The sequence below is a fragment of the Pseudomonas sp. GW821-FHT02B10 genome (assembly GCF_059421865.1).
Window position 1 is genome coordinate 284,214 of sequence record NZ_JBWKVU010000004.1, and the last position, 57,671, is coordinate 341,884.

Sequence of the window (57,671 nt, forward strand, 5' to 3'; positions counted from 1 at the left end):
ACGAGAACCTCTGAAGGCACCAGGCCCTTGAACTTCCGGGCCGCAGCCCTCAGGTTGCGGCCCGGCCCATCCCGGAAAAAGCCTTGTAAAAAATCCCAGGCGTTGCGTCGACCACGTAGCGCGGGCCTATCGACCAAGGTCTATCCCGACAAAAATACTAGGACTTTGTCCGGCACGCCGATTGGCGTAAACTGCGCCCACGCCTGCGAGGAATTTCCATGACCGCTATTACCATTACCGACGCCGCCCACGATTATCTGGCTGATCTGCTCTCCAAGCAGAACACCCCGGGCATTGGCATCCGCATCTTTATCACCCAGCCAGGGACTCAGTACGCCGAGACCTGCATTGCCTATTGCAAGCCGGGTGAAGAAAAACCCGAAGACAAAGCCCTGGGGCTGAAGAGCTTCACCGCCTACATCGACGCCTTCAGCGAAGGTTTCCTCGATGACGCGGTGGTCGACTACGCCACCGACCGCATGGGCGGCCAGCTGACCATCAAGGCACCCAACGCCAAGGTGCCGATGGTCAACGCCGACAGCCCGGTCAACGAGCGCATCAACTACTACCTGCAAACCGAGATCAACCCGGGGCTGGCCAGCCACGGCGGCCAGGTCAGCCTGATCGATGTGGTCGAGGACGGCATCGCCGTGCTGCAGTTCGGTGGTGGTTGCCAAGGCTGCGGCCAGGCCGACGTGACCCTGAAGGAAGGCATCGAGCGCACCCTGCTCGAGCGCATTCCCGAGCTCAAGGGAGTACGTGACGTCACCGACCACACGCAGAAAGAAAACGCCTACTACTAAGTAAGGCGTTCGCTGCGAACATGAAAAACGGCGCCCCGTGAGCGCCGTTTTTTTATGCCTGATGCTTGTGATTTGAGGTGCGCCGTGTCGCCTGGATCGCGATGCCCTCAGGGCCGATACAGATGCGCATGCCCCGCGCGATACAACGACGACTCACTGAAACTGTCCGTGGCCAGCACCCGGCCCACCAGGATCAGCGCCGTGCGCCGAAAACCCTTGGCCTGGACCTTTTCGGCGATGTCCGCCAGGGTGCCGAGCACCCAGTCCTGGTCCGGCCAGGTCGCCCGGTGCACCACGGCAATCGGGCAGTCGGCGCCGTAGTGGGGCAGCAGCTCGGCGACAATCTTTTCCAGATGGTTGACCCCCAGGTGAATCGCCATGGTGGTGCCGTGGGCGGCCAGGCTGGCGAATGCCTCGCCGGCGGGCATCGAGGTCTTGTCGGCATAACGGGTCAGGATCACGCTCTGGGCGACGTCCGGCAGAGTCAGTTCGGCCCCCAGCAAGGCCGCGCAGGCCGCGGTGGCCGTCACGCCGGGGATGATCTCGAAGGGGATGCCCAGCTCGCGCAGGCAGCGAATCTGCTCGCCGATGGCGCCGTACAGGCTGGGGTCGCCGGAATGTACCCGGGCCACGTCCTGGCCTTTGCCATGGGCGTCCTTGATCAGCTCGATGATCTGTTCCAGGTGCAGCTCGGCGCTGTTGACCAGCTGTTCGGCGCTATGCCCCTGGAGCACTGCTTCGGGCACCAGGGAGCCGGCATAGATGATGACCGGGCAGCTGTGGATCAGCCGCTGGCCCTTGACGGTGATCAGTTCCGGGTCGCCGGGACCTGCGCCGATAAAAAAGACGGTCATGGCGTTCTCCTGTGAAAAAAGGGGCGAGGCAACCTCACAGATGAAGATTGCTCATGATCAGCGGCGGGGATTATCGAAGATTTACCCGGAGCAGGCCAAGGCGAGGGTTGCCTGGGCGTATTTCTGCCGTGGGACCAGCAGCTTTGCCGGGCTTCGGGCCAGCTGTTCGGCCAGGGCCAGGGCGGCACTTTCGGCGACGCCGTAACAGCCGGTGCGTTCGTAGGCGATCTGCGAACGATGGCTGAGTTGCAGCACATAAGGCGTCAGCTGGTTACTGCTGAAACAGGTCAGGGGCAAGTCCAGTTGCGCGGCCAGGGCCAGCAGCCCGGGTTCCTCGCGTTTCAGGTCGATGCTGGCCAGGGCCTTGATCTGCCCGGGGTCGATGCGGTGGGTGCTCAGGGTCTGGTCGAGCAGGGTGCGCAAGGTCTCCACCGGGCAGCCCCGCTGGCAGCCCAGGCCGACCACCAGGGTCGGCGCTGTGCTGGCCTGCGTCATGCCGAGTACTGATCGTCGCTCTTGCGGCGGAACAGCCAGGCGCTGATCAGGCCCAGGGCCAGCCAGAACGCGGCGTTGGTCAACTGCGAAGCGATCTTGAACTGCGCCTCCAGCTCCTCCGGGGCGAGCATCGAATGCACTTGCGGCTGCGGCGCGCCGATGAGGTGCGGCACGGCGAGAATGGCCACGCCCAGCACTTTCAGCAGCCAGTTCCGGGCGAAGACGATCAGGGCAATGCCGGCCGCGGTGGAAGCGGCGGTACCGACCCACCAGATCTGCCGTTGCGCCAGGTCCGCGGCGGCGGTGCCCGGCAGTTCGGGCGGCAGGCCGAGGGTCGGCGCCAGGCAGAAAGTCGCATAACCGGCCAGGCCCCAGAGCAGGCCCTGGGAAGTACGGTTCGGCGCGCGCAGGGTGTAGAGGCCGGCAAGCATCAGGGCGAACCCCACGGCGACCACCAGGTTGCCGCCGGTGGTGGACAGCACGCGCTGCCAGCCGTCTTCCGGCTCCCAGGCTTCGGCGTCGTGGCTGTGGGCGGCGGTGCCGGCGGCATGCTCATGCGCTTCTTCATGCTGGGCGGCCGGGGCCTTCTCGTAGGTTTCCGCCTCCAGGATCAGCGGCGCGACCCAGAAGCTTTGCAGCAGGGTCAGCAACAGGGCCGCCAGCAACCCGGTGAACCCCGCGGTTTGCGCGATACGCTTGATCATGTCGGCAGGTCTCAGTGGCAAGGGAAGGCGGCGCTGTGGCGGGTATCGTGGGCGGCGTTGTGCACCGCTTCGATATGGGAGAAGCCGGCGAAATACACAAGGCACGCACCGAGAATCGAGGCGCCGATGGCGGCGACCAGGCGTTGGCTCAGGGTGGCGGTACTGCTGCTGGAGTGGCTGGTGCTGCTGATGATCGACATGGCGCTTCCCTCTGGTGTGTCAGCGGGTGAATCGAGCGCAGCAAAACCCCGCGAGACGGGCTTGCGGGGAATTAACAGCGCCCGCCCACCGCGGGTTTGTTATGACTGTGTAGCGGGCCGGTCTCCGGGCTCGCGAGGGGCGGGGCTTGCGCCACGCCTGCAAGAATCGCCTTCCCATGCCGGACTGCTGGCACAGTGGATCTGATTCTTCGCTCGCTTACCGTTGCGGGGGCAGCACCGGACTGATCAAGGCTTTTGGCCTGTGACGCACCGGTTTCCCGTTTCACCCTGTGAAGGGCACCCGTAACAAGGTGTGTAGGAGAGCATGGGCGAGGGAGGGGCGTCAATTGGCAAGGGTTCTCGTTTTCGATCGCAATTGGCCTGTCCTCGTGCTGCATGGACATTGACCGCCCCCCAAGCTCTGCGTAGCCTTGCGCTCTCGAGGTTCTTCGGCGTCTGTCGAAGCTAAGAAGGGAACGCGGTCCAAGCCGCGGCTGCCCCCGCAACTGTAAACGGTGATGAACGATGCAAGGCCACTGCCAGGCGGCGGGAAGGCGCATCGTTGGCCAGTCGAACGACCGGCACGCCGTCAGCCAGGAGACCTGCCTCGGACCTGATTCTCACTACAACCGGGCGGGGTGATCCGGTGGCGAACCCTTCCGTGCAGTTGCCTGCGCGGTTCTCGTCCCGTATGCCCGCCACCTTGCCAAAGGGCATCCGATGAAAACACTGGCCAAACTTCCCGTCACCATCGTTACCGGCTTCCTCGGCTCGGGCAAAACCACCTTGCTGCGGCACATGCTGGACAACGCCCAGGGCCGACGCATCGCGGTGATCGTCAACGAATTCGGCGAGCTGGGCATCGACGGCGAGATCCTCAAACAGTGTTCCATCGGTTGCACCGAGGAAGAAGCCAGCGGTCGCGTCTACGAGCTGGCCAACGGCTGCCTGTGCTGCACCGTGCAGGAAGAGTTTTTCCCGGTGATGCGCGAACTGGTGGCCCGTCGCGGCGACCTCGACCATATCCTCATTGAAACCTCTGGCCTGGCCCTGCCCAAACCTTTGGTCCAGGCATTCCAGTGGCCGGAAATCCGCAGCGCCTGCACCGTCGACGCGGTGATCACTGTGGTCGACAGCCCGGCCGTGGCCGCCGGCACCTTCGCCGCCTTCCCGGACCAGGTCGACGCCCAGCGCAAGCTTGACCCGAACCTGGACCATGAGTCGCCGCTGCATGAGCTGTTCGCCGACCAGTTGTCCAGCGCCGACCTGGTGATCCTCAACAAGGCCGACCTGATCAACCCGGCAGACCTGGCCAAGGTGCGCCTGGAAGTGGCCGAGGAGCTGCCGCCGGCGGTGAAAGTCATTGAAGCCAGCAGCGGTCGCCTGCCGCTGGACGTGTTGCTGGGCCTGGGCAACGGTTCGGAAGAACACATCGACGGCCGCCACAGCCATCACGATCATCACCACGATGGCGACGATCATGATGATCATGACCACGACGCCTTCGATTCGATCTCCATCGAGCTGCCCCAGGCCGACGAAAGCCTGCTGCTGGACGCCCTGACCCAACTGGTGGTGCAGCACGGCATCCTGCGGGTCAAGGGCTTCGCGGCGATCCCCAACAAGCCGATGCGCCTGTTGATCCAGGGCGTGGGCACCCGCTTCGACAAGCACTTCGACCGCCAGTGGGGCGCCGATGAAGCGCGCACCACGCGCCTGGTGCTGATCGGCCAGGAACTGGACGCGACCCTGCTCGAAGCGCAATTGCGCGCCGCCCTCAGCGTGTAAGCCATGCACCTGCTCAGGACCCAGCCCGGCGGTTTCGTGTCGGATGACAACATTGCCGACCTTGGACAGACCCCCGCCGAGCTGGTGATCCTGTGCAGCGGCGACTCCAGCCTGGCGCTGCTGGCCGAGGCGGCGCAGCAATTGCCGGAGGACTACCCGAGCTTTCGCCTGGCTAACCCGATGCAGGTGCAGAACCATGCCTCGGTCGACCTGTATGTCGACCAGGTGCTGCGCCACGCCAAGGTGATCCTGCTTTCCCTGCACGGCGGCATCGCCTATTGGCGTTATGGCATCGAGCAACTGGTGCAGCTGGCGCAACGCGGCGTGCAGCTGATCCTGGTGCCGGGCGACGACCGTCCGGACCCGGAACTGAGCGACCTGAGCACGGTGCCCGCCGGCGACCGCGAACGCCTCTGGCACTTCCTGCGCCAGGGTGGCATGGGCAATGCGCTGAACCTGTACCGCTGCCTGGCCAGTGGCTGGCTGGGGCGCGATTACCCTTGGTCCGAGCCGCAGACCCTGCCGCGCACGGCGATCTACCACCCGCACAAAAGCAGCGCCGCCCTCAGCGACTGGCACGCCGACTGGCGGGCCGGCCAGCCGGTGGCGGCGCTGCTGTTCTACCGCTCGCATTTGCAGGCGGCCAACACTGCCTTTATCGATGAGTTCTGCCGGCGATTGTTGGCGGCGGGCCTGAACCCGCTGCCGATTGCCCTGGCCAGCCTGAAAGAGCCCGGTTGCCTGGCGGTGGTCGAGGACCTGCTGGATGAAGTCGAGGCCGGGGTGATTCTCAACACCACCGGCTTTGCCCAGTCCAGCCCGGAGGCGCCGCACCTGCGACCGTTCCGCCGCGATATCCCGGTGATCCAGGCCATCTGTGCCCAGGACAACGAACCCGGCTGGCGCGCCAGCGAGCAGGGCCTGGGGCCGCGGGACCTGGCGATGCACATTGCCTTGCCGGAACTGGACGGGCGCATCATCAGCCGGCCCATCAGCTTCAAGGACCTGGCCTGGCGCAGCGAGCGCAGCCAGTCGGACGTGGTCTGCTACCGCTCCGCCCCCGAGCGCATGGACTTTGTCGCCGAACTGGCGCGGCGCTGGGTCGATCTGGCCCGGCTGCCGAATGCTGAAAAACGCATCGCCCTGATCCTCGCCAACTACCCGACCCGCGACGGCCGCATCGGCAATGGCGTGGGCCTGGACACGCCGGCGGCGGCGCTGAATATCCTGCGTGCCCTGCAAGCCGAGGGTTACCCGCTGCCGGCCGAGTTGCCGGACAGCGGGACGGCGCTGATCCAGCAACTGCTCGGCGGCGTCAGCAACGACCTGGACAGCCTCGACCTGCGTCCGTGCCAGCAAAGCCTGGCGCTGGAGGAGTACCAGGCCATGTTCGACGCGCTGCCCGAAGCCAATCGCCTGGCGGTGACGGAACGCTGGGGCGGGCCGGAAAACGACCCGATGTTCCGCGGTGGGCGGCTGATGATCGCCGGCCTGCGTTTTGGCCTGACCTTTGTCGGCATCCAGCCGGCGCGCGGTTATCAGGTCGATCCGAGCGCGGTCTATCACGACCCGGACCTGGTGCCGCCCCACGGGTACCTGGCGTTCTACTTCTGGCTGCGCCAGACCTACGGTGCCCACGGGCTGATCCACGTCGGCAAGCACGGCAACCTGGAGTGGCTGCCGGGCAAGGGCGTCGGCCTGTCCGAAAGCTGCTGGCCGGACGTGCTGCTGGGACCGCTGCCGAATATCTATCCATTCATCGTCAATGACCCGGGCGAGGGCGCCCAGGCCAAGCGCCGGACCCAGGCGGTGATCATCGACCACCTGATGCCGCCGCTGACCCGCGCGGAAACCTACGGCCCGCTGCGCGACCTGGAACTGCTGGCCGACGAGTACTACGAAGCCCAGTTGCTCGATCCGCGCCGCGCCCGCGAGTTGCAGAAGGACATTCTCAAGCTGGTGCGGGTGACCCGGATCGACCGCGAACTGCAACTGGACGGACAGCTCGACGGCGAGGCCGACGCGGCGCTGTGGCTACCGCGCCTGGACACCTACCTGTGCGACCTGAAGGAGTCGCAGATCCGCGACGGCCTGCATGTGTTCGGCGAATCGCCCGTGGGCCGCCTGCGTATCGACACCTTGCTGGCCTTGCTGCGCATTCCCCGTGGCGATGGCCGGGGCGCGCAGTCGAGCCTGTTGCGGGCCCTGGCCAAGGCCTTCGAGCTGGGTTTCGATCCGCTGGATTGCGCCCTGGCCGAGCCCTGGAGCGGGCGCCGGCCACAGGCCTTGCAGGACCTCAGTGAGCAACTGTGGCGCACTGCCGGCGATACCCGCGAGCGCCTGGAGCTGTTTGCCGGGCGCTTGATAGAAGCGGCCTTGGCCGGTGAGGTCGAGCAACTGAACGAGCCCGGCTGGAGCGAGGTCAAGGCGATCATCGACAGCCTGCGCGAGGTAGTGGCGCCGCGCCTGGATGCCTGCGGCCCGGCGGAAATGCGTGGTTTGCTGGATGCCCTGGGCGGGCGTTTCGTGCCGGCCGGGCCCAGCGGCGCACCGAGTCGTGGACGCCTGGACGTGCTGCCCACCGGGCGCAATTTCTACTCGGTGGACGTGCGCAACCTGCCGACCACCACCGCCTGGCGCATCGGTTTCCAGTCGGCCAGCCTGATCCTCGAACGGCACCTGCAGGACCATGGCGACCACCTGCGCCAATTAGGCCTGTCGGTGTGGGGCACGGCGACCATGCGCACCGGCGGCGACGATATCGCCCAGGCCATGGCGCTGATGGGCGTGCGCCCGGTGTGGGCCACCGGCAGCCAGCGGGTCGACGACTTCGAGATCCTGCCGCTGAGCCTGCTGGACCGCCCACGGGTGGACGTGACTTTACGGGTGTCCGGGTTCTTCCGCGATGCCTTCGCCAACCTGATCCGTCTGTTCGACGCCGCGGTGCAGGCGGTGGCCGCGCTGGACGAGCCGGACGACCTCAACCCGCTGGCGGCCAAGGTCCGCGCCGAGCGTGAAGCGCTGCTGCAGTCCGGTCTCGATGCCGAGGCCGCGCAGCGCCAGGCCGGCTGGCGGATCTTCGGCGCCAAGCCCGGGGCCTATGGCGCGGGCGTGCAGGGCGCTATCGACGCTCGCCTGTGGCAGAGCCGCGAGGACCTGGCCGAGGTCTACCTGAACTGGGGCGGCTACGCCTATGGCGGCGCCGACGAAGGCACCGCGGCCCGTGGCCAGTTCGCCCAGCGCCTGAGCCAGGTGCAGGCGGTGCTGCAGAACCAGGACAACCGCGAGCACGACCTGCTGGATTCCAACGACTACTACCAGTTCCAGGGCGGCATGCTCGCGGCGGTGGAAAGCCTCAGCGGCGAAAAGGCCGCCAGCTACCACGGCGACCACAGCCAGCCGGACCTGCCGAAGATCCGCAGCCTCAAGGAAGAGCTGAACCGGGTGATCCGCTCCCGCGCAGCCAACCCGAAGTGGATCGAAGGGGTGAAGCGCCACGGCTACAAGGGCGCCTTTGAAATGGCCGCCACCGTGGATAATCTGTTCGCCTTCGACGCCACCACCGAACTGATCGACGATCACCAGTACGCCCTGCTGGCCGACGCCTATCTGCTGGACCCCGCGACCCGCGAATTCATCCGGCAGCACAATCCCCATGCGTTGCGCGACATGACCGAACGCCTGCTCGAAGCCCAGCAGCGCGGGATGTGGCAGGCGCCCGGCGAGTACCGCGAGGCCCTGGAAAACCTGCTGCTGGATATCGAAGAAGATGGCTGATGTCCCTGTAGCCGCTGCCGCAGGCTGCGATCGGGCCCGCAGGGCCCGCTGGGACAGGCGACGCGGCCTGTCAGATACCAATGCGTCGTCTGTTTTATGCCGACTGCGTCGTCAATCGCAGCCTGCGGCAGCGGCTACATCGATTGATGTTCGTGCACCCCTTTACCGAGAACCGACATGAGCGATACCCCACATTTCCCGCTGTCCGCCGTGGTCGGCGCCGATGACCTGAAACTGGCGCTGTGCCTGACGGCCATCGACCCGAAAATCGGCGGGGTGTTGATCGAAGGCCCGCGGGGCATGGCCAAGTCGACCTTGGCCCGCGGCCTGGCGGACCTGCTGGCTAGCGGGCAGTTCGTCACCTTGCCCCTGGGCGCGACCGAGGAACGCCTGGTCGGTACCCTGGACCTGGACGCGGCGCTGGGCGAAGGCCGGGCGCAGTTTTCCCCGGGGGTGTTGGCCAAGGCCGATGGCGGGGTGCTCTACGTCGACGAGGTGAACCTGCTGCCGGACCATCTGGTGGACCTGCTGCTGGACGTGGCCGCCAGTGGCACCAACCTGATCGAGCGCGACGGTATTTCCCACCGGCACTCGGCCAGGTTCGTGCTGATCGGCACCATGAACCCGGAGGAGGGCGAGCTGCGCCCGCAACTGCTGGACCGCTTTGGCCTCAACGTCTTCCTGAGCGGGCAGACGCCGCCCACTGAGCGGGGGCAGATCATTCGTCGGCGGCTGGATTTCGACAGCGATCCCCAGGGTTTCTGCCAGCAGTGGGCCGCCGAGCAGGCGGCGCTGCGCCAGCGCTGCCAGCAGGCGCGTCTGTTGCTGGCGGAGATCGCCCTGGACGATCGAGCGCTGGAGCGGATCACCGAACGCTGTTTCGCCGCCGGCGTCGATGGCCTGCGCGCGGACCTGGTCTGGCTGCGTGCCGCCCGCGCTCATGCGGCCTGGCGTGGTGCCCGGGCTATCGAGGAGCAGGACATAGACGCCGTGGCCGAATTCGCCCTGCGCCATCGCCGTCGCGACCACCCGCCGAGCGCGGCGCATCAGCCGCAGCCGTCTTCCGCGCCATCCCCGGCCCAATCCAGCCCCGCCGAAGGCCAGGGCCAATGGGGTGAATTGCCGGCCCAGGCGCTGGCCACCGGCGTCCGGCGTGAAGTGCCGAGCTGGCCAAAAAAGCCCTAGGCATTCACCCCCGGTCCGACGCGGGGGCGAATGCCAAGTCCCGCGCCGGGCGGTTGGACAAGGGCAGGCAAGGCCGTGCGCGCGCGGCCGTCCACGGCTCGATCAACTGGCCGGGCACCTTGCTCAACGGCCGGCCCCGCCAGCGTGACGATCTGTTGTGGCACCTGCGCAGCCGTTCGCCCCATGAGCTGTGGCTGGTGATCGTCGATGCGTCGGCCTCGACCCGCCGCCATCAGGCACTGAGCGATGCCAAGGGCCTGCTGGCCCAGCTGTTCGATGATGCCTACCGGCAGCGCGCGCGCCTGGCCTTGCTGACCGCCAGCGGCCGCGCGCCGAACTGGCAGGTGCAGGGCCTGAAGGCCTCGAAGGATCTGCGCGACTGGCTCGACGGGCTGGGCGCGGGCGGCGGCACGCCGTTACTGGCGGCCTTGGCCGAGGCGGGACGGTGGCTGGTCTCGCGGCACAAGCGTTACCCGGCCGAGCAGCAACGGGTACTGCTGCTCACCGATGGCCGGCTCAAGACCTTGCCGCCCTTGGAGCGCCTGGGTTGTCCGACTCTGTTGATCGATATTGAACGCGGGCCGATCCGCCTCGGCCGCGCTCGCGAGCTGGCGCAGCAGCTGGATGCACAGTACCGGCATATCGATGGGGTGTGATGGGGTGAGGGCAGTCCGGCCGTGAGCCGGCTGACGACTGCCCCCGGATCAGCGTTTCAGCCGCCGAAAGGAGCGGAACGGATGGCTTCGCCTTTCCTGGCGCAGGAAGGCGGGTTGGTCATGCCCAGGGTGAGCAGGTTGCCGCCGTTGATGATGCAGTTGAACTCCTTGTTGTCGTTGGTTTTCAAGGCCACGTAGGTGTTGGTGCCTTCGGTGCGACGGCTGACGATGCTGACGTCCGAGGGCGCATAACCCAGGGCGCCGCTGGTCTGGGATTTGATCTGTTCATCGCTCAGGGTATTGGTCTTGCCGGCGATGGAATTGCAACCGGCGAGTCCGAGGGTGAGGGCGCAAGCCAAGGCAAGGGGGACGACTCTCATGTGTTGCTCCTTTATTAGGGTGAGGTCCGCCGGAAATCCTAGCAGCGGCGTATTTTTTTGCTGGGTGCCCTGGATGTTTTTTGCGATCCGCTGCGCGAATCGAGCATTACCAGCCGACGGACGGATGCGTTTGCTCGGGTGCCCCGTCCTTTCCCTTGAGCGCGGGCAAGAGCGTCCCCTTGCTGGCGCTCTTGTATCGGCTATTACCTGGCCATTTCCTGTCGGTACTGGCGCGTGCGCCTGGCGCTGTTCAACTGGTCGAGCAGCAGCGCCAGCCAGGGGCGTACTTGAGGTTTGGGCGTGCGCCCGCGACTCAGGCGATGCATCTGCAGGCGGACGATGGCCATGGTCGCCAGGGAGGCCAGGGGCTTGCGTTTCCAGCGTAGCGGCGGCAGTTGCGGATGGCTGTGCTGGCCGCTGCGCCAGAGCCGGGGCAGGGCTGGCTCGAGGGCCAGGGCGGTGGCGATGCCGGCCATCGCGATACCGCTGTCCAGCACTTGCTGCACCACCGGCAGGCGGCGGATGCCGCCGGTGACCATCACCGGCATCCGCGCCACGGGCGCCAGTTCGCTGGCCATTTCGATGAAGTAGGCTTCGCGCGCCAGGGTCCGGCCGTCGCGCACCTCGCCCTGCATGGCCGGGGACTCGTAGCTGCCGCCGGACAGCTCCAGCAGGTCCACCGGCAGGCCGTTGAGCATCTCGATGACCTGGTGCGCGTCCCCGGCATCGAAGCCGCCGCGCTGGAAGTCGGCGGAGTTGAGCTTGACCGAGACACAGAACGTGGCCGAAACCCTCTCCCGTACCGCCTTGATCACCTCTACCAGCAGACGCGCGCGGTTCTCCAGCGAGCCGCCCCATTGATCGGTGCGGCGATTGGTCAGGGGCGAGAGGAACTGGCTGATCAGGTAGCCGTGGGCGGCATGGATCTGCACCCCGGAAAAACCGGCCTGTTCGGCCAGCCAGGCACTGTTGGCGAAGCGCTGGATGATCTCGGCGATGTCCTCTTCGCTCATGGGCCTGGGTTCGGCGAACATTTTCGAGAACTGCCCCATGTCCAGGGCCACCGCCGATGGCGCCAGGGCCTGCTGGCCGAGGTTGGCCATGGTCTGGCGCCCGGGGTGATTGAGCTGCATCCAGAACTGCGCGCCCTTGGCACGACCGGCACGGGCCCACTGGCGGAACTGCTCCAGGTGCTGCTGGTCTTCCAGGGCCACGCCGCCGGGGCCGGTCATCGCGCGGCGGTCGATCATCACGTTGCCGGTCAGGATCAGCCCGGCCTCACCCTCGGCCCAGGTCTGGTAGAGCCGGATCAAAGCCGCGGAGGGTGCCTGCCGGCGGTCGGCGAGGTTCTCCTCCATCGCCGCCTTGGCGATGCGATTGCCGATCGTCTGGCCGTTGGGCAAATTCAAGGCTTGAAAGGGTGACATGCTTGACTCCTCATCAGTGGAGGCCTGAGGCTAAGCTTAAAGTTAACTTTAATGTCAAGCAGGTTATCGAGGTCGAAATGAACATTGGCCAATTGGCACAACTCAGCGGGCTGGCGGCATCGCGCATCCGTTTTTATGAAGCCCAGGGCCTGCTGCCCCAGGTCCAGCGCCAGGCCAACGGCTATCGCCGTTACCCTCCGCAGATCCTGCAGACCCTGGAGATCATCCAGTGCGCCCAGCAGGCCGGGTTCAGCCTGAACGAACTCAAGCAACTGCTGCCGGGCTGCGAGTCGAGTGACCTTGACCATCAGGCCCTGCTGCAAAGCCTGGAGCGCAAGGTCGGGCAGATCGAGGATATGCAGCGGCACTTGGCCCAGAGCAAGGCGCAACTGCTGGAGATCATCGACAACATCCGCGACCGCCCGGAAGGCATGGATTGTGCCGAGAACGCCGAACGGGTCATGGCGTCGATCAAGGGTGGGAAGTCCTGAGCGCTGATCGGGTCATGTCCGGCAATTGCGTCTGTTTTTACTCCACGCTCAGGGTCAAAGGCCGCGGTTGCGGGATGGGGTTGCGCATCAGTGTACCGACCGTTACCGCCGCCAGCAGCGCCAACAGGCCCGCCACCCAAAGCACCACGCCGAAACCGTCGATAAAGGCCTGGCGGGCCAGCGGTTCGACTAGTTCTTTCGCGGAGTCGGGCAGCAATGCCAGGGCCGTGGGCATGTCGCCGGCCACCACCCGGGAGGCGATGGGCTGGGCCTGGTCGAGCCATTGCGCGGCGCTTGTGCCCAGGCTGGCGTGCAGGCGTTGCTGGGTATGGCTGCCGAGCAGGGCGCCGAATACGCCGATGGCCAGCATGATGGCGCTGAAGCGCATGGTGGTGCTCAGGCCCGAGGCCATGCCGGCGCGGTCGCGGGGCACGCAGGCCATGATGTTTTTCTGCGTGTCGCCGTTGAGCAGGCCGGCGCCAGCACCCGTCACCGCGATGGCCAGGGCAAAGCTCAGGTAGCCGCCAGCCTGCACGGCCCAGGCGGCGAGCAGGTTGCCGCAACCGACCAGGGTCAGGCCGGCGGCCATCAGGGTCGCCGGGGCATAACGCGTCGCCAGGCGCACGCCGATGCGCGGGCAGATCAGCATGGTCAGGGCGAACGGCAGCATGCCCAGCCCCGAGGCGATCGCCGAGAAGCCCAGGCCGTTCTGCAGGTAGAAGGGCAGCAGGGTCATCATCACCTGGGCGCAGCCGGCGTAGGCGAACATCCCCAGCAGGGCACCGATGAAGCGCGGATGGCGGAACAGCTGCAGGTCGACCATGGGCCGGCGCTGCACCCGCTCGATCAGCACGAACAGCCCGAGCAACGCCACGCCGCCCAATAGTCGGGCGTAGGTCAGCGGGTGGCTCCAGCCGATGCGATTGGCTTCGATCAGGCCCCAGATCAGGCACAGCAGGCTGGCGCTGAAGACCAGGCTGCCCCAGGGATCGAGGCGGGCGGCCTGGGTGTCGCGGGACTCGGGTATCGCGCGCAACACCATCAGCACCAGCAGCCCGCCCACCGGCAGGTTGAGGTAGAAGATCCAGCGCCAGCCGATGAACTCGGTGATCAGGCCGCCGACGGTGGGCGCGGCGGTCATCGCCACGCCCATGCAGGCCCCCCAGAACGCCCAGGCCTTGGCCCGTTCGACCTCGTCATGGAAGGTGTGGCCGATGGTGGCCAGGGCCGAGGTCAGCAGCAGCGCCGCGCCGACCCCCTTGATCGCCCGGGCGATGTCGAGCAACAGCACGTTGGGCGCGGCGCCACAGCCGAGGGAGGCGAGGATGAACAGCCCGAGGCCGCAGAGCAGGGTGCGCTTGCGCCCGAAGCGGTCGGCCAGGCTGCCGGCCGGCAGCAGCAGCGTGGCGAAGGCCAGCATGTAGGCGCTGACCACCCATTCGATATCGGCGAAGTTGGCCCCCAGATCGCGAGCGATGCTCGGCAGGGTCACCGCGACTATGTTGGTGTCGAGCACGATCAGCGAGCACACCCCGGAAGCAGTGAGCAGGGTCAGGCGCGGGCTGGCCGGCCTCATGGCTGCACCCGTTGACCCAGCGCGGCGAGGGCGGCCTGGGCGATTTCATCGTCATGGGCCGGGGTGTCGGCGCTGATGCCGATGGCGCCGATCACCTGGCCGTCGACGCGGATCGGCTGCGCGCCTTTCATCATCAGCAGGCCCGAGGTGATGGCCGCCTGGCGCCCGCCGTTGATGGCGTTTTCCAGGTCGCCGGAAGGGCGCTTGAACAATGCCGAGGTCCGCGCCTTGCCCTGGGCCAGTTCGATACCGGCCACCACCGGCGCACCGTCCATGCGCGCGCTGAGGATCGGCCAGCCGCCGTCGTCGACGATCGCCACGGCGCAGGGCCAGCCCTTGGCCGAGGCGGTGTCCTGGGCGGCCTTGAGCAGTTGTTGGGCGGTGGCGAAATTGAGGATTGCCTTCTGGGCAACGTCGGCGTCTTTCTCGGCGGCGAAAGTCGTGGGCACACTGCAGCAAGTGATCATGGCCAGAAACAGTGGTTTGACGTGCATGGCGTGGGCTCTCTACTGTGAAGGTCTGGCCAGCTTATCCCGGGCTTTCGCCCGTTCTGTTAGGCGAGCTGGAGCACTTCATTACCTTTGAGCTAACGCACTTATGGAAATCCGTCATTTCCGCTATTTCCTGGCGGTGGCTCGGCAACGCAATTTCACCCGCGCCGCCGAGCAACTGGGCATCGCGCCGCCGACCCTGAGCCGGCAGATCCAGGACATGGAACAGGCCCTGGGCACCCGCTTGTTTGTGCGCCAGCAGCGCGAGGTCAGCCTGACCGAGGCCGGCGCGGCCCTGGTGCGCGAGGCCGAGGCCACGGTGCGCCAGTTCGAGTTCGCGCAACGTAACGCCCAGCGCGCCGGGCGCGGCGAAATTGGCCATATCGAGCTGGGATACGTGGCCTCGGCGGTGTATTCGGGGCTGCTGCAAAAACAGGTGCAGCGCTTCAGCCAGGACTGCCCAGACGTCAGCCTGAGCGTTCGCGAAAGCCCGATGGCGGCGTTGCCCGGATTGGTGGCCGAGGGGCGGTTCGACATCGGTTACATCCGCTCGCCCATGACCCTGCCCGAAGGGGTGGAGGCGGTCCGCCTGGATGGCGAAGGTTTTGTCCTGGCGCTGCCCGCCGAGTCCTGGCTGGGGCGCTTGCCGGAGATCGCCCCGGCCCATCTGCACAACGAGACCTTCGTGCTTCCGGAACAGATCAGCGGCACCTTGCAGGTCGCCGCCGAGGGCGGTTACGCGCCGAAACTGGGGCCGCAGCCCGGCGGCCTGGTAGCGGTGCTGGCCCTGGTCTCCCTGGGGCAGGGGGTGGCCGTGGTGCCGGAATCGGTGGTCGGGCACGTGGGGCTGCCCAATGTGTTGTACCGGCCGATCCAGGGCAGCACGGCTTCATCCTGGCTGTCGCTGATCCACCGCCGCTTCGAAAAGGCCCCGGCGGTGGCGCGGTATATCGAGCAGGTCAGAAGCCCATTACGGAGGTAGGGGCGATGCGGCCGCTGAGGTAGTTTTGCTCTAAGCCGGCCAGCAGCGCCTGAAATATTTTGTAAAAAATTCTTCGGGGCCTGTAGACACAAGGCTTCGAGCGCAACTGCGCAACTTCTTGCGCAGTTCATGGTTGCTAGAGTGGCGGGCTCAATGGAACGACTGACAAGCGCCTGACAGATCGCGTTGCTCGGAGGGAGTTGGATGGTTCGATTTCAAGGACTGAGATCCTCAATTCGTCTTTATGGCTTGGTCACGGTCACCGGTATTCACGATCAGCCTGCCCTGGATCCGGTGCAGATAAGCTGCGTCGGCGACCTTGATGCACCCACCGTCCGGGTGTTCATTTCCCGGCTGGATGCGGAGATCTACCTGCGCGCTTCCCATCTGCGCAACTATCGTGTGGTGCCACTTCGATCGTTCGATCCTTCCCAGCTTCTCAATCAGGCTAATGGCTGGTTGAAACTCAATATCTGCCTGGGTTTCGCCGCCCAGGACGACTGCCTCCTCAGTATCGATCAACAGGAAGTGATTCCGGTCGGGCTGACGGCCTGGACCCGGCCGGTCCTGGATGATCAGGGTTATTACCTGCAATGGTCGGACACGGAATTACCCGAGTACCTGCTAAGTGCCTATAAAAGTGTTGGCGCACCGGACTACAACCGGCAGCTCAACGAACTGGACGATTGGGCGCCAGCGGCCATGGAGCGGACGGTTGCCGAAGCACTGCAGATGTCACCCCCGTTCAAGGCCCCCGGCTCGACGGCCAGCCAGCTCGCATTATTCGATGTGGAGGATGCCTGTTGGCGCTTTGGTCTCTTCCAGATCGATGGCCTAGGGACAACACGCAATACCTAACGGATAAAGGAGATTGCCATGAGTGGAAAACCTGCGGCACGTGTCACTGATATGACCGCTTGCCCGTTGCCCGGGCACGCCAGTAACCCGATTGTCTCGGGATCGCCCGACGTATTGTTCGATGGGCTCAGCGCGGCGCGGATGACCGACACCACGGCCTGCGGCAGTGCCCTGGTCAGTGGGGTGGTTGCCAATGTGCTGATCAATGGCTTGCCGGTCGCGACCCTGGGCACGACCGGTAATCACGGGAATGTGGTGGTGAGCGGGTCGGGAAGCGTGATCATCGGGCAGCAGGTCAGTGCCGCGGCTGTCGCTCCCGTGATCAAGATTCCCGGGCTTTGCCTGCCGTGCCTGTTGGCGGCGGCGCAGCGCAATGAAGCCTTTGTCCCGCTGCAAAGCCTGGGGAACTGATCATGAGTGTTCCTGGCAATGGACGCCGGACTGATCCGAATGTTCTGCAATTTCGTACCCATATTCGCCACTGTCTGGAGCAGCACCCTGAAACCCGGCTCTATGTGCTGGTGGATGGCGCCCGGTACATGACCCTGGAGAACCGCCTGGACGCGGCCGGGGCGGCGATCCGCGTCGAGTGGTTGCTGGCCGCTACCGAGCTGGACGAAATCAGCCGTGGGGGACCAGCGCTGGTGGAGTTCATGACAAATAGCGACGAGGCCTCGCAACTGCTCGACTGGCTGATCGAGCGCGACCAGAAGTCGCCGCTGGTTTCATGGCTGTGGAGCGAGCGTTCCTTTGAGGCGCTGAGCAACCATCTCAAATCCCATTTGTTCAGCCGTCTGCCGGATGGCCGGATGGCGTTGTTTCGTTATTACAACCCGATCGTCCGCCGCAGCCTGGAGGCTGTCCTGGACAGCGAACAGCGAATGGCCCTGATGTTGCCGCTTGATCGCTGGCAGATCTGGCAGCCATTGGTCCTGGCGTACCAGACGTATTACCGGGTCGGGCAGGAGGCTCGCCATGCTTGAGTTGACGGCAGACCAGCTGAAAGCGCTGGAGCAGGTTCGGCAAAATGAGGTGATCGAGAAGATCATGCTCGAGATACGTCAGCACAATCCTCAATGGCTCGAGCAGAAGGGCCAGTGGCAGACGATCCAGTACCTCAAGGACTACCGGGAAAAAGCCTGGGCGCTGCAAATCGAAGAGCCCGATACGGTTGAAAGCTTCATGCGCTTTGGCCTGCAATTTCCTGGTTTCGAAGAAACACCCGGGTTTATCCGGTGGATGAAAAGGCCGGTAAACGACACCCCGGAACAGCGTTTTCGCGATTACGCAAGCGTCATGGACTTCGTCCAGGGGCAACGGGCCTGGCGGGCCGCACTCAAGACAGGGATGCCTGAATGACCAGTTTTATTTCCGGAGCCGTCGCGCAACTTGCGCCTCCCATGACCGGCGCGTTGCGTATGCCATTACCTCGCGGCGGGCCGAAGCTGCCCTTCGAGGTACCCATGCCCGCGCCGCCTCGATTGCCGATGCCGCCGCCCCGACCATCGCCGATCCCGCCCCCGGAAGTCGTGCCCCGGCCATTGCCGCTACCGAACCCAAGGCCGGTGCCGCAACCTTTGCCGCTGCCCGGGACCAAGCCTGAGGCACTGCCCAAGACGGATGCACCCGCAAGCACCCGGGACCGGACCAAGGAGGCCGAGAAAGACTGCAAGACCCAGAAGAAGGACTGTGTGAAATGCCCTCCCGAAGACGGGCAAATGTATATTCCCGTCAACGGGAAAGGGCACAGCATGAGTGACCTGTCGAGCAGGTACCAACACTGGGTGACCAACTTTCCGTTTCCCTGGGAGTGGCTGTGGAGTGCTACGGATTGGGACGGTTTTGTGAAAAACCGCTGTACCTTGCAAGAGGCCAAGGCCAACTACAAATTCATGCTCATACTCGGTTTCAAGCACCCTAAGTTTGCCAAGAACCTTGAGAAGGACCTGATCGTGAAGGCGTTCAAGCAGGCAGACAAGGCCAAACCCAGCCCGCCGGTGAGGCTCGAGTGGCATTTTCTTCAGCGCGAGGTCTACGAGTATTGTTCCGAGAAGTACGAGGAAGGTGGGCTCACCAACCTGACGGCTTACTGGAACCCGATGCCTGGCACCAAGGATGATGAGGAGTACCAGGAAATGCGTCGCGAGGAGAAAAAGGCGCTGGACGAGTACTACAAGCAGAACCCGGATTTAATTGCCTGAGACCGTATGGAGTACTCATGGACACATTCAAGCGTTTTAATTTCAAGCTGAGCTTTGATAAGCAGAAGATTGCCCAGGTTACCGAGCAGCAACAAATCGACAGGAGCCTGGCCTTTCTCAAGGCGATAGGCGAGATCGACCCCATTCTCAAGAACTGGTTCTTGTGCGCCGAAGGCAAGGATGACGGCCTGACGCACAATGTGCTCCTCGACCCGAACAGCTTGCGGCGTGAAATTGCCTCCTGGAAAGACTCGGACTTCGACGTCAATGACATGAGTTTTGTGTTGTGGAACGGGATACCCGACCCGCTCCAGGGCGGGCTGTCGCTCACCTATCACGCCCGAAGCGGCGGTTCGTTGCCCGCGGGCATCGAGTTTTCCGAAGCCGGGACACTGGTCCGTTGCCTGCCGGATCCTCGACAGGGCATTGTCGAGTTGATGAACGCAGCGGTCGATCTCTGGCCGGAGATCTATTGGGGCGTGGCCGCTCCCAACGAGTACTTTCGCAAGCAGCGGGTGTTCCAGGACCGGCAGACCATCGGCTGGATCGGTTATTGCCCGCACCCTCTGTCGGCGGCCGATTTTCCGGAGGTCGCCGAGCTGCGTCCCACTCAATCGAAGGGCACCATCGTCGTTGCCTGCCCCGGCATCATGGACGAGAAGAACGTCCAGCATGTGCAGGTGGTGGGCGACACCGATATCAAGCTGGTGGAACTCGGGCTGTTGCCCGGACGTTATTGAGTCGCACGGGCAGGCTCGCTTTTGCTGGGGCGAGCTTGCCTGCGATAGCCGCGGCCAAGCACCCCGATAAGATCTTGAAATGATTTCCCCCATGGGAAATTCCCCTTGAGGTTGTAGGATTCAAGTCCGTTTTTCTTCACAGGACTTGCATGAACACCCTCTCGGAGCCTCCCAGTCGTCCTTATTCCTGGACGCCTCAGCCTTTCCCCGCTCGATCCGCCTCACGGTGCCTTCCGTCAGTCATAAGGCGCGGCCGTTACCCCGAACTCGCTGTTTTTCGCTGCTCGCCGCCGGTCGTCGCGACCGTTGGGCGCTGGCCTGCGTTCGCCGCTCAAAGGCCTTGTGGCCTTGCCTTGCCGTGTCCGGCTGTGTGAATTCACTGGAGAGATAGAGTCGTTTTTATGGAATGGATAATGGACCCCACGGCCTGGCTTGGCCTGTTGACCCTGATCGTGCTCGAGCTGGTGCTGGGGATCGACAACCTGGTGTTTATCGCGATCCTCGCGGACAAATTGCCGCCCCACCAGCGTGACCGCGCGCGAATCATCGGCCTGTCCCTGGCGCTGCTCATGCGCCTGGGCCTGCTGGCGAGCATTTCCTGGTTGGTGACCCTGACCGCGCCGCTGTTCGAGGTGTTCGGCAAGAGCTTCTCCGGTCGCGACCTGATCATGCTGTTCGGCGGTGTGTTCCTGCTGTTCAAGGCCACCATGGAGTTGCATGAGCGCCTGGAAGGCCATGTCAGCCAGCGCGCCGGCAATGCCGCTTACGCGCTGTTCTGGCCGATCGTGGCGCAGATCGTGGTGCTCGATGCGGTGTTCTCCCTGGATGCGGTGATCACCGCCGTGGGCATGGTCGACGAACTGGCGGTGATGATGATCGCGGTGATCATTTCCATCGGCCTGATGATTGTCGCCAGCAAGCCGCTGACCCGCTTCGTCAACGCGCACCCGACGGTGATCATGCTGTGCCTGGGCTTCTTGATGATGATCGGTTTTGCCCTGACCGCCGAAGGCCTGGGTTTCCACATCCCGAAAGGCTACCTGTACGCGGCCATCGGTTTCTCGATCCTGATCGAGCTGTTCAACCAGATCGCCCGTGCCCGCCGCAAGAAATCCATGCAGGGCCTGCGGCCGATGCGTGAGCGCACGGCCCACGCGGTGATGCGCCTGCTGGGCGGTCGCCAGTTGGCGGTGGAGGAGGTGGGCGAAGAGATCGCCGACCTGCTGGACAATGGCCAAGCGCCGAGCGCGGAGCTGTTCGACCGCCGCGAGCGGGTGATGATCAGCGGCGTGCTGCAACTGGCCGAGCGACCGATCCGCACCTTGATGACGGTGCGTGCCGACGTCGACTACATCGACCTGGCCGACGATGCCGAAGCCATCCGCAACAGGCTGATGCATTCGTCCTACTCGCGCCTGCCGCTGATTCGCGACGGCGCGGTGGAAGAGCCGCTGGGCTTCGTGCACAAGAAGGAACTGCTCAAGGAATACCTGGCCGGCAACGAGCCGAACCTGGAACACCTGGCGCGCACGGCGATCAACCTGCTGGACAGCTTCTCGATCCTCAACGCCCTGGAGCAGATGCGCAAGGCCTCGACCCACATCGCGTTCGTGATCAACGAATTCGGCGATTTCGTCGGCGTGCTGAGCATGACCGACATCCTTGAATCCATTGCCGGCGAGCTGCCCGACGCCAGCGAAATCGAAGGCCCGGACATTGTCGAGGAGCAGGGCGGTTTCATGGTCAGCGGCGCCTTGAACCTGGCGCAGATCCGCCAGCGCACCGGCTTCAGCGCCGAGCCGACCGAGGACTACCAGACCCTGGCCGGGCTGGTGATGAGCCTGCTGGACCGCTTGCCGGTGATTGGCGACCGACTGCAATGGCAGGACTGGACGCTGCAGGTGGTGACGGTGGAAGAGCGGCGAGTGACCCGGGTGCTGCTGCACCGGCAGGATGCCGCCTGAGCCATGAGCTGACAGAAAGCCGGACGCGAGTCCGGCTTTTTTTTGCCCGGAACATGGCTCGGACCCGGGGCCAGGCTCCGGCTGATTAAGTTTTACTTAAAAGCTTTCAACCCCGTGGCTGATTATCATTGCCGGGTGGCTGCCGCAGACTGGTTTCGTATCTCCATGCACCCTCGTTCTTGCAGCGCGGGTCTTGAAACGAGCGGTCTATGTCAGTCAATCCCGCAATACCCCCGCAGCCAGCCCGGGTCGAATGCCCCGCCATGGCGGAGCTTTCCGCCACGGCGGCCGTCCACTCGGCCCTGGCCTGTTGCCAACTGCTGCTGCAACTGACCCAGGAGCGCGCGCCACAGGCCGCCGACCCGGGAACCGAACGCGACCTGCGCCGGGCGCTCAAGGACTACGCCCGGGGCGCCGGTGTCGACCTGCGCCTGGAGCGTCTGGCGCTGGCCCGGCTGACCCCGAAGATGCTGCCCCTGGTCTGGCGCGACCGCAGCGGCGCGTTCATCCTGCTGGCCCGGCTGTCCGACGCGCAGGCGCTGATCCAGCGACCCTCAGCCCATACCCCGGATGTGATCGATCGCGCGCAACTGGCCGAAGAGTGGAGCGGCGAGGTGATTCGCCTGCGCCAAGGCGGCCTGCGTTTCGATCTGTCCTGGTTCGTTCCGGAGCTGCTGCGCCACCGGCGGATACTAGGCGAAGTGTTGCTGTGCTCGCTGCTGCTGCAAGTGCTGGCCCTGGCGACCCCGTTGTTCTTCCAGGCGGTGATGGACAAGGTCATGGTGCACCGGGCGCTGTCGACCCTCGACGTGCTGGTGATGACCCTGGTGGTGGTCGGCCTGTTCGAGGTGCTGCTCAAGGGCCTGCGCGAATACCTCTCGGCGCACACCGCCAATCGCATCGATATCGGCCTGGGGGTCAAGCTGTTCCGCCACCTGCTCGGCCTGCCGCTGCTGTACTTCAAGCAGCGCCAGGTAGGCGCGATCATCACCCGGGTCCAGGAGCTGGACAGCATCCGCGAGTTCCTCACCGGCTCCTTGCTGACCCTCTGTGTGGATGTGGCCTTCACCCTGGTGTTTTTCGCGGTGATGGCCTGGATCTCCTGGCCGCTGACGCTGCTGGTGCTGCTGATCCTGCCGCTGTATGTGCTGCTGGCCTGGGCCAGCAGCGGCCCGCTGGAGAAGCGCATCGAGCGGCAGTTCTACAGCGCCGCGCGCAACACGGCCTTTCTCAATGAAACCGTGAGCAGCAGCGAAACCATCAAGAGCCTGGCAGTGGAGCCGCGCATGCAGCGGCGCTGGGAGGCGCAGACGGCGGAGATGGTCGAGGCCGGTTTTGCCAGCCAGACCCTGGGCAGTGCGATCAGCCAGATGGTCACGCTGTTGCAGAAAGTCACGGCGGTGGCGGTGATCTGCTGGGGCGCGAGCAAGGTCATCGACCTGCAGATGACCATTGGCCAACTGATTGCCTTCAACATGATGCTGTCCCACGTCAGCCAGCCCCTGGCCAAGCTGATCGAGGTCTGGCAGCAGTTCGTCCGGGTGCGGGTGTCGGTGGACAAGCTGGGCGACATGCTCAACCTGCCGGTGGAGCAGGCCGAGGGCGACCAACGCCCGGCGCAGGCCCTGCGTGGCGAGGTGCGCATCGAGCAAGTGACGTTCCGCTACCGCCCGGAACTGGAGCTGGTGCTGCGCGGCCTGGACCTGCACATTGCCGCCGGCCAGACCCTGGGCATCGTCGGGCCGTCGGGGTCGGGCAAGAGCACGCTGACCCGCCTGCTGCAAAAACTCTATACCCCCGATGCCGGGCGCATCCTCATTGACGGCATGCCGCTGCAGCAGCTGCAACCGGCCTGGTTGCGCAGCCAGATCGGCGTGGTGCTGCAGGAAAACTACCTGTTCAACCGCAGCGTGCGGCACAACATCGCCCTGCGCCATCCCACGGCGTCCCTGGAAAGCGTGATCGCCGCGGCGCGTCTGGCCGGCGCCCACGATTTCATCCTGCGCCTGCCGCTGGGCTACGACACGGTGCTGGCCGAAGCCGGCAGTTCCCTGTCCGGAGGCCAGCGGCAACGCATCGCCATTGCCCGGGCGCTGATGGGCGACCCGCGGATCCTGATTTTCGACGAAGCCACCAGCGCCCTGGACGACGAATCCCAGGCGCTGATCCAGGACAACATGGCGCGCATCGCCGAGGGCCGCACGGTGATCATCATCGCCCACCGGCTGTCCGCGGTCCGCCATTGCCAACGCATCATCGCCCTGGAGCAGGGGCGTATCAGCGAGTCGGGCAGCCATCAGCAACTGCTGGCCAACGGCGGTTGTTATGCGCGCTTGTGGGCGCTGCAACAGGCGCTGCGCAAGGAGGCCCAATGATGCGCGGCTTATTGACCCCCTTGCGGCGCGCCTGGCAGCAGCTGCGCGAGGCGCCGGCGCTGCGGGGGCGCAGCCGCGACGAATACGAGTTCCAGCCCGGTTACCTGGAGATCGTCGAGCGCCCGCCCGCGCCCTGGGCCCGCGGCACGGCACTGCTGTTGATCCTGTCGATCCTGCTGGCCCTGGGCTGGGCGATCCTCGGTTTCCTCGACATCCATGCCAGCGCCGCCGGGCGCCTGATGGTCTCCAGCTACACCAAGGTGATCCAGGCCCATGAGGCCGGCGAAGTGCGGGCCATCCATGTGCGGGACGGGCAGCGGGTCAAGGCCGGCGACGTGCTGGTGGCGCTGAACCCGATCGGCATCGACGCCGAATTGAGCGAGTTGCGCGCGCAACTGGCGTTCAAGCGCCTGGAGCTGGCCCGGGCCCGCGCGTTGCTGACCCCGGACCCGCTGGGCAGCTACCAGGCGCCGGACGGCCTGGACGCGGAGCAGCTCGCGGCGGCGCGGGAACAGTTGGCGAGCACCTGGAAGGAGATCCGCGCCAACCTCGACAGCCTCAATGCCGAGATCGCCATCAACCAGGCCAGCCAGCGAGCCCGCAATGGCGAGATCGCCGCCCTGGGCAAGCTGGCCAGCAACGTCCGCCGGCGCCTCGATGCACGGCGGGCGATGGCGGCCGAACAGCTGATGCCCCGGGTCGAATTGCTCGAACAGGAAAAGGAGCAACTGGAGGTCGAGCGTTCCCTGGCCCAGCAACATGCCGAGTTGCAGGTACTCAAGGCCCAGGCGCAGAACCGCCGGGAGCAGCGCGACAGCTTCCTGGCCAGGACCCAGCGCGAACAGCACGACCTGCTCAACCGCAGCCACCAGGATGTCGCGGTGCTCGAACAGCAACTGATCCGCGGCCGCGACCGGCAGCGCCTGCAAACCCTGCTGGCGCCGGTAGACGGGGTGGTCCAGCAACTGGCGGTGCATACCCTGGGCGGCGCGGTGCAGCCGGCGCAGCAACTGCTGGTGATAGTGCCCGAGGGCGCCGAGCTGGATGCCGAGGTCATGGTGCTGAACAAGGACGTCGGTTTCGTCAGGGCCGGGCAGCCGGTGGAGATCAAGGTCGACGCCTTTCCCTACACCCGCTACGGCACCTTGCGCGGCACGGTCGAGCATGTCTCCGGCGACGCCATCAAGGACGAACAGCTGGGCCTGGTGTTCCCCACCCGGATCCGCCTGGAGCGCGCCGCGATCGCCGCGGGGCAGGAGTGGATGCCCTTGCAGGCCGGGATGAGCGTGACCGGCGAGATCCGCACGGGCGAGCGGCGGGTGATCAATTACCTGCTGAGCCCGATTCGCGAGTATCAGTCCGAAGCGTTGCGGGAGCGTTGAGCATGACCACAGCCTTCAATCCCGCGGCCGAACAGTCGCCGACGATCCTCGATACCGGCCTGCATGCACTGGCCTGGGCCGCCCGACGGTTTGACCTGAGCATCAGCGTGGCACAACTGAACCACCGCCTGGGGCGGGTCGAGGGCCTGGCCGACAGCCTCGACTTGCGCCGCTGCGCCGGCTGGATCGGCCTGCGGGCGCGGGCGCTGCAAAGCCAGGTGCAGCGTTTGCAGCACCTGCCGTTGCCGGCCCTGCTGGAAACCTCCCAGGGCTGGGCGGTGCTGGACGCGGTGGACGGTGACCAGGTGCGGCTGTTCTGGCCGTTGCAGGGGCAGTGCCAGAGCTTGTCTCGCGAGGAGCTGGCAGCGCTCTGGCAGGGCCAGGTGCTGCTGCTGGCCGAGCGGCATGTCGAACCCAGGGTGCGCGGTTTCGGCATCGGCTGGTTCCTGCCGTCGATCCTCAAGCACGCGCGGCAGTTTCGCAGCGTGCTGCTGGTGTCGCTGATGCTGCAACTGGTGGCGCTGGTCACGCCGCTGCTGTTCGAGAACATTATCGATCGGGTCCTGGTCAGTCGCGGCCTGTCCAGCCTGCAGGTGCTGGGCATTGCCATGCTGGCGTTGGCGCTGTTCGAGCCCTTGTTCGGCCTGCTGCGTTCCTGGCTGTTCAGCAACGTGGCGAGCAGGATCAACGCCGAGTTGTCCGCGCGCCTGTACCAGCACCTGATCCAGCTGCCGCTGGGCTATTTCCAGGGGCGGCAGACCGGCGAGATCATCGCCCGGGTCGGCGAGATGCAGCAGATCCGCCAGTTCCTCACCGGCTCGGCCCTGACCCTGGTGCTGGACCTGGCCTTCTGCGGGCTGTTCATCGCCGTGATGTATGCCTACGCGCCGTTGCTGACCTGGGTGGTGGTCGGCTCCCTGGCCTTGTACTTCCTCTTTTGGCTGTGCGTGGGGCCCTTGCTGCGCAGCCGGGCCTTGCGCGAATACGAGTTGAACGCGGCCAACACGGCCTTTCTCACCGAGGCCGTGACCGGCATCGAGACCATCAAGACCGGGGCCATCGAAAGCGGCTTCCAGCAGCAGTGGCAACGCCAGCTGGCGGCCTATGTGCGCGCGGCGTTCCACACCCGCATCGTCGGCATCTGGGCCGGCCAGGGCATCGGCGTGATCCAGAAACTCACCGCGGCGCTGTTGCTGTGGTGGGGGGTGATGCTGGTGCTGGACGGCCAGTTGAGCCCCGGCCAGCTGGTGGCCTTCAACATGCTGGCCGGCCATGTGGTGGAGCCGATCCTGCGCCTGGCCCAGGTCTGGCAGGACTTCCAGCACACCCTGATTTCCCTGCGGCGCCTGGGCGACATTCTCGACACCGAGTGCGAAAGCGGCAGCAGCGGCCTGGCTTCGGTGCCGGCGTTGCAGGGCGGAGTGAGTTTCCAGGGTGTGCGCTTTCGCTATGAGGAGGACGGCCAGGAAGTCCTGCGCAGCCTCGACCTGGAGATCCGGCCGGGGGAATTCGTCGGCATCACCGGGCCTTCCGGCTCCGGCAAATCGACCCTGACCCGCCTGTTGCAGCGCCTCTATGTGCCCCAGCACGGCCGGGTGCTGGTGGACGGCATCGACCTGGCCATCGCCGACCCGGTGGCCCTGCGCCGCAACATGAGCGTGGTGCTGCAGGAAAGCGTGCTGTTCGCCGGCAGCGTGGCCGAGAACATCCGCCTGTGCCGGCCCCAGGCCAGCGATGCCGAGGTGCAGCATGCGGCCAGCCTGGCGGGAGCGGCGGCCTTTATCGAAGCCCTGGCCCAGGGCTACGAGACCCAGGTCGGCGAGCGCGGCGGCCAGCTTTCCGGCGGCCAGCGCCAGCGCATCGCCCTGGCCCGGGCGCTGCTGAGCAACCCCGGAATCCTGCTCCTGGACGAAGCCACCAGTGCCCTGGACTACGAGTCGGAAGCGGCGGTGATGGCCAACCTGCAAGGCATCGCCCAGGGCCGCACGGTGATCAGCGTGGCCCACCGGCTCAATACCCTGCGCCACGCCGACCGGATCCTGGTCATCGATCAGGGCCGGGTGCTCGAACAGGGCACCCACGAACAACTGCTCGCCCTGGACGGGCTGTATGCCCGGCAGTGGGCCTTGCAGATGAAGGATTGAACCCACTGACGGCAGGAGTACGCACGAACCAGGCATGTCTCCCCATCCCGGATATTCATAGCGACAGGCAGCCTTTCGCGACACGAAGGGCTTCGCTCAAAACAGACAAAGGATCACTGCAATGGCTTCCATGTCCAAGGACTTCACGCGCCTGCTCAATACCCTGATCGATCAACAGGTCAAGGCGGCAGGCAGGCAAACCGAATGGTTCAACATGAGCGCCGACGAGCGCGCCGCGTACATCGCCCAGGTCGGCGAGCGCCTGCTGGAAATGCAGCAGAGCACCCTGAGCGTGCTGGCCGCCCAGCACTATCAGATGCAGGACAACCCGGTCTCGGTCGGCGACCAGTTGCAGACCCTGCAACAACGCCGCAAACAGATGAACGCCATTCCCGACACCCCGGCCACCAGCGCCTACAAGCTGCAACTGGATCGCGACATCCAGTTGTACAGCCGCCAGCAGACGGCGATCACCCACTATGACAGCACCTGGAACAAGGCCCTGGGCATGCTCAGCCCCGGTGGCGCCAAGCAGTTGGACATCAAGGGCCTGAAGGCCGATGCGCTGGCCAAGCAGGACAAGCTCGACGGGCGGATCAAGCGCCTGGAGCAGCAGTTGACCATCCAGGTGGCCGACTCCACCTTCAGCCAGGCCTACGTGACGCTGTTCTCCGAGCTGCAGGCCTACAAGGACGTCAGCGCCCGCTACCACACCTTGCTCAAGGCCGCGCCCGAGCAGCAAGCCGCGAGCCTCGGCGCGCTGGCCAAGGCGCCCCGGGCCTCCGACGATCTGCCGGTGAACATTTCCCTGCTGATGATGGAAGAGCGCCCCGGCTATATCCGCATGAACGTGGCGCTGGTCAATGCCAGCACCGATGGGCGTTTCAAGGACTTTTTCCTGGAGAACGGCAGGCTGGTGGTACCCACCGACGGGGTGCTGAACTTCTCCTTCGGCACCGCGGCCCGCTCCCTGGCCTGGCAGCAACAGTACCGGCTGAAGAACGAGCCGCCGTCCTTCCGCTCGCCGACCTACGCGCCGATTCGCTCGGTGCTGGTCAAGACGTCCTTTGTCGAGCAGTACTTCGCCAACCACCTGGTGTCGGAAAGCTCCTTGCGCGAAGGCTTCAAGGCCCAGGTGCTGGGCAACGGCCACAAGCTGCTGTTGACCAGCGTCGATCGCAAGGTGCCGAACCAGGTCGGCATCCAGGTTTCCGGCCAGTCGCCCAGCACCACCGTCACCCGCGAAGTGCCCCTGGCCGGCGCCTTGAGCGAGCTGATCAACCAGAACGCCGACATCGCCAGCTTCCAGACCATTGGCCTGGAAGGTTTTCGCCAGAACAGCTACCACCCCGACCGTGACGGGGTCTTCGTCAATATCCACGAGCTCGAACGCTCGGTGGGCCTTGCCGAGCGCCAGTACCTGCTGGAAATGCCTCAGGGCGGCGAGTACCGCGCTGCGACGCCTTTTGCGCTGATGACCGTCGACGGCGACAAGGTCAGCAGCAGCCACCTGAGCAAGGCGCAGACCGACGCCCTGTATCAATACAACGCGGCGTTTTTCGACAAGCTGGAGCAGCTGCGCGATGGTGGCATCAAGGCCAGCCGCCTGTTCGAAGGCAGCCGCGAACGCGCGGCCTTCACGCAGCAGCTGACCCGCTTGCTCGAACGCAACCACATCACCCCGGCCGGGGTGCTGATGCCGGAACACAGCCGCGCCAGCCTGCGCGATATCAAGGGCAACAACCTGAACAAGGTGCTCTGGGAGCAGGCCTTCGCCGCGTCGGTCTGGCAGAGCCGCGACAACGACGCGCTGCTGTTCGGCCTGGCCGACAAACTGGTGAACAACCAGGCGGTGGCCAAGGTCCTGCAAGGCGGTTATGTGCAGAGCGACATTGCCCAGGCCAAGTTGCTGCTCGCCCCGCTGTACGAGCCATGGCGGGCCCGGGCGATCGACGCGGAAACCCAACGGGTCGCCGCGGCCAACGCGGCGCAGCATCCTGGCAACCCGAAAGTGCATGTCTTCGATCAGGTGGCGGTCGAGCGCTCCCTGGACAGCCAACTGCTGACCCTGTTGTTGCGCGGCCCCGAAGGGCTTGCGCCGGCCGATGGCAAACTGCGCCCGACGGTCGAGGCGCTGCTGTCGAGCGACCAGGGCCGCAGCCTGCGCAAGCAGGCGCTGTTCCATGCCCTGCGCCCGGTGGCCGACAGCTTTTCCAAGGCCGCGGTGCCGGTCAACGCCCATGCCGCGCTGGCGCCGGCAAGTGGCGCCGACAAGGTCATGATCAACAACCGGCTGAATCAGCCTGACCCTTACCTGATCCTCAATACCCACCCGGAGCAGGCGCAGGCCGATACCACCTTCCTGATCGCGGACGACAAGTACCGCAGCTACAGCCAGTTCCGTCCCGACCCGGGCAATGCCGCCACCCGCTACATGAACGACCTGGACACGCCCTTCGTGGGCGGTATTTCCGGGACCACCCAGACCGTCAGCAATGCCTTGCCGGAGTTGTTCGGCGGGGCCCTGAGCGTCAAGCAGTACTGGCAGTTCCAGATGGCCAACGCGGCCTTCATGATCCGCAACGGCTATCACTCGTTTTTCGAGACCCTGTACGTCGCCGCCCGTTATGAACCCCAGGGGCCGGGCAGCATCGGCCAGGACCTGTTGCAGATGTTCGACCGCTACCGCGCCGAAGGCAGCCAGGAGGCGCTGCACGGCGAGCTGTACGACGGGGTGATGGCCCGCGTGCTGCCCATCGTCAACCAAGGCTTGCCGGCGGCCGAGGAGTTCCATCCGCCGCGTTTCACCAGCGTTGGCCCGCTGCCCGCGCTGCTGGGGCAGGCGGCGAAGGACCTGCAGCTCAAGACCGGGCTGGCGTCCCTGGGCGCCGGGTTCGAGCCGCGCCAGGGCAGCGCCGACATCCAGCAGTTCGCCGCCGACCCCGTGCAGTTCGCCAAGACCCATACCCTGAGTGCCGAGGCCCTGGTCAAGTCGGGACGCCTGCCGGCCCAGGGCAACGTGCAGTTGGTCAAGGTCGCGCCGAACCTGTACGAGCTCGAATACACCGAGCACAGCGCCAATGACATTGCCGGCAGCGGCGTCGACAGCGTGCCGGCGTATTTTCTAGGCTACAACGGGCCGAACCAGGCCAATGCCGCGCCGGCCTATGTGGACATTCCCAAGCACGCGGCCGCGGGCAGCTTCCTCTTCACCGGAACCTTGTCGGGCTGCTCGCTGGTGGTGACCAGCCTGGACGCCAATACCTTCCGGGTCTACCACGACGGTCGGGTCAACAGCTCGCTGCTGTACGACAACGTGGTGATGGCGGTCGACTACAAGGACTATCAGGTCGCCGGCACCGCCGAGGGCCTGGCCGCGGCCTACATGCAGTACGTCGACGGCCAGTGGCAGCTGGTGTTCCAGCGCCAGGAGTACCAGCGCGAAGGCCAGATGGTCTGGCCGAAGCTGCGCGACGGCGCGCAACCCCTGCAGATCCAGAACGCCGACCCTCAGGTGGTTGAGCGCAACCGGGCCGAGTTCGCCGCCTACCGCGAGCAGGTGCACCAGAACCTGAAGAAAGTCGCGACTCAGTTCGGGGTATCGGTCGAAGGGGTGGCCGACGGTGTCTACCGCGAGGGCGCCTTTTCTCCCGAGCATCCGGCGATCGCCGCCTGGAACCAGCTGCGCGAAGCGGTCCAGGCCAAGGTCAACGCCGATATCCAACAGCTGGCCGACAAGCGCTACCAACTCCAGCAAGACCGGCGCGGGGCCAGCGACAAGGGCCTGATCGACCAGCAGATCAAGCAGCTCAACCTCACCCAGGACTACTACCGGGCGCAGTACGACCCGGTGTTGCGCGAAGCCGGCTCGGTGGAAAAGACCTGGCTCTGGCAGCAGATCAAGGCCAAGGAGGGTAGCGCCGCGGTGGTGCGCACCGACGATACGGCGATCCAGGGCGCAGGCGAGGAGCGCGCCAGCAGCGTCGGCGAGCGTTATGCGATTGCCGAGGCCTATCAGCGCGGCGCGCGGGGCACGGCATTCAGCGACGGCTTGCGGGATTTCCGCGAGATCAGGATCCCCGGGGTGGACGACCGGATGTCGGCCCTGAAGATGAAGCAGCTGTTTCTCGACGGCACCCTCACGCCCCGCGAGCGTGGCGCCCTGAGCGGGCGCATCACGGAAACCGCCCAGGCCGAGTACATCGACAAGGTGCTGCGCCAGACCGCGGTGTTCAGTGAAGACTTCCACAAGGCCGGCAGTGTCTTCGACCGGCTGGCGCCGCAGGACTTCTACCTGTCGCTGGTGGGCGACCGCTCCGGCGGCCGTTGCTACCCCCTGGTCCGGGCGATGGCCGTGGCCCTGGCCAGCGGTGGCGAGGCGGGCGTCAACAGCCTGGTACAGAAGCTGTTCCTGGCCTCCGCCGACCCTCAGGCGGGCAGCTCGACGCTGCTCAAGAACAGCCTGATCCGCCTGCATTCCAATGTCGAAGCGGTCCAGGCTTCCAGGGAGCTGGGGCAGGTCAAATTGTCCGAGGTGGTGTCGCGGCTGGCCGCCAGCAGCGGCACCTCGATGTTCGCCCTCAATACCCAGAACCACTCGATGATGGTGGGCAGCACGCAGACCGCCGAGGGTCGTCGCTACTACTTCTATGACCCGAACGTGGGGATCTTCGCTTTCGACTCCAGCAAGGGCTTGGCCAAGGCCATGCAACAGCACCTGGTGACGCGCAACCTGGCCGCGCACTATGGCTCGCTCGGCACCAAGTCGCTGCCGGCCTTCAACCTGATCGAGATCGACACCGGCAAGATGGCCGAGGTGCCGGTGGGCAACGCGCTGAATGTCGCCGATCTGTCGCGGCCCGAGGAGCTGGCCGGGGTCATCGGCCAGCGCCGCCAGGTCGAGCAGGCGGTGGGCGCCCAGCAACGCGTCAACGAAGACCTGCGCCTGGGGGCGGCGTTGACCACCTTCGACGCCGAGCAGTGGGGCGCGCGCTTCGAAGTCGCCAGCACCCGGCTGGCCCGGGAACATCAGTTGGGCGGCCAATGGATACCGATCATTGCCAACATCGAGGAGCAGAAGGAGGGCGGCTATCGGGTCCAGTTCATCAACCGTGACCAGCCCGAGCAGACCCGCTGGCTGGCCACCGACGATGGCACCTTTGTCGAGTTCCGGCGTTTCGTCGACGAGCACATGCGGGTGTTCAACCAGCACTTCACCCTGGAGCACGGACAGATACGGCCGCGTGCCGGCGTTAGCGAAGCATCGCCGGTGGATGGCTTGAACGCCGGCTTCGCGGTACAGACGCTGATCCAGTGGTTCGCCGACAAGAACCGCAAGGACACAGCCCAGGGCACGGTTTCGCCGGACCTGGCCACTGCGCTGAAGATCCACAGCTACCTGGGCCTGGTGCAGATCGGCCATGGCACCTTGCAGGACGTGGCCAAGGTCACCGAACTGGTGCAAACCGCGTTGCGCGGCGAAGCCATGGCTGCCGAAACCTCGCTCAAGGACTTTGCCTCGACCCTGGGCCACACCGTCAACGAAGGCGCGGGCGTGCTGTTTGGCGGGGCTATGGTCGGCCTGGATGCCTATGAGCTGGCCCATGCCGAGAACGATGTGCAGAAGGCGGTGTTCGGCACCCAGCTGGCGTTCGACTCGGCCAGTTTCGTCACCGGCGCGGCCGGTGTCGGCGCCGGGCTGCTCGGCGCCTCGACGGCGGCCGCGGTGCTCGGCGGCGCGGGGGTGATCCTCGGTGGCCTGGCGGTGGGCTTCACCGCGCTGGCCCAGGCCTTTGGCGCGGTGGCCGAAGACGCCAAGGCAGTCGGGCGTTACTTCGATACGCTCGACAAGGCCTACAAAGGCAATGGCTACCGTTATGACGCGGACAAGAAGGTGCTGGTGCCGCTGGCCGGCGCGGTGGTCAAGCGCCTGGACCTGCGCAACAACCAGATCGGTTTCGACAGCCAGTACATTTACCGCACCCATCACGGCTCCACCGGTTCCGGGGCGATCAACTACTTCTTCTGGGCCGGGGATTTCCCGCGGATGATCCACGACCGTGGCCAGGCAATCGAGGTGCGCAGCGGTATCGGCTACAAGGACGCCACGCGCACGCTCGAGCATGGCGACAGCACGGCGGTGATCCTGCCGGGCACGCCCAAGTCCTATATCAGCTACGAGTACATGATCCTGCCGGGGTCCACCACCCGGCATGACACCGGTTTCGACGTGATCCGCCGGCTCGAGGAGGACCGGCGCTTCGACTACGACTTCTACATTTTCCCGAGCGAGGAGACGATCCGGCGGATTCGCCAGGAATACGTCGAGACCCCGATCGAGGTGCTGCTCGACTCGCGCGACCGGCAACTGGTGATACCCGAGCTGCCCAAGGAGCTGCACGGCTATCTGAACTACCAGATCAAGGGTGCGGGCGGGCGTTATCTGGTGGGCCTCAATGAAGGTGCCCGGGTGGATCTCGCCAGTGAGTCCGGCACGCCGTCGCGCTGGATCATCGACAGCAGCCAGCTGGCGAGCGAGAGCATCAGCGTGTCCAAGGACCAGCTGGTGGTCGGCGGCGTGGTGGTCAAGCTCGACCCGGCGAGCAATGGCCAGGTGCTGGTGGTCAACGCCAAGGGCGAGGTGCGTGAAGTCGATTTCGCCGGCATGAGCGCCCGGGTGGTGGAGGAAGACGCGAGCAAATGGCAGCTGCCTGGCCAGCGTATCGAACAGCACCTGAGCGAGCTGGCCAAGGCCCATCAGCTGCACGGTCAATACGTGGTCGTCGATAACTACCGCCACGAGGGGCGCAATGTCGGCCGGGCGTTCTACGACGTCGCCAACGACCGCATGCTGTTCACCGACACCCAGGTGGAACAGGCCAGGAATGCCCAGTTGGGAGCGGTCATCGGCGAGCATGCCTACTTCGTCGACGCCGAGAACGCCGCGGCGTGGCGGGTCGAGATCGCCACCGGCAAGGTCGACGCGCAGTTCGCCCCGTCGTTCAACCAGAGCGCGGGCCGGATCAGCCGGTTCTGGCAAGAGGGCGATGCGGTCTACCTGGCCCGTCGTTATCAGCTCAAGGAGCGCGAGGCCGAGCTGAACTTCCGCATCATCGGTGACCGGATGGAGCTGGTCGGGGTGGTCGGCGATGACGCATTGCTGCAACTGTCGGCCCGCACCGACCAGCATGGCGATGCGCTCAAGGCCCTGCTCCAGGGCTACCAGAGCCAGGCCACGCAGCGGGCCACCCCGGTGTACAGCCTGGGCGCGCCGATGATGGAGCCGAGCGCCGCGGCGCTGGTGACGGTGTTTGGCCTGGATAACGCGAAAGTCGCGCACCGCTACTGGGTGCGCACCAGCGACGGCACGGTGATCAAGCCGAACCTGGCGCCCCCGACGGGTCAGCAGCCGCCGCTGGACGCCCAGGGCAAGCCCCAGAGCGCCTGGCCGATTCCGGCGGACCTGGTGTTCGCCGGCAGCATGCCGCAGCCGGCTGGCCAGGAGGCGTTTTTCTTCTACAGCCAGAAGCAGAAGGTGCTGTTCCGCCAGGAAGGGCCGGGGCAGAAGGTGCTCGACGGTAGCCAGCCGAGCGCCTTGCGCCTGGCCACGCCGACCCTGGCCAATGTGCTCGAACTCAACGGCCATCTGCTGGCCGTGACCGAGGACGGGCTGGTCGCGCGGATCGAGGCGACAGGGCGCCTGAGTTATGAAGCGGTCAACGAGCATTGGCTCAAGGGCCGTAGCACCTGGTGGCAGGACCTGGCCAGTGTCAACGGCAGCAACGCCACCCTGGCGGTATTCGGGGCCAAGGCCGCCGACGGCAAGAGTGCGCTGCCGGTGTGGTACCACAACGGCCAGGTGATCGTCGCGGCGTCCTCGCTGCAAGGCAAGCCGCTGCAATTTCTCGGCTTCGACAGCGCCAGCTCCAGCGCGCGGCTGTTCGAGCCCGAGAGCGGCAAGCTCTACCTCCAGGCACCGCTGACGTCCGAGGCGTTGGCCGCTGCGTTTGGCGGCGACGAGGTGCTTGAGGCCTCGGCGCAATTGCCCGCCGCCACGCTGCCGATGCCCGAGGTGCAACTGCGTTCGGCGGTCCAGGTGGATGCCGGGCTGCGGTTGACGACGGTGCAGGGCGAAATCCTGCTGCGCGCCAATAACGGCGATGTGCAGCTGGTGGCGCTCGACAAGGGCTGGCAGCAGCAACACCTGGGCAATCTGCCCCAGGCGCTGGCGCAAGTGGCTGGCCAGTGGCGAGCCAAAGGCGTGCTGACCTTGCAAGGCGCCGAGAGCCAGGGCTGGTTCGATGTCGCCAGCGGGCGGATGTTCGCCAGCACGGGCATTCCCGCCGCAAGCGACCTGCGTTTTGTCGGGGTGGCCGCCGAATTGCAGCGCTCGGCCTACGTTTACAGCCCGACGGAACAGGCGCTGTACAAGGTCAAGGAAGGGGCTGCGCAGAAGCTCGGTCACTACGCCAATGTCGAGCGTATCGGCTCGTCGCTGCTGCTGCAGGGCGGCGGCGGTCGTCAGGACGAGCTGGCGCCGCCGCTGATCGCTGGGGTCGACAGCGTGGTGCTGCATGGCGGCGGTGCCAACGACACCTACCGCTTCAGCCCGGCGATGTGGGCGCATTACCGCACGGTGGTAATCGACAACGATGACCCGGGCCAGGCCCTGGACCGCCTGATCCTGCCGGTGGCCGATGGCAAGAACATCCTCGTCAGCCGTCGGGGCGAGGACGTGCTGCTGACCGACGCCGGTTCTGGCACGGCCTTGGTGCTGCGCCAGGTGTTGGGCAGTGAGGCCGCGGCGCACCGGCATCTGCAGATCGAGCTGCAAGGCGACTCATCGGTGATCAGTGTCGATCATCTGGTGAAGGGCTTTGCCCAGGCGGGATCGGCCAAGGACGGGTTGTTCGAGCTGTCCTCGCGCGAACGCCAGACCGTACCGACGGCGAACGACATCGCCTCGGTGACGGAGGCCGAGGGGCCCAGCCTGGCCAAACTGAGCGGGGCCATGGCGGCCTTCGCCGACACCGGCGGGGCGCGTGAGCACCTGCCGCAAAACCGTCAGGCTGCCCAGGCGGTGCTGGTGCCTTCACTGACCTGACCACGCGGGAGCAACCACAGGAGGGGCGCCAAGCCTCTCCTGTCTCCTGGCCCACCTTGTTTGGAAACAGACCATGACCAACCCCATGATTTCGCGGCAGCGAGCCCTTGCCGGCTGGCTGCCCGTCCTGCTATCGCTGGCCGCGTTGCCGGCGGCCTCCCTGGCGGTGGCCGCCGAACATCCGCGCCAGGCCCTGCCCAGCGACCTGTGGCGGGTGTACCTGGATGCCCAGCACAACAACAGCGAGCTGGCGGCGGCCCGTGCCGACCAGGCCGCCCGCGCCGAGGCGGTGCCCCAGGCCCGGGCCGGGCTGCTGCCCACGCTGTCGGCCAGCGCCGAGCTGAACGGCACCAGCACCTCTCTGCAACAGCCACGGCAGGACACCCGGCGCAGCGGCACCAGCTACCAGGCGGTGCTGAACCAGCCGATCTTCCGTGCCGATCGCTGGTTCAGCCTCAAGGCCGCCGAAGCCGAGGACCAGCAGGCCCGGCTGGAGCTGGCGGCAGCCGAACAGAAACTGATGCTCGACAGCGCCCAGGCCTATTTCGGCCTGCTCAAGGCCCAGGACGCCCTGGCGGCGGCCAAGGCGGAAGAGGCGGCGCTCAAGCGCCAGCTGGAACTGGCCGAGAAGGGTTTGCAGCTGGGCCTGTCGGACCGTACCGATGTACTCCAGGCCGAGGCCGGGCATGACACCGCGCGGGCCAACCGGATCGTCGCGCAGAAGCGCACCGACGATGCCTTCGAAGCCCTGGACACCCTGACGCACCAGCAATACGCGGCGATCCAGGGCGTGCGGCATGACATGCCGATCTTGTTGCCCGAGCCCAACGATGCCCGGCGCTGGGTCGATACCGCGGTGCGCCAGAACCTGACCCTGCTGGCCAGCCAGCAGGCCCTGGACGCGACGCAGCAGACCCTGAGCGCGCGCAAGGCCGGGCACGCGCCGACCCTGGACGCGGTGCTGCGTTACCAGACCGGCGACAACGACAACCTGGGGTATGGCAACAGCGATATCCGTGGCAGCGGCTACGGCGGCAATGTCGAGCAGCGCTCCGTCGGCCTGCAGTTGAACATTCCGCTGTTCAGCGGCGGCCAGACCTCTTCCCAGGTGCGCGAGGCCCACCAGCGGATGAACCAGCGCGAGTACCTCAACGACAACCTGCGGCGCCAGGTGGTGGAGCAGACCCGCAACCTGCATCGCGGCCTCAACAGCGGCGTCGATCAGGTCAAGGCCCGGCGCCAGTCGATCATCTCCAACCAGGGCGCGGTGCTGGCTTCGCAACTGGGCTTCCAGGTCGGCACCCGCAATATCGTCGATGTGCTGGAAGCCCAGCGCCAGTTGTATAACGCCGTGCGCCAGTACAACGACAGCCGTTATGACTACATTCTCGACACCCTGCGGCTCAAGCAGTCGGTGGGAACCTTGTCGCCCCAGGACCTCAAGGCGCTTGGTGATTACCTCAAGGCCGACTACGATCCCGACCGCGATTTCCTGCCGCCGGAGTTTCCACGCCGGCTGGCGGCGCGTTGAGCTGTTTGTCAGGGCACAGGCGTATGCGCACGGGTTTATCAGGTAAAGGGGCGAGGTGTTGCACAGGCTAACCAACTTCTTCGACAGCCACAGACGGTGTTGCTACGCCCTGGGCGTGGTGCTCGCGGTCGGTGCCGCGGTGGCGCTGGGCAACTACTACCGCCTGCAGGTCGAGGACGTCTACCAGGCCAGTATCGAGATGCAGACCCAGGAGTACGCGGCGGATCTGCAGCAATGGAAGTCCGACGGTTTTGCCATTGGCGCGCTGTCGATCCTGGGGCGCCACAACCCCTCGCTGAAACGGGTGATCCTGGAGCGCGAGCCCTCCGCGGAATTGATGGCGCAGGCGGCGATCCCGTTGAAGACGCTGTCGATGGTGGTGGGCGCCAACCACGCCTTTGTCCTCAACCGCGACGGGGTGGTGGTGGCGGCCCACGATCACCAGGGCCAGGCGCCGCTGGGGCTGAATGTGGCCTTCCGGCCCTACTTCAAGGTGGCGTTCAACGGCGGCAGCAGCGTCTATGGCGCGATCAGCGTCACCACCGGCACCCGCATGTTCTACATGGCGGTCCCGGTCTACGAGTCGCGCACGCGCCAGGACCAGGTGATCGGGGTCCTGGTGGCGCGTTTCGACGGCAAGATGCTCGACACCAGCCTGAGCAAGCAGTATGGCGACGACCTGAAAATGATCCTGTCGCCCAGCGGCGTGGTGCTGGCCGCCAGCACTCCGGATTTTCTGCTTAAGGCCGATCGCGCCTGGTCGCTGCGCGAATTCGGTGGCGAGATCCGCCGCCAGTTCGGCGACTACCCGTTCGCCCACGGGGTGCCCGAACGCTTGCCCTTCGATGCCCATCAGCCGCAGGTCAAGCTGGACGGCCGGCGCTACAGCCTGTCCCGGGTCGATTTCGACTGGAACGACCCCAGCGGGCCCTGGACCCTGGTCACCCTGGGTGACCTGGATACGGTGCTGCCGGCCGAGCAGGTGCTGCTGATCAAGGGCTTGAGCGCGGTGGTGTTCCTGCTGTTGCTGTGGGGCGGCCTGCGGCGCCTGGCCGATGCCCGGCGGCACAAGGCCGACGTGGCGCGGATCGAGCAAAGCGAGCGACGCCTGGACATGGCCCTGCAAAGCGGCGCGCTGGGGCTGTGGGACTGGAACGTCAGCCTGGGGATCGTCATCAATAACGATGTCTGGCTGCGGATCCTCGGCTACAGCAAGGAGGAGCTGGACCAGACCTTTGGCAATGGCCTGGATCGCTGGGCCTGCCTGGTCCATCCCCAGGACCATGAGCCGGTCATGGCCAGGCTCAGGGCGCACCTGAACAACGAAGTCGAGGAGTACCGCGCCGAGTACCGCATGCGCAGCAAAAGCGGGCGCTGGTTGTGGGTGCTGGACATCGGCCGGGTCATGCAGCGTGATGCCGATGGCACGCCGACGCGGGTCACCGGGGTGCTGCAGGACATCACCCAGGCGGTCGAGGTGCAGCAGTCGATCGTCGACAGCCAGACCAAGTTGCAATCGATGATCGCCAACATTCCCGGGGTGGTGTTTCGCAGCCTGCCGGACGCCTCGCGGACCATGGTGTTCGTCAGCGAGGCCATCGAGGGTCTGAGCGGTTTTGCGGCGGCGCATTTCCTCGCCGGGCACAGCTATCGCGACCGGGTCCACCCCGACGACCTGGAGATCTTCGCCGGCTGCCTGGGTAGCGCCAGCTACATGCTCGAATACCGGATCATCACCGCCAGCCAGGAGGTGCGCTGGGTCTACGACAAGGGCCAGACCATTGTCGTGGACGGGGTGCCGCAGTACCTGGACGGGGTGATTTTCGACATCAGCGAGCGCAAGGCGGTGGAAGCCCAGGTCCAGCAATCGCGGCGCGACGCCGAGCTGGCGACCCAGGCCAAGTCAGAGTTTCTCGACAGCATGTCCCATGAAATCCGCACGCCGCTGAACGCGATCATCGGCATGGCCCACCTGGTGCAGGACATGCCCCTGGAGCGGGTGCAGCGCGACTACATCGAGAAGATCGACCGCGCGGCGCGCAACCTGGTGGGCACCATCAATGGCGTGCTCGACCTGTCGAAGATCGAAGCCGGCAAGCTGAGCATGGAGCAGGTCTGCTTCGACCTGCGCGAACTGGTGGACGATGTGTTGCTGCTGGTGCGCCAGCGCGCGGAAGAAAAGGCGCTGCAGCTGCGCCTGGACATTCCGGCCCTGCTGCCGCGCAGCTATGTCGGCGATCCGCTGCGCCTGGCCCAGGTGCTGACCAACCTGGTGGACAACTCGATCAAGTTCACCGAGGCCGGCCATGTGTGCATCGGCGTGTGCCTGGTGCGCCAGTGGAACGACAAGGCCCTGCTGTGCTTCAGCGTCACCGACACCGGGGTGGGCATCAGCGACGAGCAGCAGGCGCGGCTGTTCAATGCCTTTGTCCAGGCCGACCTGTCGATCAGCCGGCGTTACGGCGGCAGCGGCCTGGGGCTGACCATCTCGAAAAAAATCGTGCAGATGATGCAGGGCGACATCTGGGTGCACAGCAAGCCGGGGCAGGGCGCGGTGTTCAAGTTCACCGCGCAGTTGAGCCTGCCGCAGCGACGGCCGCAGGAGTTTCCGACGCTGAGTTGCAGCACGCCGGCCACGCCATCGGTAGCGGGCGCGGCGGGGCTGTGCACGGTCAACGACTATGCGCGATTGCTGGCGGGGACGCGGGTGCTGGTGGTCGAGGACAACCGGCTGAACCAGGATGTGTTGCAGGGCCTGCTGCAGCGCGCCGGAGTCCAGGTGGTGCTGGCCGCCAACGGCGCCGAGGCCTTGCAGCGGTTGCTCGAGGACGGGCACTTCGACGGGGTGCTGATGGATTGCCAGATGCCGGTCATGGACGGCTACGGCACCACGCGCAAGATCCGCGGTTACCCGCACCTGCGCTCGCTGCCGATCATCGCGGTGACCGCCAGCAGCCAGGCCGATATCCAGGGCCGGGTGCTGGCCGCCGGCATGAGCGACCTGGTGAGCAAGCCGCTGGAGGTCACGGCCTTCTATCGAACCCTGGTGCGTTGGATCAAGCACCTGGAACTGCCACCGGGGGAGATTGCGACAAGCCTGCCCAGCGCCGTCTCGACCCCGGGCTACGAGGGCATCGACTCGGCGCTGGGGCTGGCGGTGGTGAACCAGGATCTGGCGCTGCACCAGAAGCTGCTGGCGGATTTTCGCGATGACCAGCAGCAGGTCATCGAGCGCCTGTGGCTGGCCCATGCCACCGAGGACTTGCAGGCCATCGGTTTTCTGGCCCACAGCCTGCAAGGGGCGGCCGGCAATGTCGGCGCCACCGCGGTCAGGCAGGCCGCCAGGGAACTGGAGGAACAGTGCGCCGGGCAGGCCGACCTGGCGCCCTTGATCCGCCAGCTGGCGCAGTGCCTGGAACCGCTGCTGGCCAGCCTGGTGGGCTTGCCAACGGCGGGTGCCGAGCCTCTGGTCCGGGAGAACGAGGCACTGGGCAGTGAGCAGCTGTTCAAACTGGAGCGGCTGGCCAAGCTGCTGCACAACCATAATGCGCAGGCCCTGGCGCTGATCGATGAGTTGTGCGAGCAGAGCCGTAGCGGCGCCCTGCGGGCGATTCAGGAGCGGATCTACCGGCTGGAGTTCCAGCAGGCCTATGCGCTGCTGGTCGAGTTGCGCGCGGCCCAGGGCTAGCGCCCGGCGCGGGTCAGTTCGAGGTAGCGGGCCATCCGGTCCGTGCAGTGCTCCACCAGGCACTGGTGCAGGGCTCGCAGCGACTCGGTGATCTGCGAGCGGTGCGAGACCACCAGGCTCAGCGGCGCGGCATCGGCCTGCCAGCCGGGGAGCAGGGGCAGCAGGCGCCCGGCGAGCAGGTCCTCGACCACGTTCAACAACGGCAGGTAGACCACGCCGTGGCCGGCCACCGCCCAGCGCCGCGCAGCATCGCCATCGTCGCAGCAGAAATGCCCCTGTACCCGCACGTCCTCGACCTGGCCCGGCGCATGGAAACGCCAGCGGCTCTCCGGCCGGCCAATGCTGTGGCAGATGATGCACTCGTGCTCGCTCAGCTGTTCCGGCGATTCGGGCGTGCCATGCTCGGCCAGGTAGCCGGGCGCGGCGCAGGCGATGAAGTGGTGCTGCTTGAGCACCGGCAGTTCGACCAGGTCCAGCGCCAGGCTTTTGCCGTAGCGCAGCGCCGCGTCGAAGCGGCCCTTGAGCAGGTCCTCTTCCTTGTCGCTCAGGGCCAGCTTGATATACAGCCGCGGGCGTTCCTGCTTGAGCCGGGCGAGCAGGTCCAGCAGCAGGTTGCGGCCCAGGTCGGAAGACACCGTGAGCTCCAGCATGCCGTCGTCGTGGGTCAACGAGCGCTTGCCGTTGGCCAGGATCTTCAGGGCGTGCTGCGCGCTTTCCAGGTAACGCACGCCTTCGGGGGTGAGTTTCATGGTGCGGGTGGAGCGGGTGAACAGGCGTACGCCGAGACGGTTTTCCAGGCGCTTGAGCGCCAGGCTGGCGGCGGCCGGGGTGATCGACATGATGCGCGCGGCGGGCGACAGGCCCTGCAGCTCGGCAATCAGCACGAACAGTTCCAGGTCGGCGAGGTTAGGCATGGGCGAGGCTCACTGTCCGTTCACCGGCCGAAAAAGCTCTGTGACGAACTCAGCAAGGCCGCCGAGAGCGACGCCGGGCCGCAGGTGATGCATTGCTCGAACCCCGGTTGTTCATACATCCGCGCCATGGCCTGGGCGTGCCGGCCGGGAAGGTCGCCGCCGGGTTGCAGCAGGCTCAGGTGGTAGTCCAGCGCCAGGGCGAACAGGCGGGCCGAGAGTGGGAGATCGAGGCTTGCCGGGCTGCGGTCGCCCTGGAGCAGCGCCTCGGCATGGGTGATTTTCCAGGCGAGGTTGAGGATGCGGTCTTCCGGGTCGGCGTGGGCGAGAATCTCCTCGATCAGCACCCGGCTGTGGGCCAGGGCCTGGCCGATGCTGCCGCCGGGCTGGTTGAGGCCCATCAGGGCCAGGCAGGCGGCGCTGCGAAACGCCGCGGGGTCGCTCTGGGTCACGCCGCTGTCGAGCAGGATCGACAGGGTGTCGAGCAGCGCCTCGAGGCGGATCCGCGGGTTGCCGGCCAGCTGCAAGGCCAGGGCGCCGATGAAGCCGTCGCGCATGTCGCTGCCGGCCGAGGGCTCGGCCGCCGGTTGCGGGCTGTGCAGGGGTTTGTCGCGGTAACCCAGTTGTGTCGCCACCCGGGCCAGCACCACCGGCGGCGAAATCGGCTTGGCGATGTAGTCGGCGGCGCCGAGCAGCAGGCCCAGGCGTTCGTCTTCGACGCTGCTGCGCGAGGTCAGGAAAATCACCGGGATGGCTGCGGTCGCCGGGTGGCTCTTGAGTTCGCTGAGCACCTGGAAACCGTCCATCTCGGGCATCAGGATGTCGAGGATGATCAGGTCGGGGCTGGCGCTGCGGGCCAGGGCCAGGCCACGCTCGCTGTTCTTCGCCAGCAGCACTTCATATTCGCTCGTCAGGGTTTTCGAGAGCACGATCAACGACTGCGGGTCGTCGTCGATTGCCAGGAGGGTATAGGGCTTGGGGGCGTGCTCTGCGGGCATGACGGGGGCGCCTGATCAAGAGAGGGCGGCAGTTTATCTTATTTGATCGGCCGGTCGCGTTGGTGCGTTGCCGCAGGGGTCATGGGTGAAAGGTGTAGCGATCCTTGCCCGTGTGCTTGGACTGGTACAGCGCCTTGTCGGCCTTGAGCAGCGCCTGGTTCAGGCTGTCGTCGTCCTCGACCCGGGCCAGGCCGATGCTGACGGTCACCGGGTACCGGGCCCGGGCTTGGCGCACCACCTGGCACAGGCGTTCGGCCAGTTGCTCGACGTCGTCGCGCCGTACCCCGCCCAGGTAGATGGCGAACTCTTCGCCGCCCAGGCGCGCGTAGTCGAAGCCGGCCATGACCGTGCGGATATCCGTGGCCACCCGCTTGAGCACCTCGTCGCCGATGTCATGGCCGTACAGGTCGTTGATTTTCTTGAAGTTGTCGACGTCGATCATCGCCAGGTAGTGGTCATGCTCCCGGGGCTGCGCCGCCAGTTGCTCGCCGGCGCGGGCCATGAACGAGCGGCGGTTGGGGATGCCGGTCAGGCTGTCGTTGTAGGCCTGTTCCAGCAACAGCTTGGACATGATGTAGGTGTGCAGCTTGGCCTGGCGCAGCTTGATGAAGCTGTAGAGGGTCAGGGCGGTGAGGAACAGGGCGTAGATCAGCAGCATGGCGCCCTTGAGTTCCAGCACCGAGGTCTGGGTCATGATGAACGGGTCGAGCACCACCCAGGTCAGCACGAGGGTGGCGAAGAACGACCAGCGCCGCAGGGGCAGCACCGAGGCGCTGTAGAGAATGCTCGAGGCGCCGAGGATCAGCCAGTCGGGGCGCAGGTCCAGCGGCATGCCTTCGATCACCAGGCGGATACCCGCGCCGATGATCAGCACGAAAAGCAGGTTGAGCCACTGGAAGTACCGGGCGTTCTTGATGAAGGCCAGCATGATCGCGTTGATCGCCAGGGCGACCAGGAACGCCATCGAGTACAGGGTGAAGCCCTGCTTGCCGGGGAAGCTGACGATCAGGTTGAACAGCAGCCAGATGCTGATGCTGGCGACGTAGATCAGCAGGCAGAAACCGTGCAGCCGTTCGAAGTCGTACTGGGCGAACTCGGCCTTGAGGGCCGGCGGCGTGGCCTGTTTCAGCACTTGCGCTTCAATGGTCTTGAGCATTACGGGCCTTGGGCGTGAACGGGTGGACGGGAGCGATAAGCCTCCTGGCGAGCGCGCGGACTGCGCAGGGCCTCGGGGCTGAATGAAAGCAGTGGGCGTGGGACTTGTCCAACCGCGGCGGGCGCCGGTGTGGGCGTCCTTCAACGTCGCGGTGCGGTTTGTTCAAGGCGGGGTAGCTTGGCGCTCAGGTTACGCGCTTGAGGGCGACGCAGATACGTGATGGCCGCTGTCGGAGCGCGCAAGCGCGCGGAGCATGCCGGCCGGCATGCGCAGCAGCAGAGGCCTCGACGAGACCTCTGCGCCTGGGCTTCAGCCTGGTTGACGCTGTTTCAGCGCCGCATCCTGGGCATTGAAGGTACGCGCCGCGGCGGCCACTTCCTTGCGCACAATGGTCTTGCCGATCGGCGCCAGGGCGATGCCCGCCAGCTTCAGGTGCTGGATGCCGAAGGGAATGCCGATGATGGTGATAAAGCACAGCAGCGCCGACATCACATGCCCCAGCGCCAGCCAGATCCCGCCGAACACGAACCACAGCACATTGCCGATCACCCCCAGGCCGCTGGTGCCGATATCGTCCTTGTTGTTCAGCTCGCGCCGGCTGATCGCCTCCTTGCCGAACGGAAAGAACGAGAAGGCGCCAATCACGAAACAGGCCCGACCCCAAGGGATGCCGACGATGCTGATAAAGGCCAGGATGCCCCACAGCCACCAGCACAGGCCCATGAAAATGCCGCCGAGGATAAACCAGAGAAAATTGCCGATGGCGCTCATGTGAAGCTTCCTTGTTTGAACCGTGAAGGGTATCGCACAGGCCCCGTTCGAGGCCCGTGCAGGTATAGACGCTTATTCCTTGCGCCGAGTCAGGCCGGAGACAATCGCCACCAGCAACAGGCTGATGCCCCAGCCGATCAGGGTTTCGAGCCACACCAGAAAGCGGATGCTATGTCCCCAATCCCAGTTCCAGAATTCCACCCAGGCATTGGGGGAGGGCGTCGTGGTGATCGGTCCCCAGTCCTTCTCCTGTTGCAGATCGACCAGTGACAACAGAATGTCCAGCGAGTAGGCGCCAGGGCTGAAGCCAGTGTACTCACCACGCAAGGCATCGCAGGTGTACCAGTTGCCGATCCCTGAAGGGATGGGCGTATCGGGCGAGCGCTTTTGCCAGCCTTCTCCATACTCCTTTCGACAGGTGGTATAGGCGTCGCTCTGGAACACCAGTGGGTTGCTTGGGGCGAATACGTTCTGCTCGACGGCGGCGTACCAGTAGACGGTGGTGAAGGCTAGCCAGATGCCGAGAATCCATGCCAGTAGGCGCATGGGGCGATAGCCGTAGCCGGTGAGGGCGCCATAGAGCACATGCGGGACAATACCAAGCCAGCGAAATCCCCGAGGCCAGTGAGCCGTTCTCTTGCCCACGGAGCCTACCTCGCGCAAACGCCTCTCGAAGGCGATCCCGACTTCCTGGGCTTCATCGGCATGTCCCATTTCTTCGAGCTTGTGTTTCAGGTGTCGCCAGGGCTGTGGGCGAAATCCGCTCTTTTCGCCTTTTGAACCATTGGTTCCCGCAGCAGACGGTATTTGTTTATCTAGCCAGGCAAGTCGGGTTTTGGCTTTTGCTCCATTACTCAGGAAGTCATAGGTAAACCCGTCCAGTTGCAAACCCTCTCCCCAAGACTTCGCATCATCGGTCAGCGTCCTGACTTTTGTATTGTTGAGAAGGGCTTTTTGGAGGGGGATCGCCAGTCCCTTAACAATTAACGAGCCTGCGATAAATGCGGATTGGGCAATCAGGGCGTAACCGCCCCTACCATCGAGTCGCGCGCCGGTGAAATTGAGCTGACCTCCGATGTTAGCTCCTGAAAGTCGAACGGTACCTTCAGATCTGAAGTCGGTTGACAGATTGACGTTGCCTTTAATGACAGAGCCGTCCATTGCCAATGAGACATCTTTAACCGCAATGATGCGGCAGGACGTGCAATTCAACTGGCCATTCAGGGTAATGCCCGCGAGGCTAACGTCACCAATGGAGGAGAACCCTCCTCGCATGTTCAGGTTTCCGCTGATCTGGATGCGGTCGGCGCGTATGGCTGCAAAACCTCGGCCATCGATAGAACTCTCGCTAAGGGTTAATGAACCTTCAATCTTGGCGCCGAGCAGGTTGATTGATCCGAAAGAGAACAGCTGCCGTATGGAAAGAGAGCCTGCTATTGACACGAGTGGGGCCTGGACTCCTGCCCAGGCACTGCCATCCAGGCTCACTCGACCATCGATGGACGCATTGTTCAAAAAGAGCGTATTGAAGCAAAGGCAGTTTTGCAGCAAGAAGGCGGTAGGTATCTTGCTTGAGCGAAGGTCCAGTATTCCCTCGATGTAAGCTCCACGGAGCCTTACACCCTGTTCATGCACGATGTTTACCTTGTCCCCCCCCATAATCAGGAAGCGAAGGAAGTCCGCGCGAATGGTATTTTCCGATGTCGCCTGTTCCGGTCGGTGTGCGCTGAAGCTGGCGACTTTTCCTGAAAGCGTACATCTCAGCAGTTTTTCTTCAGCAGGCTTTAAAGGTCGAAAGTCATTCAGCACATGACTCATTTGGCAGCCTCGTCGACTTGAGGCGTGCCGGTAGGCAGTACCTCAATCTGCAAGCCGTTGGCCTGCATGGCATCGCGATTGGCCTCGGCAAAGCCTGGGTGAACTCCTGCAACCAGGGTTGACTCGACGGGGGTAACCTGTTGTTCGATGCTGCAACCAGCAAGAAGGGACAACGCGCAAAGTGTGAGCAAGGAACGCATAAAAACATCCATGTAGGATTGCCGGTCGGCAAAAAAAGTGGCGCTATGCTATCGGCTTGCCGTCCCGGACAAAAGCACAAATCCCTGCTTCACCCGAGAGTAACCACCTGATGCTTCTACAGATTGACCGCGCCCGGTCGACACAGCGACTTGTGGCGGTTGCCGGGTCGAAGACTAAATAACGCACGCTTCACTCGTTAGTGAAAGGGCGCATTAAATCCTGCGCCCCCGCACGACATTCCCCTTTATCCGAGAGTTTCGAACAAATGGAATTGAGCCCGTTGTCCAGCCCATCCCGTCTTGTCGCACCCCGGCTGAGGCTACCGTTGATCCTGGCCAGCCTGTTGTCCCTGGCCGGTTGCCAGACGCCAAAAAGCACCGCGTCGGCCCTTCAGCCCACGGCAGAAGCATCGCTACAGCAGAACGCCCAGGCCTTCAGCGATCAGTTCAGGGCCTTGATGGTGCGCAATGCCTTTGCCGCCAACAGCCAGGCGTTGGTAGGGACAGTGGATCTGGTGGTGAAGATCGATCGCCAGAACGAGCTGCGCAGTTGCGAGACCCGGCCCAACGCCCATCTGGCGCCGGTCCCGGCCCTGGAAAGCCTGGCCAGGCAAGTGTGCTGGGACAGCCTGTTTCCCAAGGTGCCGGTCGAAATGTACGGAACCGAGGAGGAGATGGTGATTGTCGCGCCGCTGGTATTTCCGGCCCTCGACGAGTCCGAATCTGAGCGACAGTGGCGAGCGCGGACGGTCCAGGCTTATGCGCAAAGCCGCTTCTTCTGGACGCAGACTTTGGGCAAGCAGCCTGTCGACAGCATTGGCAAGGCCCATGTGCGCTTTGTCGCCAATGCCCAGGGGCAGGTGCAGGAGTGCCTGGTCAACCTCGATCCGGTTGCCGAGCGGCGGGACGCTTTCAAGCTGGACAGCGACCTGCAGGCGCGCCTGACCGCGCAGTGCAAGCAGCTGAACCTGCGGCAGATGCCCGGCTTCAAGGTGGGTGACAAGGGGCTAGCGGGGGGCAGTGTGCTGGTGGAATACGCGCCGTGGAAAGGCGGTCCGAAATACAACTGACCGCCGTCACAGGGATCTGCAGGAGGAACCGCTCGACCCTCGATGGCTTGCGATCAGCGAAGCTGAGGCGGTCAGGCGCAGCGCGTTTTCGTTGACGATTTATCGCGAGCAAGCTCGCTCCTACAAAGGCGACATGCAGTTCAGGAGCCGCATTCAGGGATCGACCTGGGCCATCAGCTCCGGGATCGATTCCGGGCGTTTGGCGTAACGCTGGGCCAGCACCGCGCAGACCATCAGCTGGATCTGGTGGAACAGCATCAGCGGCAGGATCAGCACGCCCATGGTGCTGCCGGCGAACAGCACCTGGGCCATGGGCACGCCGGTGGCCAGGCTTTTCTTCGAGCCGCAGAAGAGGATGGTGATGCGGTCTTCCTGGTTGAAGCCCAAGAGCTTGCTCAGCAGGCTGGAAGCCAACAGTGCCAACGCCAGCAGCACGCAGCAGGCCAAGACCAGCCCGCCCAGTTCCCACAACGGGATCTGATGCCAGATGCCTTCGTTCACCGCCTCGCTGAAGGCGCCGTAGACCACCAGCAGGATCGAGCCCTGGTCGACGAATTTCAGCCAGTTCTTGTTGCGGCCGACCCAGGCGCCGATCCAGCGGCGGGCGATCTGCCCGGCGATAAAGGGCAGCAGCAATTGCACGCTGATCTTGACGATGGCATCCACGGTCGAGCCGGCATCGCCGTGCACATTCAGCAGCAGGGTCACCAGCAACGGCGTGAGGAAAATCCCGAACAGGCTGGACGCCGCGGCGCTGCAGATCGCCGCCGGCACGTTGCCCCGCGCCAGGGAGGTGAAGGCAATCGCCGACTGCACGGTGGCGGGCAGGGCGCAGAGGTAGAGCATGCCCAGGTACAGGTCGTTGCCGATCAGCGGTGACAGCAGCGGCTTGAGCGCCAGCCCGAGGATCGGGAACAGCACGAAGGTCAGGCTGAAGATCAGCAGGTGCAGGCGCCAGTGGCCGGCCCCGGCGATGATCGCCTCGCGCGACAGCTTGGCGCCGTGGAGGAAGAACAGCAGGGCGATGGCGGCGTTGGTCAGCCAGCCGAAGCCTAGCGCCACCTGGCCGCTGGCCGGCAGGAAGCTGGCCAGCAGCACCACGCCGATCAGGGTCAGGGTGAAATTGTCGGGCAAAAGACGTGAGCGACTCATAATGGGACCATCCAAGGGTTGCCAGAGCGGTGGGCCGACTCTAACGTGATGATGGACTGCCGACTAACGCCAATGAGCCAGTAAATGCCGCCTAAAGGACATGAAAAGATCGTCCAACGCAGTATTCCCGGTCTGCCGAGCCTGCCTCGACCGGTGTACGGGCGCACCGAATCCCTGCCCAATCGGGCGCTGACCCGGCGCCACAGCCACCCTTGGGTGCAATTGTCCTATGCCATCCAGGGCGTGCTGGAAGTGCAGACCAGCGCCGGGCGTTTCATCGCCCCGCCGCAACGGGCGGTGTGGATTCCCGCTGGCATGCCGCACAAGGTGTTCAGCTCGCCGCGCACTGAAATGCGCAGCCTGTACCTGGATTGCCGTGTCACTGCCTGGGCCGGCGAAACCTGCCAGGTGCTGGCGGTGAGCAGCCTGCTGCGCGAATTGATCCGTGCCTTCAGCGAGCTGCCGGTGGAGTACGCCGAAGATGGCGCCGACGGGCGCCTGGCCCAGGTCCTGCTGGATCAACTGGCCGCCGCGCCGCAACTGGACCTGATGTTGCCGCTGCCCCAGGACCCGCGCCTGCGGCAGATCTACCGCAGCCTGCAAGCGCACCCGGACCAGCCGACCACCCTGGGGCAGTGGAGCGAGAAACTGGGGGTGACGGAGAAAACCCTGAGCCGCCTGTTCCTGCGGGACACCGGCCTGACCTTCCGCGCCTGGCGCCAGCGCCTGCGCCTGCTGGGCGCCCTGACGCCCCTGGAGAACGGCGAGCGGGTGACGGACGTGGCACTGGCCTGCGGCTACGACTCGACCTCGGCCTTTATCGCCGCGTTCCGCCAGCAGTTCGACGCGACGCCCGGGGAGTTTTTCCGCCCGTAACGGTAGGAGCGAGCTTGCTCGCGATGGCGCCGGCGGCTGCAACCTCAATCTAAGCCGGCGTCAGCCGCTCGGCCCTGGCCGGCGCGGCCACGGCCAGTGGCGCGAAGCTGTGGGGCTGGGCCATGTTCCACATGCGCGCGTAGAACTCCGAACTGATAGGGCGTTGCAATAGCTCGCCGGGTTCGAGGAACACGTGGATCTGCGAGAACAGCCGGACCTCGGTGGTGGTCAGGCGCCGCACCAGGTGCTTGGCCTGCAACTGTGCCGGGTGGTCGAGGCCGGCGGCGCTGAGCATTTCGCCGAGGGCGACCAGGGTGTTGCGATGGAAGTTGTGCACCCGCTCGGCCTTGTCCGTGACCTGCAGCGCTTTCTGGCGCAGCGGGTCCTGGGTGGCGACGCCGGTGGGACATTTGTTGGTGTGGCAGCTTTGCGACTGGATGCAGCCGATGGCGAACATGAAACCGCGCGCGGCGTTGACCCAGTCGGCGCCGATGGTCAGCACGCTGGCGATGTCGAAGGCACTGATCACCTTGCCGCTGGCGCCCAGTTTGATCTGCGAACGCAGGCCGGCGCCGACCAGGGTGTTATGCACGAACAGCAGGCCCTCGCGCATGGGCATGCCGATGTTGTCGGTGAACTCGCGAGGCGCGGCGCCGGTGCCGCCTTCCTTGCCGTCGACCACGATAAAGTCCGGCTGGATGCCGGTCTCGAGCATGGCCTTGACGATGGCCATGAACTCCCAGGGATGACCCACGCAGAACTTGAAGCCCACCGGCTTGCCACCGGACAGGTTGCGCAGCTTGACGATGAACTCCAGCAGTTGCAGGGGCGTGCTGAACTCCGAGTGCCGCGCCGGCGATACGCAGTCGTGGCCCATCTGCACGCCTCGGGTCTTGGCGATTTCGGCGGTGACCTTGTGCTTGGGCAGGATGCCGCCATGCCCCGGCTTGGCGCCCTGGCTGAGCTTGATCTCGATCATCTTCACCTGCGGATGGCTGGCCTGCTCGGAGAAGCGCTGGGCATCGAAATGGCCGTCCAGGGTGCGGCAACCGAAGTAGCCGCTGCCGATTTCCCAGATCAGGTCGCCGGCGAATTCCTGGTGATAGGGGCTGATGCTGCCCTCCCCGGTGTCGTGGGCGAAGCCGCCGAGCCGGGCGCCTTTGTTCAGGGCGCGGATGGCGTTGGCGCTCAGCGCGCCGAAGCTCATGGCCGAGATGTTGAACACCGAGGCGCTGTAGGGCTGCTGGCAATCCGGCCCGCCCACCACCACGCGGAACTGGCTGGGGTCGCAGGCATCGCCCGGGACCATGGAGTGGCTGATGAATTCGAAGCCGGGCTGATAGACGTCGGCCAGGGTGCCAAAGGCCTTCTCCGCGGGCTGGTTCTTGGCGCGGGCGTAGACCATCGAACGCTGCGAGCGGGAGAAGGGCAGCTTCTCGTCGTCGCCTTCCAGCAGGTACTGGCGGATCTCCGGGCGAATCGACTCGATCAGGTAACGGATATTGCCGATGATCGGGTAGTTGCGGCGCACCGCATGGTGGCTTTGCAGCAGGTCGTTGAGGCCGACCAGGCTGAGCACCCCGGCCAGCACGATCAGCCCCTGGCCCCAGAGGCTGGCGGGCCAGAACAACAGGCCGAACAAGGTAAGGGCAAGGCAAAGGATCAGGGTCGCGTAGCGACTGAGCAGCGATATCTTCATGGTCGTTCCTTGGGCAAATCGCAAGACATGGGTTCAGGCGGTCAGGGCGGGCTCAATCCGCGTTGCGGATCTGCCGATAGCGCTCCTGCAGCTCCTGGCGCTGCTGTTTGCGCAGCAGACCCTGGGCGTAGCGGCGTTGTTCGGTGGCGGTTTCCGGCACGAAGGCGCGCACCGGGTGCGGGCGCCCGTCGGGGTCGACGGCGACCATGGTGAAGTAACAACTGTTGGTGTGGCGCACCGTGCGTTCGTGGATGTTCTCGGTCATCACCTTGACCCCGACCTCCATCGAGGTGCGCCCGGTGTAATTGACCGAGGCGAGGAAGGTCACCAGTTCGCCGACATGGATCGGCTCCTTGAAGATCACCTGATCCACCGACAGCGTGACCACATAGCGCCCGGCGTAGCGCTTGGCGCAGGCGAAGGCCACCTCGTCGAGCAGCTTCAGCAGGGCGCCGCCGTGCACGTTGCCGGAGAAATTGGCTTTGTCGGGCGTCATGAGCACGCTCATGCTCAATTGATAACTGCCTGGTTCCATGGGTGACCTCATCAGTAATCGATGCTGTCCGGATAGGCAGGCTAGAGCCCCACGGACAGTATTTGGCTGGAGATCGGAGGGTAATAAGAAGTCTTGATAGTTAGCTAGCTATCTTTTGCAATGAGCTGTTGTGGGGATTGCAATAATGAGTGGGGAGAGGGCGATACCTAGCGCTTGTTATTCAACGGTGAGTCGCTTTGGTTGCAGTCAGGGCTAACAACCCTGCCGAGTTCACGCGCATGGGGAGCAGATTCGTTCAAGCCTATCGGTAATACCGCGAACTCTGTAGCCGCTGCCGCAGGCTGCGATCGGGCGCTTGCGCCTGCCAAACCTGATCCACGACTTGAACGACTGTTTCTTTGCATGACACCGACCTGTAGGAGCGAGCTTGCTCGCGATAGCGTCCGTGCTCGCGCTGCCGTTTTTTGGACGGTGTCATAGATAGCCAAAGAATCGAATACAGGGTCAATAATGATAACGACGGATTGCTTGTTCAAGACGGAATTCCGTCTTCGGAGGATTGTCCATGAGCCGCGCAACAATGAAGAGCTTATCGACATCATCGACCATGTGTCGCATGTAACAGTTGACCATTCGATAGCGTTCTATGGCGAAATAGGTGTTCATTATTTTGATTTTTTCGTCCATATCACCGTCATCGCCTACGTTGCCAGCACCTGGCCCGAAAACATTGTGGCTTTCAAACAGTAGGTAGCCACCCGGCTTTAGAAACGACACCAGGCGCTTCATGTAGTTTTCAAACCCCATATTGAGGTTGCCATCAATGGTGTGATGATTGGAAAACGACAGCACCACATCAAATTTTTTATCTGTGGCAAATACCGAAAAATCGCTTTCTATAAACTCTATATTGTCGCGCTTCAAATAACGCGCGGTATCCTTTGCCACTTTATTGAGAAAAGGGTTGAGTTCGACGGCTGTCACGGATTTTGCCAGTCGCGAACAATAAGCTGAGACAAAACCGCAGTTGCTGCCGATGTCCAGTACGTCAGCGCCCTTCAATTCTTCATCGATGGCGTATTGCTTGAACCGAAAACCCGTAGGCTTCAGGCCTGTGATTCCCAGTTCTTCCAAGCCCTGATAGAAATATCCTTGGCTGTATTGTTGCTTCTTTGGCCAGTTCTTCTGCTGCTCCTTCAAGTGCCCTCGCAAACGCTTCTGGATGAAAAGCGTGCCTTTGAAGAGCCCCTTCCAGAAATCAAAAAATGAAAGCCTGACGCTGTATGGAATTTCCATTGATAACCCTGAAATAAGACGTCGATACTGGTGAACCTTCCAGACTATCGGCCGCAGGTGGATTCACATTAGGCGTGCAGCCTTAACAAGATGATCACGGCGTTGCTGGATCGGCTGACACACCACTGCCGCATCGTCGAAACAGGCAGCAACGAGTCCTACCGCCTGCAACACAGCAGGTTGGTCGCCCAGATAAAGATCAAACATGACATATCCATTGCTGCGGTCACGGCGGCTTATGGTCTCGCCCTTACGGCGGGGCACTTTTTACAAGCTTCTGTAGGGGCGAGGCTTGTCCGCGATGGCGGTGGTGGCTTCGCTGGTGATGTTGGACGGGGTACATATCCATTTCTGCGGTCACGGCGGCTTATGGTTCCGCCCTTACGGCGGGTCACTTTTGGCAAACGCCCGGAATGCCGGCCCAGCCAAAAGTAACCAAAAGGTCTTGCCCCTGCGTACGGCCTTCGCTGCGCTCAGGTTCCCTCGCTCCGGTCCTACTCCGTGGGCCGCCGCCACAGGCCATCCATGGCCTGGGGCGGCTAACTCGGCATCCCTGCCGAGTTGCCCACTGCGCAGAACCTCCACTCGGCCTCCCGATGGGGCGGGTGGATCAAGATCAAAAACAAAGCCAAAGCCAAAGCCAAAGCACAGCAAGAGCAAAGGCTAAGGCGGTTCGGTTAAGGCTCTGGCAGGTCCATCGCTCGTTGCTCTGCCAAGTGCAACACATCGCATCCGTCCTGCAACAACAAGGTTGCCACGCTGGAGAAGCGCATCAGGTCGAGGTCGTCGGCGTTGCGGCTGGTCATGCCGGACACGCTGTCCAGCATGTCCCGGGCAGCGCGGATGCGCAGGCCGGCGTAGGTCAGCAGGTCAAGCAAGGGGGCTTGCGGGTTGATAAAGGCGACGGGGTGGTCGGTGGTGTTGGAAGAGGTGAGGGGTTGGAAATCCATGACGGTGACGCTCCATGAAGGAAGTTTAGGGTGTGCTCATGGAGATTCGGACGGCCAAATCCGGTCGCAGCGTTGGGAGCGACGAAACGGAATATAGGAGGCGTATAGCGGAGTAACAAGCCTGGAGGGCATGTTTACACCAGATACAGAAACGCCTTACACGAGCCGTCATTAATGGCTGAATAAATGGGGGTAGCAGCATTTATTTCAGGCTTGTTCTCTATCTCCTTGGTTCCAGATGTGTTGCCTATCCTCTGTTATCCCTCTCTTTCCCATGGCACACTCTTCGTGAATTTTCCGTTGTTGTATATTTTGATCCGCTGTAGCGGAATAAATGTCTCCTGGAATTACGCGAAGCACCTTTTTAGGAACGGCTTATTCTGCTCAACCTTCCCTTTACTTAGGAGAACACCCCATGAGCATCACTCGCTACGGCACCGGCAGCACCGCCGGTGGTGGCCAGCCTCGTCCTTTCGCTCGTGCCGTTGAGGCTGACGGTTGGTTGTATGTATCCGGTCAGGTGCCGGCGTTGGATGGTGAAATTATTCATGGCGGGATCGTTGAGCAGACGCATCAGACGATGCGCAATGTGGTGGCGATTCTGGAGGAGGCTGGGTACGGGCTGGAGGATGTGGTGCGGGTTGGGGTGTGGTTGGAGGATCCGCGGGATTTCTGGAGTTTCAACAAGGTGTTCGGCGAGTACTTCAAGCCGGAACACGCGCCGGCGCGGGCCTGTGTGCAGGCCAGCATGATGGTGGATTGCAAGGTTGAGATCGATTGTGTGGCTTACAAGAAGAAGTAGGGCTGTAGGCCGCTGATCGCGAGCAAGCTGCTCCTACAGGGGCGGGTTCGTTCGTTGTAGCCGCTGCCGAGCTTTGGCGAGGCTGCGATCGACCCCGCAGGGGGCGCGACGATTTCAAGAGCTTGCGCCCGCGTTGCGGTCGATCGCAGCCTCGCGGGCTCGGCAGCGGCTACGGGGATAGGGGCAATGCCGGGGTTTTGGGGCGCCGGAAATTTCGCAGTTTTTTGCAAAAGGCACAGACATGACCGAAGACACCATCAAGCGCCGGGCCAAGGGGCTGGACCGGGCGTTCGATATTCTCGATTTCCTCAAGGAGATCGGCCAGCCGTTGCGGCCCAACGATATCGCCAAGGGGATCGGCAGCCCCAAGTCCACGGTGTACGAGCTGGTGGCGTCCTTGCTGGAGCGGCGGGTTCTGGAGCCGGTGGGCCAGGACGGGCATGTGTACCTGGGGCGTCAGCTGTACTTTCTTGGGCAGGCCCATCTGCGCCATTTCGACCTGACCCGCGAGGCCGACTCGGCCTTGCAGGAGATCGTCAGCCAGACCCGCGAGACCGCGCAGATGTGCCTGCTCAACGGGCGCAAATACACGGTGGCGCTGATGAAGGAGGGCGAGCGGCATTTCCGCATCTCCTCGAATATCGGCGAGAACGCGCCGATTCCCTGGACCGCTTCCGGGCGGCTGCTGCTGGGGCATTTGAGCGATGAGCAGATCGTCGAGTTGATCGACGAGCGCGACTTCATGCTCCCTGACGGGGAGCGTCTGCCTGTGGCGACCTTCTTGAAGGAAATCCGCCAGGCCACGCAGGACGGTTTCTTCTCCTTCGACAGCGTGGCCGACACCTTTACCCATTGCTTCGCCGCCCCGGTGCGGGACGAGCGCGGGGTGTGCATCTGCACCCTGTGCATCGTCGCGCCACGGGCCGATGCCCAGAACAATTACGCCGACTACCGCCGGGTGCTGATCGACAGCGCGAATCGCCTGGCCCGTCGCATCAACGACTAATGCCAGCCTCTGTGGCTGCGCCGTAAGGAGTTCGAATATGTCTTCTGCCTTGATCAATGCCGCGGTGGAAAAGGGCGCCGCCCAACCGGGTGTCAGCCTGGTGCGCGATGTCAGCCTGCCGGCCCTGGTGCTGCACCGCGCGGCGCTGGAACACAACATCCGCTGGATGCAGAAGTTCGTCAGCGACAGCGGCGCCGAGCTGGCGCCCCACGGCAAGACCAGCATGACCCCGGCGCTGTTCCGTCGGCAGCTGGAGGCGGGCGCCTGGGGCATCACCCTGGCCACCGCGGTGCAGACCCGCGCGGCCTACGCCCACGGTGTGCGCCGGGTGCTGATGGCCAACCAGCTGGTGGGCACGCCGAACATGGGGCTGATCGCCGAGCTGCTGGCCGATCCGACGTTCGACTTCTATTGCATGGTCGATCACCCGGACAACGTCGCCGACCTCGGGCAGTTCTTCGCCGCGCGCGGGGTGCGTCTGAACGTGATGATCGAGTACGGCGTGGTCGGCGGCCGTTGTGGCTGCCGCAGCGAGCAGGAAGTGCTGGACCTGGCGCAGGCGATCAAGGCGCAACCGGCCTTGGCCTTGTGCGGTATCGAGGGCTACGAAGGGGTGATCCATGGCGATCACGCGGTCAGTGGCATTCGGGAGTTTGCCGCGTCCCTGGTGCGCCT

At 64.7% G+C, this 57,671-nt stretch carries 45 protein-coding genes, 1 pseudogene and 2 riboswitches (2 of these 48 cut by a window edge); of the genes and pseudogenes, 27 read left to right on the forward strand and 19 right to left on the reverse strand.

Annotated elements, in window-relative coordinates:
• Together AC07VU_RS11775 and nfuA are read left to right on the forward strand one after the other, a co-directional pair.
• A protein-coding gene (locus tag AC07VU_RS11775) for a fatty acid cis/trans isomerase (protein WP_457276697.1) crosses the window boundary here: on the forward strand, positions 1-14 show its end. Its footprint begins 2,278 nt before the window's first position; only the last 14 of its 2,292 coding nucleotides appear in the window; its start codon lies beyond the left edge, outside the window; its stop codon occupies positions 12-14.
• Positions 15-218: 204 nt separating this feature from the next.
• Positions 219-803, forward strand: coding sequence for a Fe-S biogenesis protein NfuA (gene nfuA / locus AC07VU_RS11780; RefSeq protein WP_007921862.1), 585 nt, complete (start codon positions 219-221; stop codon positions 801-803).
• A 107-nt stretch (positions 804-910) separates the two neighbouring features.
• On the opposite strand, the gene cobM is transcribed toward nfuA, so the two are convergent.
• The 4 genes from cobM to AC07VU_RS11800 form a co-directional block, all read right to left on the reverse strand.
• Positions 911-1,657 (reverse strand): precorrin-4 C(11)-methyltransferase, encoded by a 747-nt coding sequence (cobM, locus tag AC07VU_RS11785; protein WP_457276696.1) that lies wholly within the window; start codon positions 1,655-1,657, stop codon positions 911-913.
• Positions 1,658-1,738: 81 nt separating this feature from the next.
• On the reverse strand, positions 1,739-2,152 hold the full coding sequence (locus AC07VU_RS11790) for a cobalamin biosynthesis protein (protein WP_277589149.1): 414 nt from the start codon (positions 2,150-2,152) through the stop codon (positions 1,739-1,741).
• A complete protein-coding gene (locus tag AC07VU_RS11795; protein ID WP_495029887.1) occupies positions 2,149-2,856 on the reverse strand; it encodes a CbtA family protein in 708 nt (235 codons plus the stop codon). Before AC07VU_RS11795 ends, AC07VU_RS11790 begins: the two co-directional genes overlap by 4 nt.
• A gap of 11 nt (positions 2,857-2,867) precedes the next feature.
• Entirely contained in the window at positions 2,868-3,056 is a 189-nt protein-coding gene (locus AC07VU_RS11800; protein WP_007921866.1) for a CbtB domain-containing protein, read from the reverse strand.
• 98 nt (positions 3,057-3,154) lie between these two features.
• A riboswitch (cobalamin riboswitch) is annotated at positions 3,155-3,376 on the reverse strand.
• A 105-nt stretch (positions 3,377-3,481) separates the two neighbouring features.
• A riboswitch (cobalamin riboswitch) is annotated at positions 3,482-3,680 on the forward strand.
• A 96-nt stretch (positions 3,681-3,776) separates the two neighbouring features.
• On the opposite strand from AC07VU_RS11800, the gene cobW reads away from it, so the two are divergent.
• The 4 genes from cobW (at position 3,777) to AC07VU_RS11820 (ending at position 10,462) form a co-directional block, all read left to right on the forward strand.
• Positions 3,777-4,844, forward strand: coding sequence for a cobalamin biosynthesis protein CobW (cobW, locus tag AC07VU_RS11805; protein ID WP_495029888.1), 1,068 nt, complete (start codon positions 3,777-3,779; stop codon positions 4,842-4,844).
• A 3-nt stretch (positions 4,845-4,847) separates the two neighbouring features.
• Positions 4,848-8,621, forward strand: a complete 3,774-nt coding sequence (cobN, locus tag AC07VU_RS11810) for a cobaltochelatase subunit CobN (RefSeq protein WP_495029889.1) — start codon at positions 4,848-4,850, stop codon at positions 8,619-8,621.
• 177 nt (positions 8,622-8,798) lie between these two features.
• Positions 8,799-9,806, forward strand: a complete 1,008-nt coding sequence (locus AC07VU_RS11815) for a magnesium chelatase ATPase subunit I (protein WP_495029890.1) — start codon at positions 8,799-8,801, stop codon at positions 9,804-9,806.
• 53 nt (positions 9,807-9,859) lie between these two features.
• Positions 9,860-10,462, forward strand: coding sequence for a vWA domain-containing protein (locus AC07VU_RS11820; protein ID WP_205350720.1), 603 nt, complete (start codon positions 9,860-9,862; stop codon positions 10,460-10,462).
• 56 nt (positions 10,463-10,518) lie between these two features.
• On the opposite strand, the gene AC07VU_RS11825 is transcribed toward AC07VU_RS11820, so the two are convergent.
• Both AC07VU_RS11825 and AC07VU_RS11830 read right to left on the reverse strand, forming a co-directional pair.
• Positions 10,519-10,842 (reverse strand): hypothetical protein, encoded by a 324-nt coding sequence (locus AC07VU_RS11825; RefSeq protein WP_009044456.1) that lies wholly within the window; start codon positions 10,840-10,842, stop codon positions 10,519-10,521.
• Positions 10,843-11,045: 203 nt separating this feature from the next.
• Positions 11,046-12,269 (reverse strand): NADH:flavin oxidoreductase/NADH oxidase family protein, encoded by a 1,224-nt coding sequence (locus AC07VU_RS11830; protein WP_495029891.1) that lies wholly within the window; start codon positions 12,267-12,269, stop codon positions 11,046-11,048.
• A 77-nt stretch (positions 12,270-12,346) separates the two neighbouring features.
• On the opposite strand from AC07VU_RS11830, the gene AC07VU_RS11835 reads away from it, so the two are divergent.
• A complete protein-coding gene (locus tag AC07VU_RS11835; RefSeq protein WP_495029892.1) occupies positions 12,347-12,760 on the forward strand; it encodes a MerR family transcriptional regulator in 414 nt (137 codons plus the stop codon).
• Positions 12,761-12,797: 37 nt separating this feature from the next.
• Here AC07VU_RS11835 and AC07VU_RS11840 read toward each other — a convergent pair whose 3' ends face one another.
• Positions 12,798-14,336: an MFS transporter gene (locus AC07VU_RS11840; RefSeq protein WP_495029893.1), complete on the reverse strand. Its 1,539-nt coding sequence runs from the start codon at positions 14,334-14,336 to the stop codon at positions 12,798-12,800.
• Positions 14,333-14,830: a GlcG/HbpS family heme-binding protein gene (locus AC07VU_RS11845; protein WP_085534293.1), complete on the reverse strand. Its 498-nt coding sequence runs from the start codon at positions 14,828-14,830 to the stop codon at positions 14,333-14,335. The genes AC07VU_RS11840 and AC07VU_RS11845 overlap by 4 nt, the downstream gene beginning before the upstream one ends.
• 103 nt (positions 14,831-14,933) lie before the next feature.
• Between AC07VU_RS11845 and AC07VU_RS11850 the strand changes: the two genes are divergently transcribed.
• From AC07VU_RS11850 to AC07VU_RS11915, 14 genes are all read left to right on the forward strand, one after another.
• The gene (locus AC07VU_RS11850) at positions 14,934-15,809 is read left to right on the forward strand and encodes a LysR family transcriptional regulator (RefSeq protein WP_495029894.1); all 876 of its coding nucleotides are present in this window, start codon (positions 14,934-14,936) and stop codon (positions 15,807-15,809) included.
• Positions 15,810-16,013: 204 nt separating this feature from the next.
• Positions 16,014-16,667, forward strand: coding sequence for a hypothetical protein (locus AC07VU_RS11855; protein WP_139217391.1), 654 nt, complete (start codon positions 16,014-16,016; stop codon positions 16,665-16,667).
• Between the two features lie 18 nt (positions 16,668-16,685).
• Positions 16,686-17,078 carry a PAAR domain-containing protein gene (locus AC07VU_RS11860; RefSeq protein ID WP_009044450.1) on the forward strand — a complete coding sequence of 131 codons (393 nt, stop codon included), beginning with the start codon at positions 16,686-16,688 and terminating at the stop codon, positions 17,076-17,078.
• 2 nt (positions 17,079-17,080) lie between these two features.
• Complete coding sequence (locus AC07VU_RS11865) at positions 17,081-17,650, forward strand: DUF4123 domain-containing protein (protein WP_009044449.1); 570 nt, start codon at positions 17,081-17,083, stop codon at positions 17,648-17,650.
• A complete protein-coding gene (locus AC07VU_RS11870; protein WP_009044448.1) occupies positions 17,643-18,026 on the forward strand; it encodes a hypothetical protein in 384 nt (127 codons plus the stop codon). Before AC07VU_RS11865 ends, AC07VU_RS11870 begins: the two co-directional genes overlap by 8 nt.
• Positions 18,023-18,868, forward strand: coding sequence for a Tox-REase-5 domain-containing protein (locus tag AC07VU_RS11875; RefSeq protein ID WP_274303817.1), 846 nt, complete (start codon positions 18,023-18,025; stop codon positions 18,866-18,868). Before AC07VU_RS11870 ends, AC07VU_RS11875 begins: the two co-directional genes overlap by 4 nt.
• 17 nt (positions 18,869-18,885) lie before the next feature.
• Positions 18,886-19,608: an Imm52 family immunity protein gene (locus AC07VU_RS11880; protein ID WP_274303815.1), complete on the forward strand. Its 723-nt coding sequence runs from the start codon at positions 18,886-18,888 to the stop codon at positions 19,606-19,608.
• 401 nt (positions 19,609-20,009) lie between these two features.
• A complete protein-coding gene (locus AC07VU_RS11885; RefSeq protein ID WP_277589139.1) occupies positions 20,010-21,572 on the forward strand; it encodes a TerC family protein in 1,563 nt (520 codons plus the stop codon).
• 263 nt (positions 21,573-21,835) lie between these two features.
• Positions 21,836-23,947 (forward strand): type I secretion system permease/ATPase, encoded by a 2,112-nt coding sequence (locus tag AC07VU_RS11890; RefSeq protein ID WP_495029970.1) that lies wholly within the window; start codon positions 21,836-21,838, stop codon positions 23,945-23,947.
• Positions 23,944-25,329 (forward strand): HlyD family type I secretion periplasmic adaptor subunit, encoded by a 1,386-nt coding sequence (locus AC07VU_RS11895; protein WP_495029895.1) that lies wholly within the window; start codon positions 23,944-23,946, stop codon positions 25,327-25,329. Before AC07VU_RS11890 ends, AC07VU_RS11895 begins: the two co-directional genes overlap by 4 nt.
• A 2-nt stretch (positions 25,330-25,331) precedes the next feature.
• On the forward strand, positions 25,332-27,473 hold the full coding sequence (locus tag AC07VU_RS11900) for a type I secretion system permease/ATPase (protein ID WP_495029896.1): 2,142 nt from the start codon (positions 25,332-25,334) through the stop codon (positions 27,471-27,473).
• 121 nt (positions 27,474-27,594) lie between these two features.
• Positions 27,595-36,576 carry a TcdA/TcdB pore-forming domain-containing protein gene (locus AC07VU_RS11905; protein ID WP_495029897.1) on the forward strand — a complete coding sequence of 2,994 codons (8,982 nt, stop codon included), beginning with the start codon at positions 27,595-27,597 and terminating at the stop codon, positions 36,574-36,576.
• 73 nt (positions 36,577-36,649) lie between these two features.
• Entirely contained in the window at positions 36,650-38,107 is a 1,458-nt protein-coding gene (locus AC07VU_RS11910; RefSeq protein WP_495029898.1) for a TolC family outer membrane protein, read from the forward strand.
• 118 nt (positions 38,108-38,225) lie between these two features.
• On the forward strand, positions 38,226-41,795 hold the full coding sequence (locus tag AC07VU_RS11915; RefSeq protein WP_495029971.1) for a PAS domain-containing protein: 3,570 nt from the start codon (positions 38,226-38,228) through the stop codon (positions 41,793-41,795).
• On the opposite strand, the gene AC07VU_RS11920 is transcribed toward AC07VU_RS11915, so the two are convergent.
• The 6 genes from AC07VU_RS11920 to AC07VU_RS11945 form a co-directional block, all read right to left on the reverse strand.
• Positions 41,792-42,709, reverse strand: a complete 918-nt coding sequence (locus AC07VU_RS11920) for a LysR family transcriptional regulator (protein WP_495029899.1) — start codon at positions 42,707-42,709, stop codon at positions 41,792-41,794. The genes AC07VU_RS11915 and AC07VU_RS11920 overlap by 4 nt on opposite strands.
• Positions 42,710-42,729: 20 nt before the next feature.
• Positions 42,730-43,704, reverse strand: a complete 975-nt coding sequence (locus AC07VU_RS11925) for a response regulator (RefSeq protein ID WP_495029900.1) — start codon at positions 43,702-43,704, stop codon at positions 42,730-42,732.
• A 79-nt stretch (positions 43,705-43,783) separates the two neighbouring features.
• Positions 43,784-44,860 (reverse strand): GGDEF domain-containing protein, encoded by a 1,077-nt coding sequence (locus AC07VU_RS11930; RefSeq protein ID WP_053261726.1) that lies wholly within the window; start codon positions 44,858-44,860, stop codon positions 43,784-43,786.
• Between the two features lie 309 nt (positions 44,861-45,169).
• Positions 45,170-45,631 (reverse strand): YccF domain-containing protein, encoded by a 462-nt coding sequence (locus tag AC07VU_RS11935; protein WP_009044436.1) that lies wholly within the window; start codon positions 45,629-45,631, stop codon positions 45,170-45,172.
• Between the two features lie 72 nt (positions 45,632-45,703).
• Positions 45,704-47,449, reverse strand: coding sequence for a hypothetical protein (locus AC07VU_RS11940; protein ID WP_274303804.1), 1,746 nt, complete (start codon positions 47,447-47,449; stop codon positions 45,704-45,706).
• A complete protein-coding gene (locus AC07VU_RS11945; protein ID WP_101338381.1) occupies positions 47,446-47,649 on the reverse strand; it encodes a hypothetical protein in 204 nt (67 codons plus the stop codon). Before AC07VU_RS11945 ends, AC07VU_RS11940 begins: the two co-directional genes overlap by 4 nt.
• Positions 47,650-47,930: 281 nt before the next feature.
• Between AC07VU_RS11945 and AC07VU_RS11950 the strand changes: the two genes are divergently transcribed.
• A complete protein-coding gene (locus tag AC07VU_RS11950) occupies positions 47,931-48,719 on the forward strand; it encodes a hypothetical protein (RefSeq protein WP_277589132.1) in 789 nt (262 codons plus the stop codon).
• A 153-nt stretch (positions 48,720-48,872) separates the two neighbouring features.
• On the opposite strand, the gene AC07VU_RS11955 is transcribed toward AC07VU_RS11950, so the two are convergent.
• On the reverse strand, positions 48,873-49,871 hold the full coding sequence (locus AC07VU_RS11955) for a bile acid:sodium symporter family protein (protein WP_495029901.1): 999 nt from the start codon (positions 49,869-49,871) through the stop codon (positions 48,873-48,875).
• 84 nt (positions 49,872-49,955) lie between these two features.
• Here AC07VU_RS11955 and AC07VU_RS11960 point away from each other — a divergent pair, with 84 nt between their 5' ends.
• Positions 49,956-50,747: an AraC family transcriptional regulator gene (locus AC07VU_RS11960; protein WP_102679551.1), complete on the forward strand. Its 792-nt coding sequence runs from the start codon at positions 49,956-49,958 to the stop codon at positions 50,745-50,747.
• A gap of 49 nt (positions 50,748-50,796) precedes the next feature.
• Here the strand turns inward: AC07VU_RS11960 and AC07VU_RS11965 are convergent, their stop codons facing one another.
• The 3 genes from AC07VU_RS11965 to AC07VU_RS11975 form a co-directional block, all read right to left on the reverse strand.
• Complete coding sequence (locus tag AC07VU_RS11965; RefSeq protein ID WP_495029902.1) at positions 50,797-52,446, reverse strand: FMN-binding glutamate synthase family protein; 1,650 nt, start codon at positions 52,444-52,446, stop codon at positions 50,797-50,799.
• Positions 52,447-52,498: 52 nt separating this feature from the next.
• Positions 52,499-52,981 (reverse strand): acyl-CoA thioesterase, encoded by a 483-nt coding sequence (locus AC07VU_RS11970; protein ID WP_053261720.1) that lies wholly within the window; start codon positions 52,979-52,981, stop codon positions 52,499-52,501.
• Positions 52,982-53,446: 465 nt separating this feature from the next.
• Positions 53,447-54,238 carry a class I SAM-dependent methyltransferase gene (locus AC07VU_RS11975; RefSeq protein WP_457276678.1) on the reverse strand — a complete coding sequence of 264 codons (792 nt, stop codon included), beginning with the start codon at positions 54,236-54,238 and terminating at the stop codon, positions 53,447-53,449.
• A gap of 87 nt (positions 54,239-54,325) precedes the next feature.
• Between AC07VU_RS11975 and AC07VU_RS11980 the strand changes: the two are divergent.
• A pseudogene (locus tag AC07VU_RS11980) lies at positions 54,326-54,415 on the forward strand (ATP-binding protein); the annotation flags it as partial.
• Between the two features lie 500 nt (positions 54,416-54,915).
• Here the strand turns inward: AC07VU_RS11980 and AC07VU_RS11985 are convergent.
• Positions 54,916-55,188, reverse strand: a complete 273-nt coding sequence (locus AC07VU_RS11985; RefSeq protein WP_457242471.1) for a hypothetical protein — start codon at positions 55,186-55,188, stop codon at positions 54,916-54,918.
• A gap of 415 nt (positions 55,189-55,603) precedes the next feature.
• On the opposite strand from AC07VU_RS11985, the gene AC07VU_RS11990 reads away from it, so the two are divergent.
• The 3 genes from AC07VU_RS11990 to AC07VU_RS12000 all read left to right on the forward strand — a co-directional run.
• Complete coding sequence (locus tag AC07VU_RS11990) at positions 55,604-55,990, forward strand: RidA family protein (protein WP_007927369.1); 387 nt, start codon at positions 55,604-55,606, stop codon at positions 55,988-55,990.
• Between the two features lie 241 nt (positions 55,991-56,231).
• Positions 56,232-56,996: an IclR family transcriptional regulator gene (locus tag AC07VU_RS11995; RefSeq protein ID WP_009044425.1), complete on the forward strand. Its 765-nt coding sequence runs from the start codon at positions 56,232-56,234 to the stop codon at positions 56,994-56,996.
• A 37-nt stretch (positions 56,997-57,033) separates the two neighbouring features.
• A protein-coding gene (locus AC07VU_RS12000) for an amino acid deaminase (RefSeq protein WP_495029903.1) crosses the window boundary here: on the forward strand, positions 57,034-57,671 show its 5' portion. 580 nt of this gene lie beyond the right edge of the window; the window shows 638 of its 1,218 coding nt (coding positions 1-638); its start codon is at positions 57,034-57,036; its stop codon lies beyond the right edge, outside the window.

Excerpts from the sequence above, each read along its gene's own strand:
- nfuA (WP_007921862.1), top strand. The coding sequence starts at position 219 with ATGACCGCTATTACCATTACCGACGCCGCCCACGATTATCTGGCTGAT.
- cobM (WP_457276696.1), bottom strand. The coding sequence starts at position 1,657 with ATGACCGTCTTTTTTATCGGCGCAGGTCCCGGCGACCCGGAACTGATC.
- AC07VU_RS11790 (WP_277589149.1), bottom strand. The coding sequence starts at position 2,152 with ATGACGCAGGCCAGCACAGCGCCGACCCTGGTGGTCGGCCTGGGCTGC.
- AC07VU_RS11795 (WP_495029887.1), bottom strand. The coding sequence starts at position 2,856 with ATGATCAAGCGTATCGCGCAAACCGCGGGGTTCACCGGGTTGCTGGCG.
- AC07VU_RS11800 (WP_007921866.1), bottom strand. The coding sequence starts at position 3,056 with ATGTCGATCATCAGCAGCACCAGCCACTCCAGCAGCAGTACCGCCACC.
- cobW (WP_495029888.1), top strand. The coding sequence starts at position 3,777 with ATGAAAACACTGGCCAAACTTCCCGTCACCATCGTTACCGGCTTCCTC.
- cobN (WP_495029889.1), top strand. The coding sequence starts at position 4,848 with ATGCACCTGCTCAGGACCCAGCCCGGCGGTTTCGTGTCGGATGACAAC.
- AC07VU_RS11815 (WP_495029890.1), top strand. The coding sequence starts at position 8,799 with ATGAGCGATACCCCACATTTCCCGCTGTCCGCCGTGGTCGGCGCCGAT.
- AC07VU_RS11825 (WP_009044456.1), bottom strand. The coding sequence starts at position 10,842 with ATGAGAGTCGTCCCCCTTGCCTTGGCTTGCGCCCTCACCCTCGGACTC.
- AC07VU_RS11830 (WP_495029891.1), bottom strand. The coding sequence starts at position 12,269 with ATGTCACCCTTTCAAGCCTTGAATTTGCCCAACGGCCAGACGATCGGC.
- AC07VU_RS11835 (WP_495029892.1), top strand. The coding sequence starts at position 12,347 with ATGAACATTGGCCAATTGGCACAACTCAGCGGGCTGGCGGCATCGCGC.
- AC07VU_RS11840 (WP_495029893.1), bottom strand. The coding sequence starts at position 14,336 with ATGAGGCCGGCCAGCCCGCGCCTGACCCTGCTCACTGCTTCCGGGGTG.
- AC07VU_RS11845 (WP_085534293.1), bottom strand. The coding sequence starts at position 14,830 with ATGCACGTCAAACCACTGTTTCTGGCCATGATCACTTGCTGCAGTGTG.
- AC07VU_RS11850 (WP_495029894.1), top strand. The coding sequence starts at position 14,934 with ATGGAAATCCGTCATTTCCGCTATTTCCTGGCGGTGGCTCGGCAACGC.
- AC07VU_RS11855 (WP_139217391.1), top strand. The coding sequence starts at position 16,014 with ATGGTTCGATTTCAAGGACTGAGATCCTCAATTCGTCTTTATGGCTTG.
- AC07VU_RS11860 (WP_009044450.1), top strand. The coding sequence starts at position 16,686 with ATGAGTGGAAAACCTGCGGCACGTGTCACTGATATGACCGCTTGCCCG.
- AC07VU_RS11865 (WP_009044449.1), top strand. The coding sequence starts at position 17,081 with ATGAGTGTTCCTGGCAATGGACGCCGGACTGATCCGAATGTTCTGCAA.
- AC07VU_RS11870 (WP_009044448.1), top strand. The coding sequence starts at position 17,643 with ATGCTTGAGTTGACGGCAGACCAGCTGAAAGCGCTGGAGCAGGTTCGG.
- AC07VU_RS11875 (WP_274303817.1), top strand. The coding sequence starts at position 18,023 with ATGACCAGTTTTATTTCCGGAGCCGTCGCGCAACTTGCGCCTCCCATG.
- AC07VU_RS11880 (WP_274303815.1), top strand. The coding sequence starts at position 18,886 with ATGGACACATTCAAGCGTTTTAATTTCAAGCTGAGCTTTGATAAGCAG.
- AC07VU_RS11885 (WP_277589139.1), top strand. The coding sequence starts at position 20,010 with ATGGAATGGATAATGGACCCCACGGCCTGGCTTGGCCTGTTGACCCTG.
- AC07VU_RS11890 (WP_495029970.1), top strand. The coding sequence starts at position 21,836 with ATGGCGGAGCTTTCCGCCACGGCGGCCGTCCACTCGGCCCTGGCCTGT.
- AC07VU_RS11895 (WP_495029895.1), top strand. The coding sequence starts at position 23,944 with ATGATGCGCGGCTTATTGACCCCCTTGCGGCGCGCCTGGCAGCAGCTG.
- AC07VU_RS11900 (WP_495029896.1), top strand. The coding sequence starts at position 25,332 with ATGACCACAGCCTTCAATCCCGCGGCCGAACAGTCGCCGACGATCCTC.
- AC07VU_RS11905 (WP_495029897.1), top strand. The coding sequence starts at position 27,595 with ATGGCTTCCATGTCCAAGGACTTCACGCGCCTGCTCAATACCCTGATC.
- AC07VU_RS11910 (WP_495029898.1), top strand. The coding sequence starts at position 36,650 with ATGACCAACCCCATGATTTCGCGGCAGCGAGCCCTTGCCGGCTGGCTG.
- AC07VU_RS11920 (WP_495029899.1), bottom strand. The coding sequence starts at position 42,709 with ATGCCTAACCTCGCCGACCTGGAACTGTTCGTGCTGATTGCCGAGCTG.
- AC07VU_RS11925 (WP_495029900.1), bottom strand. The coding sequence starts at position 43,704 with ATGCCCGCAGAGCACGCCCCCAAGCCCTATACCCTCCTGGCAATCGAC.
- AC07VU_RS11930 (WP_053261726.1), bottom strand. The coding sequence starts at position 44,860 with ATGCTCAAGACCATTGAAGCGCAAGTGCTGAAACAGGCCACGCCGCCG.
- AC07VU_RS11935 (WP_009044436.1), bottom strand. The coding sequence starts at position 45,631 with ATGAGCGCCATCGGCAATTTTCTCTGGTTTATCCTCGGCGGCATTTTC.
- AC07VU_RS11940 (WP_274303804.1), bottom strand. The coding sequence starts at position 47,449 with ATGAGTCATGTGCTGAATGACTTTCGACCTTTAAAGCCTGCTGAAGAA.
- AC07VU_RS11945 (WP_101338381.1), bottom strand. The coding sequence starts at position 47,649 with ATGCGTTCCTTGCTCACACTTTGCGCGTTGTCCCTTCTTGCTGGTTGC.
- AC07VU_RS11955 (WP_495029901.1), bottom strand. The coding sequence starts at position 49,871 with ATGAGTCGCTCACGTCTTTTGCCCGACAATTTCACCCTGACCCTGATC.
- AC07VU_RS11960 (WP_102679551.1), top strand. The coding sequence starts at position 49,956 with ATGCCGCCTAAAGGACATGAAAAGATCGTCCAACGCAGTATTCCCGGT.
- AC07VU_RS11965 (WP_495029902.1), bottom strand. The coding sequence starts at position 52,446 with ATGAAGATATCGCTGCTCAGTCGCTACGCGACCCTGATCCTTTGCCTT.
- AC07VU_RS11970 (WP_053261720.1), bottom strand. The coding sequence starts at position 52,981 with ATGGAACCAGGCAGTTATCAATTGAGCATGAGCGTGCTCATGACGCCC.
- AC07VU_RS11975 (WP_457276678.1), bottom strand. The coding sequence starts at position 54,238 with ATGGAAATTCCATACAGCGTCAGGCTTTCATTTTTTGATTTCTGGAAG.
- AC07VU_RS11985 (WP_457242471.1), bottom strand. The coding sequence starts at position 55,188 with ATGGATTTCCAACCCCTCACCTCTTCCAACACCACCGACCACCCCGTC.
- AC07VU_RS11990 (WP_007927369.1), top strand. The coding sequence starts at position 55,604 with ATGAGCATCACTCGCTACGGCACCGGCAGCACCGCCGGTGGTGGCCAG.
- AC07VU_RS11995 (WP_009044425.1), top strand. The coding sequence starts at position 56,232 with ATGACCGAAGACACCATCAAGCGCCGGGCCAAGGGGCTGGACCGGGCG.